Genomic DNA, 42,272 nt, shown 5'->3' on the forward strand with positions numbered 1-42,272 from the left:
GCCGAGTTGGCGCCGAACGGCGAACTGCTGGTCGGTTTCGTCGGCAGGCTCGCGCCGGAGAAGGAGGTCGAGCGGCTGACCGCGCTCGCCGGGGTCGACGGCATCCGCGTGGTCGTCGTCGGTGACGGGCCGGAGTTGCCGATGCTGCGCGAGCGGATCCCGGGTGCGGCGTTCCTCGGCGCCCGGTACGGCGAAGAGCTTTCCGCCGCGTACGCGAGCCTCGACGTGTTCGTCCACACAGGACCGCACGAGACGTTCTGCCAGGCCATCCAGGAAGCGATGGCGTCCGGGCTGCCGGTGCTGGCGCCGAACGCGGGCGGGCCGAAGGATCTGGTCCTGCCCGGCCGCACGGGGTACCTGCTGCCCGCCGACCGGGCCGGGTTCGCGACGGCGCTGGTGGACAAGGTGAACGACCTGCGCGACGAAGCGTTGCGAGCCAGGCTGGGGGAGAAGGCGCGCAAGGTCGTGCTGGGCCGGACCTGGCCCGCCGTCTGCCATGAACTGGTCGGCCATTACGAGGCAGTCCAGGGCAAGATCGCGCGCGCGGCCTGACGATGTACCGGCTGGGAAGGAACCGGGCACGAGGCGGACTGGAATGCATCGGCCGGAAAGGAACCGGGCACAAGGCGGACTCGAAATGCACATAGTCCAGCTGGCCAACTTCTACGGGCCACGCTCGGGCGGGCTGCGGACGGCGCTGCATCACCTCGGTGCCGGTTACGTGGCGAGCGGTCATCAAGTGACTCTCGTGGTGCCGGGGCGGCGCTACGCGGACGAGACACTGCCCTCGGGAGTCCGCCGGTTTTCCCTTCCCGCACCGCAGATCCCGGGCACCGGCGGCTATCGCGCGGTCGATCCGCACCGGGTGCGCGCGGTGCTGAAACACCTGGAACCGGACAGGCTGGAAGTGTCCGACAGGCTCACCCTGCGCGGCATGGGCGTGTGGGCGCGGCGCAACGGCGTGCCCAGCATGGTGATCTCGCACGAGCGGCTGGACAGGCTGCTGGAGCAGTTCCTGATGCCGGAACCCGTCGCGCGGCGCGTCGCGGACGTCGCGAACCGGCGGATGGCGCGGCGCTACGACACGGTCGTCTGCACGACGGCGTTCGCCCGCGCGGAGTTCGACCGGATCGCCGCGCCGAACGTGCGCCGGGTTCCGCTCGGCGTCGACCTCACGACGTTCACCCCGGCCCGGCGCGACGACGACTGGCGGCACACGCTGACCGGGAACGCCGACGCCCTGCTCGTCCACTGTGGACGCCTGTCGCCGGAGAAGCACGTCGAGCGCAGCGTGGACACCGTCGCCGAGCTGACCGAGGCGGGGCACCGCGTTCGGCTGGTGATCGCCGGTGACGGCCCTCGGCGGCGTGCGCTGGAGCGGCGGGCGCGCGGGCTGCCGGTGACCTTCCTCGGTTTCCTGACCGGGCGCGGCGACGTCGCGCGGCTGCTCGCCAGCGCCGACGTTTCCCTCGCGCCCGGTCCACACGAGACGTTCGGGCTGGCCGCGCTGGAGGCGCTCGCTTCGGGGACGCCGGTGGTGGTCTCGGCGTCGTCGGCGCTGCGGGAGATCGTGCGGCCCGGCTGCGGCGAGGCGGTCGACGATCGCGCCCCCGCTTTCGCCGGTGCGGTCACCGGTCTGCTGGAGCGTCCCGAGGACGCGAGGCGCGCGGCGGCCCGGGCTCGCGCGGAGGAATTCGCCTGGCCGAGATCGGTGCGGGGAATGCTCTCCGCACTCAAGTGATCTCCATCCGTGCCCCCGCCACCACCCTCAACTGAGGAGCTTCGCTCCCAGACTTGGTCTTTGTATCTCTTTTGTACAACCGGCATTCATCGTCCCCTCACGCCATCGAGCGAGAGGACGGCACGTGAGGTTCGAAGTACTGGGCACGTTCAGCATCTCTTCCGGATCGCGGTCGGTCCCGCTGCACGGCCGGATGAGGAGAACGCTCCTCGGCGTGCTGCTGGTCCGCGCGAACACCTTCGTGCCGGTGAACGTGCTCACCGAGGCCCTGTGGGAGAGCAAGTGGGAGCCGCGGGCGGTGCCGAAGCTGCACTGGCACGTCCACAAGCTGCGGCAGGCCCTGCCCGAAGGCGACCGGCTCGGCTTCGACAACGGCGGCTACCGGCTGGAGGTCCACCCCGGCGAACTCGACGTCGAGACCTTCGAGACGCTGGCGGGTCAAGCGCTCAAGTCCGCCGACCCCGCGCAGCGCGCCTCGCTGATCCGGCAGGCCCTCACGCACTGGCATGGCGCGCCTTACGAAGGCCTCGACGTCCCGCTGCTTTCGGACGAGACGATGCGGCTTTCGGAGCACCGCTTGGTCCTGCTCGAAGAGCTCTACCAGGCCGAACTGGACCTCGGGCGGCACGCGAGCGCGGCCGTCGAGCTGGCGGATCTGGTGCGGCGGAACCCGTTGCGGCAGCGTGCCCAGTACCTCCTGATGGACGCTCTTTGGCGAGCCGGGCGCACGTCCGACGCGCTGGCGGCGTACCGGCGTGCGCGCCGGGTCTCGGTCGATCAGCTCGGCCTCGAACCCGGGCCGGAACTGCGGTTGCTGGAGCGGAGGATCCTCGCCGGCGAGGTCGCGGGGGCCGGTGCGCACCGTGCCCCGGCGTTGCTTCACCGGGCCAGGTGAACCTACGGGGCGCCGCTTTGCTCCCGCTTGGGTGACCTGTCTCAAGGGCTCGGGGTTACTGTTCGGGTATGTCCCGAGCGAGTCTTGACAAGGATCCGCACGAAGTCGCCGCCATGTTCGACGACGTCGCGGACGGCTACGACCGCGCGAATTCGTTCATGACCTTCGGCTTCGACCGCCGCTGGCGCACCATCACCGGCCGGGTGCTGGACGCCAAACGCGGCGAGAAGGTGCTGGACCTCGCGGCGGGCACCGGCGTGTCCACCGTCGAGTACGCGCGCAACGGCGCCTGGTGTCTCGCGGCGGACTTCTCGGTCGGCATGCTCAGGGCCGGCAAGCACCGCGGCGTCCCCATGGTGGCCGCCGACGCGATGAAGCTGCCGTTCGCCGACGACAGCTTCGACGCGGTGACCATCTCGCTCGCGCTGCGGAACTTCGTCGACACCAAGGCCGCGCTCACCGAGATCGCGCGGGTGGTCAAACCGGGCGGCCGTCTGGTGATCTGCGAGGTGTCGACGCCCACATTCCCGCCGATCCGGTTCCTGCACCGGAAGTTCATCGCGAAGCTGCTGACGTGGGTCGGCGCCAGGACCTCGTCGAACCCCGAGGCCTACTCCTACCTGGCCGAATCCATGCTGGCGTGGCCGGATCAGCGGACGCTCGGGGAGATCATCGCGAGCGCCGGGTGGACCGAGGTGGAGTGGCTGAACCTCACGTTCGGCGTCGTCGCCATCCACCGCGCCAAAAAGCCCTCCGTAAACTCGCGGCCATGACACGTCGCAACCCTGACCACGACGCCGAGGTCATCGTCGTCGGTGCCGGACCGGCCGGCTCCACCGCCGCCACGTACCTCGCCCGCGCGGGCGTCGACGTGCTGCTGCTGGAGAAGACCGAGTTCCCGCGCGAGAAGGTGTGCGGCGACGGCCTGACCCCGCGCGGCGTCAAGCAGCTCATCGACCTGGGGATCGACACGAGCGAGGACGCCGGCTGGGTGCACAGCCGCGGCCTGCGGATCCTCACCGGCGAGCTCACGCTGGAGCTCGACTGGCCGGACCTGACCAGCTACCCGCCGTACGGCGTTTCGCGGACCCGTCAGGACTTCGACGACCTGCTCGCGAAGACCGCGGTCAAGGCGGGCGCGCGGCTCTACGAGCGCACCACCGTCACCGGTGCCATCACCAGCCCGACCGGCCGCGTGATCGGCGTCGAGGCGAAGGTCGGCCCGGAGAAGACGCCGGTGAGCTACCGCGCTCCGCTGGTACTGGCCTGCGACGGTGTCTCGGCGCGGCTCGCGCTGAGCGTCGGCATCCAGAAGAACGAGAAGCGCCCGATGGGCGTGGCGGTGCGGCAGTACTACAAGAGCCCGCGCCACGACGACCCGTTCATCGAAGGCCACCTGGAGCTGTGGGACCGCTCGGACCCGCGCGACCCCAAGCTGCTGCCCGGCTACGGCTGGGCGTTCCCGCTGGGCGACGGCACGGTCAACGTCGGCCTCGGCATGCTGTCGACGTCGGCCGCGTTCCGCAGTACCGACTACCGCGCGCTGCTGCGCCAGTGGCTCGACGGGACGCCCGAGGAATGGGGCTACCGCGAGGAGAACGCCATCGGCAAGGTCGGCGGCGCCGGTCTCCCGATGGGCTTCAACCGCACCCCGCACTACCGCGACGGCCTGCTGCTGCTCGGCGACGCCGGCGGCATGGTCAGCCCGTTCAACGGCGAGGGCATCTCGGCGGCGATGGAGTCCGCGCAGCTGGCGTCGGAGTTCGTCGTGCAGGCGCTGGCGCGCCGCGAGGGTCCGTCCCGCGAGCGGGCGCTGGAGGGCTACCCGCGCGCCGTCGCGGAGCTGATGGGCGGCTACTACCGGCTCGGCAACGTGTTCGCGAAGCTGATCGGGAAGCCGAAGATCATGCACGCCGCGACGAAGTACGGGCTGCGGATCAACTCGATCCTTCCGTTGGTGTACAAGGGACTTTCGGGCTGCTACGACGCCAAGGGCGGGGACGGCGTCGACCGTCTCATCGCTGCTCTGGCGAGGGCGACGCCCTCTCCGCGCTGACGGATCCGGAGTACCTGAAGGCGGGCGTCGGCTGGGTTGCTGCGGGTGCTGGGTCGGGTTGGTCGTGAGTGGCGATTCGGGTTAGAACCCGAATCGCCACTCACGACCAACCGGACCCATGCGCTTCGGGAGAGGCCGCAAGTAGGTGACCAATTGCGTTGGTCCCACACGTCTGGACCAGTCACGGGTACTCCGGGCAGTGGTATCGGTCACAGGACAAATGTGGTCAAACGGACCCCTGAAGCCGATCTTGGGAACGACGTCGCAGGTCATCGGTACCGCACGCCGGAAGTAACCGTACTGGCCGTGCGGTCAAGTTAGGGCAGCCTTATAGCACGGGGCCTAGGGACAAGAATGTGAGTCACGTCCTACACTCGCCTCATGCTTTGTGAATCGCTTCACATCCTCGACGGGAGGCTTGTGAACTATTTCACAAGCAAGGGGGCCGTCATGCACGGCCCGTAAGGGTTGCCTAACCCTCGGCGGTGTGACCCAAGTGACTTAGGGTGCCGACCGAGGGAAGCGGTGAACCCCGACTCGAAAACCGCAGCGGCGCGGAAAGGATGGCGAAAACCCCGTGCTGATGTTGCCCGTGCTGACCCAGGCGACCACCCCCTCGGTGCCGAACCTGGACATGTACCTCCCCCTGGTCCTCTTGTTCGTCCTCGCTCTCGCGTTCGCGGTGCTTTCGGTGCTGCTCGGCCCGCTCGTCGGCCCGAGCCGGGCCAACAAGGCGAAGCTCGCGGCCTACGAATGCGGTATCGAACCGTCGCCGCAGCCGGTCGTCGGCGGCGGCCGGATGCCGGTCGCGTACTACATCACCGCGATGCTGTTCATCCTGTTCGACATCGAGATGGTCTTCCTCTACCCGTTCGCGGTCTCCGCGGACGCGCTGGGCATGTTCGGCCTGGTGGAGATCGTGCTGTTCATCGCGACGGTCGGTTTCGCGTACGCCTACGTGTGGCGTCGCGGCGGCCTGGATTGGAACTAGAGAAGCATGGGCCTCGAAGAAAAACTCCCCAACGGCATCCTGCTCGCCAGCCTCGAAGGCCTGGTCAACTGGGCGCGCAAGAACTCGATGTGGCCCGCCACCTTCGGTCTCGCCTGCTGCGCGATCGAGATGATGACCGTCGGCGGTTCCCGCTACGACATCGCCCGCTTCGGCATGGAGCGCTTCAGCGCGACGCCGCGCCAGGCGGATCTGATGATCGTCGCCGGCCGCGTCACGCAGAAGATGGCGCCGGTGCTCCGCCAGATCTACGACCAGATGGCCGAGCCCAAGTGGGTGCTGGCGATGGGCGTCTGCGCCTCGTCCGGCGGGATGTTCAACAACTACGCCGTGGTGCAGGGCGTCGATCACATCGTCCCGGTCGACATGTACCTCCCCGGCTGCCCGCCGCGCCCCGAGATGCTGCTCGACGCGATTTTGAAGCTGCACGCCAAGATCCAGGACGAGCCGATCAACGCCCGCCGGGCCGCGATCCGCGCCGCCAGCGGTGAGCGCACCGAGCTGATCGCCTCCTCGATCAAGTACGCGAAGAAGTGAGCGACGTGCCCGAAGACAACACCCCCGAAGTCCCCGAGACGGGCGGCGAGCAGTCCAGCGCCGAACGGCCCGAAGGCGGCCTCGAGCCGCAGGGCGTCCGCCCGGCCGAGCCGGTCGTCACCGGTAAAGAGCGCCAGGGCATGTTCGGCGTGCGCGGCACCGGCGACACCTCCGGTTACGGCGGCGTCCGCCTCCCCGCGTACAGCCCTCCCCCGGCGGAGCGTCCGTACGGCGGCTGGTTCGACGAATTCGCCGACGAGTTCTACGCGGCCTTGGCGGACAACAAGATCCCGGCGAACGCGATCCAGCAGACCACGGTCGACCGCGGCGAGATCACCTTCTACGTCTCCCGCGAGCACCTCGTCGAGATCGCCAAGGTCCTGCGCGACGACGCCGGTCTCCGCTTCGAACTGCTCAGCTCGGTGTCCGGCGTCGACTACGGCGTCGACGTCCCGCAGCGGCTGCACTCGGTCTACCACTTCACGTCGATGACCTACCGCCGCCGCATCCGGCTCGAAGTCACCCTCGACATCGAAGACCCGCACGTCCCGTCGCTGGTCGGGGTCTACCCGACGGCCGACTGGCAGGAGCGGGAGGCCTGGGACATGTTCGGCATCGTCTACGACGGCCACCCGGCGCTGACCCGCATCCTCATGCCGGACGACTGGGACGGCCACCCCCAGCGCAAGGACTACCCGCTCGGCGGGATCCCGGTCGAATACAAGGGCGCGGAGATCCCGCCGCCGGACCAGCGGAGGTCGTACTCGTGAGCATTCACGACGAAGCAACCGAAGTTCCCGAAGCCGACTCCCGCGACACGACCGAAGGCCGCGTCTACACCGTTTCCGGCGGTGACTGGGAAGACCTCATCGAGGACTCCCGCCACGACGAGCGCATGGTCATCAACATGGGCCCGCAGCACCCGTCGACGCACGGCGTGCTCCGGCTCGTGCTGGAGATGGAGGGCGAGACCGTCACGCAGCTCCGCTCGGTCATCGGCTACCTGCACACCGGGATCGAGAAGAACTGCGAATACCGCACGTGGACCCAGGGCGTCACCTTCGTGACGCGCATGGACTACCTCGCCCCGCTCTCGACCGAGATGGCGTACTGCCTCGGTGTCGAGAAGCTGCTCGGCATCCAGGCCCCGCGCCGCGCCGAGCTGCTGCGCGTGATGCTGCTGGAGATCAACCGCATCGGTTCGCACCTGGTCTACATCGCCACCGGCGGGATGGAACTCGGTGCCACCACGGCGATGACGCTCGGCTTCCGTGAGCGCGAAGAGGTCTTGCACCTGCTGGAGCACCTCACCGGTCTCCGGATGAACCACGCGTTCATCCGCCCCGGCGGTCTCGCGCAGGACATGCCGGACGACTACCAAGAGGTCGTCAGCGCGTTCGTCAAGACGATGGACGAGCGGCTTCCCTTGTACGACAAGCTCTTCACCGGTCAGCCGATCTGGCGCAACCGGCTCAAGGGTGTCGGGTACCTGCCGGTCGACGCGTGCCTCGCGCTCGGTGTCACCGGCCCGGTGCTGCGCAGCGCCGGTCTCCCATGGGACATGCGCAAGACCGAGCCGTACTCCCGCTACGACGAGTTCGAGTTCGACATCCCGACCTCGACCGAGGCGGACTGCTGGGCGCGCTACCTGCTGCGCGTCGAGGAGATGCACCAGAGCCTGCGGATCATCAAGCAGTGCCTGAAGAAGCTCGAACCGGGCCCGGTCATGGTCGAGGACAAGAAGGTCGCCTGGCCGGCGCAGCTCTCGATCGGCAGCGACGGCATGGGCAACTCGCTCGAGCACGTCCGCAAGATCATGGGCCAGTCGATGGAATCGCTGATCCATCACTTCAAGCTGGTCACCGAGGGCTTCAAGGTCCCGCCGGGCCAGACCTACACGTCGGTGGAATCGCCGCGCGGCGAACTCGGCGTGCATCTGGTCTCCGACGGCGGCACCAGGCCCCTGCGGGTCCACGTGCGCGAACCGAGCTTCGTGAACCTGCAGTCGATGCCCGCGATGGCCGAAGGCGGCCTGGTGGCGGACGTGATCGCCGCCATCGCCTCGATCGACCCCGTCATGGGGGGAGTGGACCGTTGAGCACCCAGCCCGGAACGACACCGACGCCCGAGCCCGGCACCAGCCTGGCCGAGCAGACCCATATCGCCGCCGGTGGTGACGTCGACGTGATCGCGATCGCGCCGGATCCCGCCGAGGCGGAGGGGATCCTGGAGAACGCGAAGCTCGAAGACATCTTCGACGCCGACACCTACGCCAAGGCCCAGAACCTGATCTCGCGGTATCCGCAGTCGAGGTCGGCGCTGCTGCCGATGCTGCACCTGGTGCAGTCGGTGCAGGGTTACGTGAGCCAGGAGGGCATCGCCTTCTGCGCGCGGAACCTGGACCTGTCCGACGCCGAGGTCAGCGCGGTCGCGACGTTCTACACCATGTACAAGCGCCGCCCGTGCGGCGAGCACCTGGTGAGCGTCTGCACCAACACCCTCTGCGCGGCCATGGGCGGCGACGCGATCTACAAGAAGCTCCAGACGCATCTCGGTTCCGAAGAGAAGCCGTTGGGGCACAACGAGACCGCGGGTACGCCGAACGAGCCCGGCTCGATCACGCTGGAGCACGCCGAATGTCTCGCGGCCTGTGACCTCGCCCCGGTCATCCAGGTCAACTACGAGTACTTCGACAACCAGACCGAGGAAAAGGCCGTCGCGCTGGTCGACGCGTTGCAGGCGGGCAAGAAGCCGGCCCCGACGCGCGGCGCGCCGCTGACGAACTTCAAGGGCGCCGAACTGCAGCTCGCCGGGTTCTTCCCGGAGGACGCGCAGCAGTACCGCACGGACGTCGACGGTCCTTCGCAGGCCGTCGAAACCCTGCGGGGAGCGCAGGTCGCGCAGGACCGCGGCTGGACCGCTCCCGCCATGAAGGACGTTCCGCTCCCCGAAGTGGAGAAGAAGTAATGGCCGATCCCATCACCCCGGTCCTCACGAAGCGCTGGCTTTCGCCCAACTCCTGGACGATCCAGTCCTACGAAGCCCTCGAGGGCTACACCGCGATCCGCAAGGCGCTCAAGGCCACTCCCGAGCAGATCGTCCAGCTGGTCAAGGACTCCGGCCTCCGCGGCCGTGGCGGCGCGGGCTTCCCGGCCGGCATCAAGTGGTCCTTCATGCCGCCGAACGAGGACAAGCCGCACTACCTCGTCATCAACGCCGACGAGGGCGAGCCGGGCACCTGCAAGGACATCCCGCTGATGATGGCGGACCCGCACTCGCTGATCGAGGGCTGCATCATCGCCTCGTACGCCATGCGTTCGCACCACTGCTTCATCTACGTCCGCGGTGAGGCACTGCACTGCATCCGCCGTCTCAACGCGGCCGTGCGCGAGGCGTACGAAGCGGGCTACCTCGGCAAGAACATCCTCGACTCCGGATTCGACCTCGACATCACCGTGCACGCGGGCGCCGGGGCGTACATCTGCGGCGAGGAGACGGCGCTGCTGGACTCGCTGGAAGGCCGTCGCGGCCAGCCGCGGCTCAAGCCGCCGTTCCCGGCCGCCGCGGGTCTCTACGCCGCGCCGACGACGGTCAACAACGTCGAGACCATCGCCAGCGCGCCGTACATCGTCAACGGTGGCTCGAGCTGGTTCCGCGAGATGGGCCGCGAGAAGTCGCCCGGCCCGAAGATCTACTCGATCTCCGGCCACGTCGAGAAGCCCGGCCAGTACGAATGCCCGCTCGGCACCACGCTGCGCGAGCTGCTCGACATGGCGGGCGGCATGAAGGACGGCATCCCGCTGAAGTTCTGGACGCCGGGTGGTTCGTCCACGCCGATGTTCACCGCCGAGCACCTCGATGTTCCCCTGGACTTCGAAGGCGCGGCGGAAGCCGGGTCGATGCTGGGCACGACGGCCGTGCAGGTCTTCAACGAGACCGTTTCCGTGCCGTGGGCCGTGATGAAGTGGACGCAGTTCTACGAGCACGAGTCCTGCGGCAAGTGCACGCCGTGCCGCGAGGGCACGTACTGGCTGGCGCAGATCCTGGAGCGCATGGTCGAGGGCAAGGGCACCGAGGAGGACATCGACACCCTGCTCGACGTCTGCGACAACATCCTCGGCCGCTCGTTCTGCGCCCTCGGCGACGGCGCGGTCTCGCCGATCCAGAGCGGCATCAAGTACTTCCGCGAGGAGTTCCTCGCGTTGTGTCAGGCAAACAAGCGCGAATTGGTGGGGGCGCAGGCATGACGATCGCACCCGACAAGCCCGGGACGTCCACAGAGGACACCCCGGTCCCCGAAGGCCACGTCAAGCTGGTCATCGACGGTGAAGAGGTCATCGCGCCCAAGGGCGAGCTGCTGATCCGCACCGCCGAACGGCTCGGCACGGTCATCCCGCGCTTCTGCGACCACCCGCTGCTCGACCCGGCGGGTGCCTGCCGCCAGTGCCTGGTCGAGGTCGAAATGGGCGGCCGTCCGATGCCGAAGCCGCAGGCCTCGTGCACCATGACGGTCGCCGACGGCATGGTCGTGAAGACCCAGCTGACCTCGGCCGTCGCGGACAAGGCCCAGCAGGGTGTGATGGAGCTGCTGCTCATCAACCACCCGCTGGACTGCCCGATCTGCGACAAGGGCGGCGAGTGCCCGCTGCAGAACCAGGCGCTCGCGCACGGCCGCGCGGACTCCCGTTTCGTCGACACGAAGCGGACGTTCCCGAAGCCGCTGCCGATCTCCTCGCAGGTCCTGCTGGACCGCGAGCGGTGCGTGCTCTGCCAGCGCTGCACCCGGTTCTCCCGCGAGATCGCCGGCGACCCGTTCATCGAGCTGCTCGAACGCGGTGCCCACCAGCAGATCGGCACCGCCGAGACCGCGGACGTGCTGGACCTGGCTTCCCGGACCACGTCGGGGCAGCCGTTCCAGTCGTACTTCTCCGGCAACGTCATCCAGATCTGCCCGGTCGGCGCGCTGACCTCGGCCGCGTACCGGTTCCGTTCGCGGCCGTTCGACCTGGTGTCCTCGCCGAGCGTGTGCGAGCACTGCTCGTCCGGCTGCGCCGAGCGGACCGACTTCCGCCGCGGCAAGGTCATGCGGAAGCTCGCGGGCGACGACCCCGAGGTCAATGAAGAGTGGCTCTGCGACAAGGGCCGGTTCGCGTTCCGTTACTCGACCGCGGACGACCGCATCCGCCGCCCGCTCATCCGCAACGCCGACGGCGTGCTGGAAGAGGCTTCCTGGACCGACGCGCTGCGCGCGGCCGCCGAAGGGCTGGCCAAGGCACGCGACGGCAAGGGCGCCGCGGTGCTGACCGGTGGCCGCCTGACCGTCGAGGACGCGTACGCGTACTCGAAGTTCGCGCGGATCGCCTTGGGCACCAACGACATCGACTTCCGCGCCCGCCCGCACTCGGCCGAGGAGCTGGGCTTCCTCGCGTCGCACGTGGTCGGGACGACACCGGAAAGCGGCGTCACGTTCGGCGAGATCGAGCGGGCGCGCACGGTGCTGTGCGTCGCGTTCGAGCCGGAGGACGAGGCGCCGATCGTGTTCCTGCGGCTGCGCAAGGCGGCCCGCAAGAACCGCACCCGCGTCGTCCACTTGGGACAGTGGACCACCTCGTCGGTCCGCAAGACCTTCGGCGAACTGCTGGCCTGCGCGCCGGGTTCCGAAGCCGCCGCGATCGACGGCATCGCGCAGCACGCGCAGGACGTCGACCAGGCACTGGCCTCGGAAGGGGCCGTGATCCTCGTCGGCGAGCGTGCCGCCGAGGTCCCTGGCCTGTTCTCGGCCCTGCACCGGCTGGTGGAGCGCACCGGCGCCCGGCTCGCGTGGATCCCGCGTCGCGCGGGTGAACGCGGTGCCCTGGCGGCGGGCGCGGCGCCGACGTTGCTGCCCGGTGGTCGCTCGGTCACCGACGCCGAGGCTCGCGCCGAGGTCGAAAAGGCTTGGGGCGTCACACTTCCCGCCACGGAGGGCCGCGACACCACCGCCATCCTCAAGGCCGCTTCGGGTCAGGACATCGACGGCCTGCTGGTCGGCGGCGTCGACCCGGACGACCTGCCGGACCCGGATCTGGCCCGCCGCGCGCTCGAGAACGCGAAGTTCGTGGTGAGCCTGGAACTGCGGCACAGCGGGGTCACCGAGCACGCGGACGTCGTCCTCCCGATCGCCCCGGCGGTCGAGAAGGCGGGCAGCTACCTGAACTGGGAAGGCCGCCGCCGCGAGTTCGCCGTCACCCTCGAAGGCACCGGCGCCCTGCCGGACTGCCGGGTGCTCGACACCCTCGCCGTCGAGATGGACGCGGACATCTTCACACAGACCCCGGCCGCTTCGGCCGCCGATCTGGCGAAGCTGCCCGCCCGTGAGATGAAGGACGCTTTCATTGCAGATTTCGCAATGAAGGACGCTTTCATCGCACGTCCGGAGACAGGGAACGGTCAGGCTCTCCTCGCCACCTGGAGGCAGCTGATCGACAACGGTTCGCTGCAGGACGGCGAGCCGCATCTCAAGGGCACGCAGCGCGAGGTCGTCGCCAAGCTCTCGGCGAAGACCGCCGAAGGCTTGGGCAAGACCGTGAAGGTCTCCACCGAACGCGGTTCCATCACGTTGCCGATCGAGGTCGCGGACCTGCCGGACGGCGTCGTGTGGCTCCCGGGCAACTCCGACGGCTCGGCCGTCCGCGCCTCTCTCGGCGCGGGGCACGGTTCGGCCGTCAACCTCACCGGAGGTGAGAAGTGACTCCGTTGCTCAGCCAGATGCCGGACGCCGCCGAGCGGGCGGCGCTGCTGGCCGACGACCCGTTGTGGCTGATCCTGATCAAGACGGTCGTCATCCTGCTGATCGGCCCGATCCTGACGATCTTCCTGATCGTCTGGGAGCGGAAAGCGGTCGGCCGGATGCAGAACCGTCCCGGCCCCAACCGGGTCGGCCCCGGCGGCTACCTGCAGTCCCTCGCGGACGCGATCAAGCTGCCGTTCAAGGAACAGATCATCCCGGACACCGCCGACCGCAAGGTGTACTTCCTCGCGCCGGTGATCTCCGCGGTGCCGGCGTTGATCGCGCTGGCCGCGATCCCGTTCGGCCCGGTGGTCTCGATCTTCGGTGAGCGGACCACGCTCCAGCTGGTCGATCTGCCGGTCGGCGTGCTGGTGATCCTCGCCTGCTCCTCGATCGGCGTGTACGGCCTGGTGCTGGCCGGTTGGTCGTCCGGCTCGCCGTATCCGCTGCTCGGTGGACTGCGAAGCGCGGCTCAGGTGATCTCCTACGAGATCGCGATGGGTCTGTCCATCGTGGGCGTCATCCTCTACGCGGGTTCGATGTCGACGTCGGCGATCGTCGAGTCGCAGCAGACCGGCTGGTACTTCTACCTGCTGCTGCCGAGCTTCGTGATCTACCTGATCTCCATGGTCGGCGAGACCAACCGCGCGCCGTTCGACCTCCCCGAGGCCGAATCCGAGCTGGTCGGCGGTTTCCACACCGAGTACAGCTCGATGAAGTTCGCGATGTTCTTCCTCGCCGAGTACGTCAACATGGTGATCGTTTCGGCGTTCGCGACCACGTTGTTCCTCGGTGGCTGGAAGTTCCCGTTCGTCGGCGCGGACCACGCGCTGAACCAGGGCTGGCTCCCGCTGATCTGGTTCACCGCCAAGCTGTTCATCCTGCTGTTCGGCTTCATCTGGCTGCGCGGCACGCTGCCGCGGCTGCGGTACGACCAGTTCATGCGCCTGGGCTGGAAGGTCCTGGTGCCGGTCAACCTGGTCTGGATCGTCGTGATCGTCACGGTCCGCGCGATCAAGAACTCGGGTGGCCTGTCCACCCCGCAGATCCTCTTCGGTGGCGGCGCGCTCATCCTCTTCGTCGTCATCCTGAGCTTCCTGATCCCGGACAAGAAGGTCCCGGACGACGACTACGTCCCGGTGACCGGCGGCGGATTCCCCGTGCCGCCGCTGGACCTGCAGGTCCCGGAGAAGACCCCGCGTCAGAAGGCCCTCGCGAAGGCCGAAGCCCGGGCTGCCAAGCGCAAGCCCGCGGCGGTTTCCAGTGGAAGGGAGGCCGGCGATGGGGATGTTTGATCCCATCAAGGGTTTCGGTGTCACCTTCGGCATGATGTTCAAGAAGGTCGCCACCGAGGAGTACCCGGAGGCGGGCGCCCCCGCGGCTCCGCGTTACCACGGCAGGCACCAGCTCAACCGGCATCCGGACGGGCTGGAGAAATGCGTCGGCTGCGAGCTGTGCGCGTGGGCCTGCCCGGCGGACGCGATCTTCGTCGAAGGCGGCGACAACACCGAAGAGGCGCGGTACTCGCCCGGTGAGCGGTACGGCGCCGACTACCAGATCAACTACCTGCGCTGCATCGGCTGCGGGTTGTGCGTCGAGGCCTGCCCGACCCGGTCCCTGACGATGATCAACTTCTATGAGCTGGCCGACGACGACCGGCAGCGGTTGATCTACACCAAGGAAGACCTCCTCGCGCCGCTCCTGCCCGGCATGGAGCAGCCGCCGCACCCGATGCGGCTGGGCGACAACGAGCAGGACTACTACGTCAACGGCCCGGAACTCGCACGGAAGCCCGCTGAGCCGAAGGAGCCGGTCCAGTGATCACGGCTTTCCTCGCGCAGACGGACGTTTCGGCCGGGATCACCACCGGCGAGACCATCGCGTTCTGGGTGCTCGGCCCGCTCGCGCTGCTCGGCGGGCTCGGCATGATCTTCTCCCGCAACGCCGTGCACTCGGCGCTGTGGCTGGTGCTCACGATGCTGTGCCTCGGCGCGCTGTACATGATCCAGCAGGCGCCGTTCCTCGGCTTCACGCAGATCATCGTCTACACCGGCGCGATCATGATGCTGTTCCTGTTCGTGCTGATGCTGGTCGGCCGGGAGAGTTCCGACTCGGTCGTCGAAGTACTGCGCGGACAGCGGGTCATGGCGACCCTGCTCGGCATCGGTGTCGGCGGGCTGCTCGCCGCGGGTCTCGCCCGCGCGATGGCCAACGTGACCCCGGCCCTGCCGGTCGACCCGGCGAACGTCGACGGCGGCGGGCCCGGCGGGCTGGGACGGCTGATCTTCACCAAGTACCTGTTCCCGTTCGAGCTCACCTCGGCGCTGCTGATCACCGCCGCGCTCGGCGCGATGGTGCTCGCGTTCACCGACCGGCACGCCAAGGGCGGCAAGAAGAACCAGAAGGAACTCGTCGTCGACCGGTTCACCGGCAAGCACGACCGGCCTTCGCCGCTGCCCGGACCGGGTGTCTTCGCCACGGCCAACTCGGTCGCCACCCCGGCGCTGCTGCCCGACGGCTCGATCGCCAGGGAGTCGCTCTCGGAGATCATCGAGTCGACTTCGGCCGCACAGCTGGAAAACGAGCGTAAGCAGGTCGCCGGGACGGAAGACGGCCCCGACGCCCACGCTCTGGTCGGCAAGCCTGAAGGGGAGAAGGAATGACCCCGACGTACTACCTGCTCCTGTCCGCGCTGCTGTTCGCCATCGGCGCGGTCGGGGTGCTGGTGCGCCGCAACGCGATCGTCGTGTTCATGTGCATCGAGCTGATGCTGAACGCGGCGAACCTGTCCCTGGTCACGTTCGCCCGGATCAACGGGTCGCTGGACGGCCAGGTGATGGCGTTCTTCGTGATGGTCGTGGCCGCCGCGGAGGTCGTGGTGGGGCTCGCGATCATCATGGCGATCTTCCGCACCCGGCGTTCGGCCTCGGTCGACGACACCAACCTGCTGAAGTACTAGGGAGCACCGAGAGTGACCGCATCATCGTGGCTGCTGGTGGCCTTCCCGGCTCTCGGCGCCCTTATTCTTTTGCTGGCGGGCAAGCGGGCCAGGGGCTGGGGACACCTCCTCGGCAGCGCGACCGTCTCACTGTCCTTTGTGTACGGCCTGATCCTGTTCTTCACGGCCGACACGGAGGCCACCGCGGACGTCAAACTGTTCTCGTGGATCCCGGTTTCGGCGCTGCAGGTCGACTTCGGGCTCCGGATCGACGCGCTTTCGCTGACGTTCGTGCTGCTGATCACCGGCGTCGGCATGCTGATCCACTTCTACTCGATCGGCTACATGGCCGAGGACCGTGACCGGTCGAGGTTCTTCGCGTACCTCAACCTGTTCGTCGCCTCGATGCTGATCCTGGTGCTGGGCAACAGCTTCGTGACGCTGTACCTCGGCTGGGAAGGCGTGGGTCTCGCTTCGTACCTCCTCATCGGCTGGTACCAGGACCGTCCGTCCGCTGCCACCGCGGCGAAGAAGGCGTTCCTGATGAACCGCGTCGGTGACGTCGGGCTCGCGCTGGCGATCTTCCTGATGTTCAAGTACGTCGGGAGCACCGGTTACGCCGAGGTCTTCGGCGCCGTCGGCCAGATCCCGACCGGCGCGGTCACCGCGATCGCGATCCTGCTGCTGCTGGGCGCCTGCGGTAAATCCGGTCAGTTCCCGCTGCAGGCCTGGCTTCCGGACGCGATGGAGGGCCCGACCCCGGTCTCGGCCCTCATCCACGCGGCGACGATGGTCACCGCCGGCGTCTACCTGGTCGCCCGCGCGCACGAGATCTTCAACGCCACCCCGGACGGCCGCCTGATCGTCACGCTCGTCGGTACGGTCACGCTCCTGATCGGGTGCATCATCGGTTGCGCCTACGACGACATCAAGAAGGTCCTGGCGTACTCCACGGTCAGCCAGATCGGGTACATGATGCTCGCCGTCGGCCTCGGGCCGATCGCCTACGCGCTCGGCATCATGCACCTGGTCGCGCACGGTTTCTTCAAGGCCGGGCTGTTCCTCGGGGCCGGTTCGGTCATGCACGCCATGAACGACGAGGTCGACATGCGGAAGTTCGGCGGGCTGCGCAAGCACCTGCCGGTCACCTTCTGGACCTTCGCCCTCGGCTACCTGGCGCTGATCGGCATCCCGCCGCTCTCGGGCTTCTTCACCAAGGACGCGATCATCGAAGCGGCGCTGAGCCAGGGCGGCTGGCGCGGCTGGGTGATGGGTGGCGCGGCACTGCTCGGCGCCGGGCTCACCGCGTTCTACATGACGCGCCTGATGGTGATGACCTTCTTCGGCAAGGAACGCTGGAAGGAGATCAAGTCCAGCGACGGGCGCGACTTCCACCCGCACGAGTCTCCCGCGATCATGAAGTGGCCGATGATCATCCTGGCGATCGGCTCGATCGGCGCCGGTGCGTTCTTCGCGCTCGGCGACCGGTTCGCGGAATGGCTGGCGCCGGTGGTCGGTCCACTCGAAGAGGGTGGCCACAGCGTCATCCCGCACGCGCTGGTCCCGTTCCTCACCGTGGCGCTGTCCGTGCTCGGCGCGGCGGCGGCGTGGCTCTTCGTCGGCCGTAAGGACGTTCCGGTGGAACGCCCCGAACGGGTCTCGGCCGTGGTCAAGGCCGCGCGCAACGACCTGTACGGCAACACCCTGAACGAGACGCTGGTCGCCCGCCCGGGCACCTGGCTCGCCCGCGCGCTGGTCTACGTGGACAACCGCGGGGTCGACGGCGCGGTCAACGGCCTCGCCGCCGCGCTCGGCGGCGGATCCGGGCGCCTGCGCCGCCTGCAGACCGGCTTCGTCCGCTCGTACGCACTGTCCATGCTGGGCGGCACATTCCTGCTTCTGGCGGCACTCCTGCTGGTGAGGTTCTCCTGATGACCTGGGTTCTCGCATCCATCCTGCTGCCGCTGCTCGGTGCGGCGGTCGTCGCCGGGATGAAGAAAAACGACAGGCTGGCGACGCTCACCGCGCTCGTGGTGTCGCTCCTGACGTTCCTGCTGGTGATCCCGATGTGGGCGAGCTATTCGCCGGCCGGGGACCGGATCCAGCAGAAGTCCTCGATGGACTGGATCCCGAACTTCGGCATCCACATCTCGTTCGGCATCGACGGCATCGCGCTGGTGATGATCGCGGTCATCGGCCTGCTGGTGCCGATCGTGGTCGGCGCGCTGGGCCTCACCGACAAGCTCCCGGCCGGGCGCTCGGCGGGCGGGTTCCTGTCACTGATCCTGGTGCAGGAGGCGCTGACCATCGCGGTGTTCGCCGCGACCGACGTCTTCCTGTTCTACGTGCTGTTCGAGATCATGCTGATCCCGATGTACTTCCTGATCGGCGGCTACGGCGGCGCGAACCGGCAGTACGCGGCGGTCAAGTTCTTCCTGTACTCGTTCCTCGGCGGCCTGATCATGCTGGCCTCGGCGATCGGGGCGTACTCGCTGGCGTCGGACGAGCTCGGCAAGGGCACCTTCGACTGGGAAACGCTCGTCACGGTCGTCCGCGACGCTCCGCTGGGTACCCAGATCTGGCTGTTCATCGGGTTCTTCCTCGCGTTCGCGATCAAGGCCCCTTTGGTGCCGTTCCACACCTGGCTGCCGGACGCCGCGGGCCAGGCGCCCATCGGCGTCGCGGTCCTGCTGGTCGGTGTGCTGGACAAGGTTGGCACATTCGGGTTCCTGCGCTACTGCCTCCCGATGTTCCCGGAGGCCAGCAAGGAACTCGCGCCATGGGTGCTGGTGCTCGCCGTCGCCGGTGTCCTTTATGGCTCGATCCTCGCGGCCGGGCAACGCGACATGAAGCGCTTCATCGCCTACGTGTCGATCGCCCACTTCGGGTTCATCGCGCTGGGCATCTTCACCTTCAACGAGCAGGCGATGGTCGGCTCGGTGTCGTACATGCTGAACCACAGCCTCGCCACCGGCATGCTGATCGTGGTCGTCGGCCTGATCGTGATGCGCGGCGGGTCCACGCGGATCTCCGACTACGGCGGCATGGCGAAGGTGACCCCGCTACTCGGCGGGATGCTGCTCATCGCCGGTCTGTCCACCTTGTCCCTGCCCGGCACGAACTCCTTCATCAGTGAGTTCCTGGTGCTGCTGGGGTCCTTTGTGGACTACCCGGTGTACACGATCATCGCGACGGTCGGCATGGTGCTGGCCGCGGCGTACGTGCTCTGGCTCTACCAGCGCGTCATGCAGGGCCCCGTCCGCGGTGACGCCCTGATGGCGGCGGGCGGTGGACCGGGTACGGCGATCGCCCCCGAACTCGGGGCGACCAAAGCCATCAAGGACCTCGGCGGCAAGGAGATCGCGATCCTGGCGCCGATGGTCGTGCTGATCATCGCGCTCGGGTTCTACCCCAAGCCGGTGCTCGACACGATCACCCCGTCGGTGCAGCAGACCATGTCGTCGCTGGATGCGCAGAGCGTGAATGTTGGAGGCGCGAAATGACCAAGTCCGAGGGCGCTTTCGCCCGAAGGGCCCGCGTTCATGGAGGCAGGCCGAAGGTCTGTCTACGTGAACGCGGATGCGCCCTCCTGGAAGACACCGTGCAGGGAGGCAGGTAAACCGTGCACTTCTTGACCCAGGCGCCACCGCTGACGGTGCCGTCGATCGACTACTTCGCCGTCACGCCGATCCTGATCATCCTCGGGGCCGCGTGTGTCAGCGTGCTGTTCGAAGCCTTCCTGCCCAAGCACATGCGGTGGCCGTCGCAGGTCTTCCTGTCCCTGGTCGGGATCGGGGCGGCGGGCGTCTTCCTCGCCTGGTACGCCAGCACTTCCGCGCCGAAGGGCGGCATCACGACCTTCAGCGGCGCCATCGCCGTCGATCGGCCGTCGCTGTTCCTGTGGGGCACGCTGCTGGCGCTCGCGCTGGGCGCGCTGCTGCTGATCGCGGATCGCTCGGTCGAGCCGGGCGGCGCCTTCGTCGCGCAGGCCGGTATTCGCCCCGGCACGGTCCAGGACCGCGCGCAGGTCGGCACCACCGGGATGCAGACCGAGGTCTTCCCGCTGACGCTGTTCGCGCTCGGCGGCATGATGGCGTTCGTCGCGGCCAACGACCTGCTCACCATGTTCATCGCGCTCGAGGTGCTGAGCCTGCCGCTGTACCTGATGTGCGGTCTCGCCCGCCGTCGTCGCCTGCTCTCGCAGGAGTCCGCGGTCAAGTACTTCCTGCTCGGCGCCTTCTCGTCGGCGTTCTTCCTCTACGGTCTCGCGCTGCTCTACGGCTACGCGAACTCCGTGAAGCTGTCGGACATCGCCAACGCCGCCGCCGGTTCGGACCGCTCGGACACGCTGCTGTTCGCCGGGCTCGGGCTGCTCGCGGTCGGCCTGCTGTTCAAGGGTTCGGTCGGTCCGTTCCACACCTGGACCCCGGACGTCTACCAGGGCGCGCCGACCCCGGTCACCGCGTTCATGGGCGCCTGCACCAAGGTCGCCGCGTTCGGCGGGATCCTGCGGGTGTTCCAGGTGGCGTTCGAGTCGACGAGCTGGGAATGGCGCGGCGTGCTCTGGGGCGTCGCGATCATCTCGATGCTGATCGGCGCGGTGCTGGGCCTGACGCAGACCGACGTGAAGCGCATGATCGCCTACTCGTCCATCGCGCACGCCGGGTTCCTGCTCGTGGGTGCGATCGCGATGACCGAGGAAGGCCTGTCGAGCACGCTGTTCTACCTGCTGGCCTACGGCTTCACCACGCTCGCCGCGTTCGGTGTCGTCTCGCTGGTGCGGGACTCGAACGGCGAGGCGACGCACCTGTCCGCCTGGGCGGGGCTGGCGAAGCGGTCTCCGGTACTGGCCGGTGTGTTCACCTTCCTGCTGCTCGCGCTGGCCGGTATCCCGCTGACCAGTGGTTTCGTCGGGAAGTTCGTGGTGTTCTCGGCGGCACTGTCCGACGGGATGGCGCCGCTGGTCGTCGTCGCTCTGATCTTCAGCGCCGTCGCCGCGTTCTTCTACCTGCGCGTGATCGTGCTGATGTACTTCTCCGAGCCCGCCCCCGACGGTCCGACCGTCACCGTGCCCGGAGCGTTCACCACCACGGCGATCACGCTCGGCGTCATCGTCACGCTGGTGCTCGGCCTGCTCCCGGCGTTCGCCCTCGACTGGGCGGGCTCCGGCGGTTTCGCCCTCAAGTAGTCCGGTTTCGCGGAAGGCCCCCTCGCTGACGTGAGGGGGCTTTTTCGTGTCAGGGCGACGTCAGAGCGGTGTCAGGCCGCACCTCGATAGTTCCCTCATGACTTCCTCTACCTGGACCGGGATGCTCCCCGTCGAAGACACCGCGCTGGCCGTCACCGACTCCGGTGGCCCCGGCATCCCGATCGTCTACCTCAACGGCCAGTTCGCGACCCAGGGCTACTGGCGGCGGATCCTCGCCGACCTGGGCTCGGACCTCCGCCACATCACCTACGACGAACGTGCCCGCGGCAAGTCGAAGCGATCGTCCGACTACTCCTTCGAGGCGGCCGTTCGCGATGTCGACGCGGTCCTCGAAGCCCGGGAAGTGAAGCGGGCCGTCGTGGTGGGCTGGTCCTACGGCGCGGTCGTCGCGGCGCACTGGGCGGCCAGGAACCCGGAACGGACCATCGGCGCGGTCCTGGTCGACGGCGCGTTCCCGTACGACTGGATGGACGACGCCATGGAACAGCGGATCCGGAAGCTGTTCAAGCGCCTCAATTTGGTCATGCCGCTGCTGCGCCCGACCGGGCTGACCCCGCGGATGTCCGCCGCCGAGCAGGCGGAGAGCAACATCGAACTAGGCAAGCTCTCGCGGGAGGCCGAGCTGGGCCCGGTGCTCGACGGCATCACCGTCCCGACGCGATACGTGGTCGCGTCGGGAACCTCGTTCGGCAGCAAGGAAGACGAGCAGGAAAAGATCCGGACGAGTCTCGACGGTGTGACCGCGCGCAATCCGAACATCAAGGTGAGCGCGAAGGTCGAGAGCAACCATGGAGCCTTGCTGCGCAAGGACTTCCGTGCCATTTCCGCGGCCGTGCACGAGGTCGCCCGGCTCGGGGAATGACTTGCCCGAGCGCATCGGGCAGGGTGGTCGCGATGCCGAAGCCGAGACCCACACCCCAGGCGAGGGCCCTCGCCGACGGACTGCGAGCCGCGCGGAAGGCCGCCAGACTGGCCGCGACCGAAGTGGCCGACAAACTGGCGTGGTCCCAGTCGACGATCAGCCGGATCGAAACCGGCCTCCGCGCGGCGTCCGCCGAGGAGGTGTCGGCGCTGCTCGCGGTCTATCAGGTCACCGGGGAGCGGCGAGAGGCCCTGCTCTCGTTGTCTCGCGACAGCGGGCAGTGGTGGTTCGCCGACGCGTCCTTCCAGAGTGAAACGCTCGCGCAGTACGAAAAGGAGGCCACCAAGATCGTCGCTTTCGGGGCAACGCTCCTGCCCGATCTGCTGTGGACTCCCTCCTACGCGAGGGCGGCGGCCCCGGGAGTGCGGCAGAAACTGTCAGGGCAGAAGAGGTTTGTCGCGTATATCGACGAAGCGGCGCTGCACCGTCAGGTCGGTGGGCCGCGGGTGATGGCGAATCAGCTTCGGCATCTCATCACGATGGCGGAGCGGCCCACCGTCGAACTCCGGGTCATCCCGTTCGCCGCCGGGGCACATGCGGGTGATGCTTATGTTTTGCTGGAATTCGGCGACGCCCCACCGGTGGTGTACCTGGAACATCGGCGATGCGGGCTGTTCCTGCACCGGCCCTGCGATGTCGAGCCCTACCTCCGGTCCACTGTGGACGCCGTCGCGCTGGATCCGGCGCGGTCGGTGCGCCTGATCGAGTCAGTGGTCGAGACTTGCCCGCAGCGCGGCGACTTTCTGGGCCAGTAACGTGGGTTCGCCGGGCAGGACGGTGATGTACCGGTTCCGGGGAGAACCGCTCACGTGCATGGCCACCCGTCCGGAGTCGAGGTCCAGATAGGACAGGCCATCCGTGGCCTCTGTGCGTTTTCCCCCGTCAGGGCGCATGGCCGCGGCGAAGAAACCGACACCGAAATAGGGCTGCTCGAAGACCTCGTCCAGCTGCCGTGCTTCGCGGCTTCGGGACTCGGGCTCGTCGTAGAGACCGTCCCCACTGTCGCCGTTGAAGTCGTCCTGGGGCAAGGAGAACGGGGCGAACCGCGCCGGCGGGTACTCGGGCAGGTTCATCACGAGCGCCGCCGCGCGGTCGGCGGTCCGCACGCCTTTCAGCCACACGCGATTCCCCTCGCAGATCGCGGTCACCGCGGCCCGTCCGCGTACGGCGACGAGCACGTTGTACTGCTCCGTCTCGGTTCGCAACGTCGCGTAGTACTCGGTGTTCGGCCGGTCGAGTATGTGCAGGACGTCCTCGAAGTCGCTGGTGAGCCGCTTGCCCTCGGTGAACCCGAGCCCGCCGAGCTCCTCGAACGCCGCCCTTTCCTCGCCGTTCCGCGACGACGGCGGGATATAGCGCAGCCCGCCCGCGAAGATCAGATGCGGATCTCCGCAGCCGGCGTGACGGAACGCGGTCAACAAGGTGTCGAGCGTGATCTCGACCGGGCGCGCGAGCACCACGTGCCTCCCTCCCCTGGGACTGTGGTGCTACTTCTTCTTCTCGCCGATCACCGGCGGCATCGGCTTCTCGGTGTAACCGCCGAAGGTCTCGTCGGGATCCGGGTTCTGGAGGTACGCCGGAGCCTTCTTCTCCTTGTCCTCCTCGCCCTTCCCGCGAGCGGCGCCGGGCGCCATCGGCATCCCGTTCGCCCCGCCCCGACCGGTCGAGCCCGCTGCTCCCGCCGCACCGCGACCGGCCACGCCCTCACCGGGCATCCCGGCGCCGCTTCGGCCACCCATGCCGGGCTGCTGTCCGGGCCCGCCTGGCCCGCCTGGTCCGCGGAAACCGCCGCCGCTCGGTACTCCGGGTGACCTGCCACCCGTGCCCGGACCGTACGGCGTGGGCCCGGTCGTTCCCGGGCCGTACCCGGGCGGGAAAGCGCCGGGCGTGTTGTACGTGGGGTTCGGCTTGCCGGTCGGCCCGAAGTCGAGGTTCGCCGCCGGCGGCACGACCGGAGTGGTCTGGGGCGGCGTGTACGAATTCGCGCGGGTCCCGTCGTCCGGCCGCTGTTGCCCGCCGGTCTGTTGGTGACCCGGCTGGGGCCCTTGCCCAGGCTGCGGGCCGCTGTCAGCTACGCCGGGCGCACTCGGCCCGTTGGGGCCACTCGGCCCGCCGGGACCGCTCGGACCTCGGTAGGGCTCACCGACACCGTGTTCGCGTCCGTCGGAGCCGTCGCCGAACCCCCTCACCGCCGGCTTCCCGGCGCCGCCTTCGTCCAGGGTCACGCTGCCGCCGGGGTCGGTGAGCTGCGCGTACTGGGCGGGCAGCTCGTCACCGTTGGCGGTGCTGGCGGAGTGATAGCTCGCGAAGGTGTCGATGTTGTGCTGGCTGTCGGCCTGATACCCCTGGACCTTGCTCCAGTAGCCGACCAGACCGCCACTCATGACAGCCTTGACGTCCTCGGCCGTCGGCGCGGGCTGCTCGGGCGGAACCGGCTTGACCGAGTTCCTGGCCGTGCCGAACGCGTCCATCTGCGCGCTGATCGCCGACTGGGCCACGGCCAGATGCATCGCGTCGTCGTACGCGGCTTCCACAACAGGCTTCGTCGCGTCGGCGGCCGCGTCGCTGGCGCCACCCTGCCAGCCGGCCATGGTCTTCTGGGTGAGCGCGGAGAGCTTCTGCGCGCGCTCGTGGTGCTTGGCGGTCAGGTCGAAGGCGGCACGCTGAGCCTCGGAGAGCGAACCGGTGCCTTCACCCTTGGTGATCTGCTCGTAGATCTGGGCAGCGGTGATCGGGCCTGCCGGCATCAGTTGCCCCCTCGGATGGTGGCCAGCACCCTGACTGCGGCCTCACGAGCGGCGGCACAGGGATCCTTTGTGCCGACATTGGCTTCGGATTGAACCAGGGAGATGCCGATGGTTTGCGTGTCGCTGGTTCCCAGCGCCACCGAACAGTCACCTTTGGCGCGATTGTCGTTGACGTCGTATGCGGTCACCGGGTAGCCGTCGATCGGTTCCAGTGGCTCGAGAAGTTTGTAGGTCGTTCCCTTGCCTTCGTAAAACTTCGCGGTGCCACTGTCCGGCAGGTCAGCGAAGATTGCGTCGATCAGAGGCCGACTGGTTGAAGGGATGGACCACCTGCAGGCAGGCCCAGCACCACCGTCTCGCGGCACGGTTTCGGTATCGGGGCCGAGGAGTTCCTCGATCTGCACTTTGGTCAGAGCGTCGCATGGGGCCTTTTTGAACCGTGCCACGTCGATCGGGTGCTCGACCTTGGGTACGCCAGGAGTCGAGTTCGACGGGTTCGGGCTTGTTCCACCACTGGTGGGCGTGGGTGTGCCGTTGGTGGTGGGAGTCGAGCAGGCCGCGAGGGCGAGCGTGGCCGCGCTGAGGACAAGGATGGTGCGTCGCATCAGACGATGCCCTTCGACTGCTGGTTGATGACTGTCTTTGCGTGGTCGTCCGCGGTTGCGTACTTGCCGAGAGCGGTGACGTACTTCTTGGTCATGTTCTCGCAGTAGGCGACACGCTGCTCAAGGGCCGCCACGAGTGCTTCGCCGGACTGCCGAGTGATGGCGGCATTGTCTCTACTGGCGAATTCCATTCCCGGCGGTCGGGCTACGGCGATCATCCGCGCATCAGCGAGGTCGTCCCTGTACTCCTTGGCCAGGTCAGTCCACTCTTTCACCAGCTCGTGGAGGGTCGCCTCGTCGTACTTGAACCCCGCCCCTTGGGCAACAGGCGTCCCGTAGGAACCCCCGCTGGGCCGGAAGCGATCGACCTCGCTCCAACGCAGGCCCGGTTCATAGGTCGGCGAACCCTCAGGCATGGCCATGCACCCCTGGCGCCGTGAAACGTTCCTCGCTGAATGGCCGAAGCCGCCCCGAAGTCACCGTCGTCATCTGCCCCTCCCGTGGCTACAAGGCGCGTCTCCCCGATGCACCCTGCGTAATCCGACGCCGGGAAGATTACCAGGGTTCCCGGGGCGGTGAACCCGGCTGCATAAAGTCCCGCTCCCCGCTGAATAGCGTCGGCGAACCTGGTGACTATCCGTGAAAATCAATCGTGTGAACCTGCCTCAGGAAACCGGGTTCCTCCTGGTGGAGCAGGTGTCGAATTTGCACACTCTGCGTAATGAAGTTTCAAAGAGTGATTCTCGGCGCAGTACTCGTCGGGTTACTGGCGGCTTGTACGGATTCCGTGGAGACGCCCCCGCCGCCACCGCAGTTTCCGAAATGGCAGCCCAAGCAACCGCGTCCCGCGGATCGTGACGAACAAGCCGTCGACGCCGCTCTCGCCGCGACCGACTTCTGCGAGCTGATCGATCGTGTCACCTACGCGCTTCGGCAGCCGCTGGATGCCGCACTGGCGACCACGCGTCCGGAGGTGAAGTACGGCAGGAAACGGTGCGCGCTCGTCCGAGGAGACATGGCCCTGCTCTACGTCCAGGACGTGGACCCTGCCCACGCGGCTCTCCGGAACGACGGAGCCGTCGTCGATCTCGGTGGCGTGAAGGCCTACCAGGTCGAGTCCCGCCGCGAGGGCTCGGTCGACGGCTGTGCGATCACCGTGCCGGTCAGCTTCCAACGCGCGGTCCAGTTCGAGCTGGGGATCCAGAGCCGGAGCAAGGACTGCGGGCTCCTCCGAGACTTCGCCACCGCCGGAGCCGCGAAGCTGCCCCGCGACCTCGTCTACCCGCCGGACGCTCAGGACAGCGCCCGCGTCGGTGCCTGCGCCAACTGGGTCTCCACCAGCAAGGGTGAGACCTGCGATCCGGCGGTCGAGGCCCAGGTGCCCGCGGGAGCCGAGGTGATCCTGGCCGCCGGCGCCGCCGACCCGAACGTCGAGTGCGCGGTGTTCCGGGATGCGGTCAAGAAGACCTTCGGGCCGGAGTTCGAGCCGATCGCCACGCCGGGTTCCTGCTACTTCGTCGAACCGCGCCATCGGGTGCAGATCGAAGCCGGGGTCACCGCGAACGGCGGCGCGCCCGGCGAGTGGCACGCGGATCCGAAGGGCACCTTCAAAGACCATCGTCAGCACTCGTTCAGCGGGAATCCGGGAGTCACCCTTCGCACCAAGGACGAGAGCGAATTCCTCATGTACGTCTCGCCGTTCGGGAATCTCGCCTCGCGCGGGCACGTCCGGCTGCTGATTTCGTCGCAGCAGGAGAGGGGCGTCGACGAATGGCCGCGGTCCAGGGCGCTCCCGGCCGTGGACGTCGCCAAGGCGCACGCCGTGATGGAGCTCGTGATGGCGACCCACTTCCGGGTGGCCAGGTGACGTCCGCGCCGTCGTAAGTGTCTGTGAACCCGCGACCGCGATCGACAGAGGCGGACAGGGCGCCCCCGGGGCCTTCGGCCGGGCGGGTTCACGCGTATGGTCCCGTTCCGGCCACATCTCAGCTCCGCCGACAGGCACTAAGCTTTCTCCATGTACATCGAGCGGGTCCGGCTGGAGAACATCCGCGGCTTCAGCGGCGCCCGCGCCGTCGACCTCCGGCTGCCCGGCCCTGGCTGGGTGGTGCTCGCGGGGCGCAACGGTTCCGGCAAGACCTCGCTGCTGCGCGCGATCGCGGTCGCGGCGGCGCCGGACGTCGCCTGGGGGCTGCTGTCGGACGCCGGCAGCTGGATCTCGAACGATCAGACGTCCGGGTCGATCGAGCTGTCGGTGATGCGCGAGGAGGGCCCGGCGCCGGTCGAGGTCCGCTGGCTCGACTCCGGCCTGCTGCCGATCTCCGGGCTTCCGCCGGGCCAGCCGTTCTGCGCGGCGTACGGGCCGTTCCGGCGGCTCGCGGGCGGGAGCGGCGAGGCCGAGTCGTGGATGCGCGGCGCGGGATCGCTGGCGCGGATGGCCAGCCTGTTCCACGAAGACGCTTCGCTCGCCGAGGGCGTCACCTGGCTGATCAATCAGCATCTCCGTGCCCTGGAAGGAAAAGCGGGTGCCCGTGAACTGAAGGACGCGGCGCTGGAGATCCTCGGTGACGGTCTCCTGCCCGGCGGCTACCGGATCCGGGACGTCGATTCGGACGGGCTCTGGGTCGAGTACCGGGGCGATCGGTTCCCGCTGCGCGAGATGAGCGACGGCTATCGCACGGTGACCGCGCTCGTGGTCGACCTGCTCAAACAGCTCGACGGCGCCGGCCTCGACCACGAGAGTCCCGGTGTCGTGATCATCGACGAGGTGGACGCGCATCTCCACGTGTCGTGGCAGAAACGCATGGGGTCGTGGTTCAAGGCGCATTTCCCGCGGATCCAGTTCATCGTCACCACGCACAGCCCCTACGTCTGCCAGGCCGCCGATCCGGGCGGCCTCATCCGGCTTTCGGGTCCCGATGAGGACGTCCCGCCGCGGGTGGTCTCCGAGGAGCTGTACGAGCGGGTCGTGTTCGGCTCCGGCGACGACGCCGTGCTGTCCGATCTTTTCGGCTTGGACACGCCGTATTCGCCGCAGGCGGTCGAATTGCGGGAGCATCTGGCCGAGCTGGAGTTCCAGGTGGCGTCCGGCCGCGCGGACGCGAACGGCGTCCGGGAATGGGAACGCCTCCGGGGCATGCTGAGCAGTTCGCCGCCGAGCCGGGTCGACGAGGTGGCCAGGCGGTTCGAGGCCGACGATCGGTGATCGGGATCCGCCGGATCGCGCTGCCGGGCCGGGTGGTGGCCGATCTCGAAGAGCTGACGGCGCGGATCCCTCCCGGTGACACGAAAGAAGCCCGGCGGCTCTGGCGGGTTTCGCGTGCCGTGCGGCGTTCTCTGCGGGCGGGCCTGGACGTGATGGCCGCCGGCCGCGGCTACTGCATGTACTGCGGCGACGGCCTCGGGTCCACTGTGGACCATTTCGAGCCGATCGCGCGGAATCCGGGGCGCGCGTTCGACTGGCTCAACCACGTGCTCGCCTGCGAGTACTGCAACAGCCACCACAAACGCGACCTTTTCCCGGTGGACGAAGACGGCGACAGCCTGCTCATCGATCCGACCGCCGAAGACCCGCTGGAGCATCTGTTCCTGGTGCTGTCGATCGGGACCTACCGCGCGCTGACCGAAAAGGGCGAGCAGACCATCAAGGTGTGCGGGCTGAATCGCGCGCAACTGGCGCGGGGGCGGGAAACGGCGGTCAACCAGGTGAGCGCGCTCGTCATGGGCTGGTGGGCCGCGCGCGAACTGGGGGACGACGGGAAACGGCGCGCGATGGTCTGGACCCTGCTCGACCAGCCGCACGCCGATGTCCTCCACGCGATGCTCCGGCAGGCGGGGATGCCGGGAGCCCGCGCCGTGTTCCGGGCGGACGACGAGCTCATCGACCTGCTTCGCGCCCCGGAGCTCGCCGAGGACCTTCAGCTCTCCGGCGGCGCGGTGTAGGCGGCCAAGGTGGCGTCGGCGCGGGTGCGGGCGGTGGCCGCGTCCGTCCCGTTGGCGACGTCGGCCTCGTACCAGGCATCGTTGCTCAGTGTCATGAACCGCACGCCCTCTTCGCTGGTCATCCAGGCCATGGCGGCCTCGGGGTCGGCGGCCTCGCCGGATTCGAGGTGGAGCGCGAGCCCGTTCAGCATCATGTCCCAGCCGATGCCCACGGCGCCGGGCCCGAACCGGTTCCAGTGCTCGTTGGGGACGGCGGTGTGGTCGAGTTCGAACCGGGTGCGCCCGTCGGCTTCGGGGCTCAGCCGGAGTTCGATCCAGCTGACGTCGCCGCCGTACTCCCAGGTCGCCGCGAAGCTCTTGGGCGGGTCGCAGCGCTCGACCGTTCCGCCCGCGTTGCCTTCGAGCTGGTACTTGCCGCCGACGCGCAGATCGCCACTGATCGGCAGGAACCAGCGCGGGATGCGCTCGGGATTGGTGCAGGCGTCCCAGAGGTCGTCGAGGCCGGTGTCGTAGACCTGGCTGACGGTGGCCGTCACCGCCTCGCCCGCTTCGACCACGCGCTTGCCCAGCCTGCGCTGGACGGAGTTGATCTGGCTGGTCACGTCGACCATCGGTGCCCTCCTCGGCTCGGTTGCCGACAAGGTATCAGCCGAGACTTATATAAGCCAGAATGGAAAAGGGGCGCCCGGTGAGTCCCGGACGCCCCTTTCCCGGCGGGTTGGCTTACGGAGTGGGAGAGCAGGCCGTGCGCCCGACGACCACTTCGCCGGTGATGTTCGATCCGGGGGCGAACTTGATCCGCAGCATGGTCAGCCCGATGCTGCCGTCGCCCGGCAACGTCTGCTCGTTGAAGATCGCCTCGGCGAGCAGGGTGCCGTTGGACTTGGTGATCGGCTTGACGTAGCCGACCGGCACCGGCGACGGCAGGGTGCCGAGCCCGGTCGCGCCGCCATAGGTCCAGCTGGCGTTGGTGCTGGTCTGGGTCGCCGTGCAGCTGACCGAGTAGGACCTGATCTTGATCCGCGGCCCGCTCGACGAGACCAGTGCCGACAGCTCGAAGTTCTGCCCCTTGGCCTCCGACTTCGTCGTGGTGACGTCGTTTTCGGGGTCGACGACGGTGGTCGTGCACGTCGACGTGCCGCCACCGAAAGTGATCCCGGTCCTGGTCACGACTCCGGACGAGTTGCTCGTCGGTCCCTCGACCGCGCAGTCGGCGAGCGAGGCGATCGAGATCGGCGCCGAGGTGCCCTTGGTGAAGGCGGCGGAGCCGAGCGAGGCCACGCCCGCGGGGTTCGACGCGGCGGCCGGGGTCACCCCGGCACCGAGACCCGCCAGCAGCAGCGCGCCGACCAGGCCCGCCCGGCTTGCGATGGTGATGCGCATTCCACGTCCTCCTCACGTGACGGAGAGCGAGCCGGTTGGCCGTTCTTCCTTTGTCATCACTATCTGCGTGTCGGATTCGCCCGTTGCGCGCGTGACGGTCGTTTCACTCGACCGTGGATCATGGAGACCCGTTGGATATTCTGATTCGTATCCGGATACAGGTCTGTATATTCGAGCGCATGCCGACCTACCGCGTCCTCGTCAACGGCAAGTTCGACCACCCCGACGCCGACACCCGCGCCGGGCTGCTCGCCGAGCTTGATCAGCATCAGGTGATGGGGTTCACCGAGGACGGCCTGCTCGGCTACAGCGCGCACCTCGGCGCGTTCACCTTCCGCATCACGCTGCGGGGCGAAGAGGAGCGGGACGTGCTCGACGAAGCCGAACTGAAGGTCATGGAACTGCTGGACGCCAAGGGCTATCCGTACCGCGACGTCGCGGGCAAGGCGACCTGCATGGACGACATCAAGATCCGCCGCCGCTGACTCAGGCCGCCTTCACGCCGCCCACCACGAGCACGGCCACGACCAGCATCACCGCCATGAACACGGCGAAGAGGACGACGGTGATCCACACCGTCGAACGCTGCTCGCGGTGGTCTTCGGCGGGAGGCTTCCACGCCGGTCTGTCGCCGGAATCATCCGGACTTCCCATGTTGTTCCCCCAGTTCGCGCCGAAGCGGGCGGGATACTCGGCGGGGGTGTCATCTTCGTCACCGTTTCCCCTGGACAGCACGTCAACGGGCCTCAGCGGGTAGCCACTACGCTGGGAGCAACCCCGAACGGTGTCAAAGAGAGCGGAGCCGACGTGTCTGTGTCTTCACCTGCCCCAGGTGGTGCCATCGAGGACCTGCGCGCGTCCGTGGGGCTCCAGATCGCCGACGAGCAGCTCCTGCGCACGCTCGCGACCGGTCTCGCCGACGTCGAGACGCTGCTCCGCGAGGTCGTCCGCAGTGACGTCAAGGCCGTCGAGGACGCCGCTTCGCACCTGGTCGAGGCGGGCGGCAAACGTTTCCGTCCACTGTTCACGCTGCTGGCCTCGCAGTTCGGGCCGAAGCAGGGCGACCAGGTGGTCACCGCCGCGGCGGCGGTCGAGCTGGTGCACCTCGCGACGCTGTACCACGACGACGTGATGGACGAGGCGACGATGCGCCGCGGCGCGGAGAGCGTCAACGCCCGCTGGGACAACACCATCGCCATCCTGACCGGCGACTTCCTGTTCGCGCACGCCTCGCGGCTGGTCGCGGACCTCGGCACCGACGCGGCCCGGATCATCGCCGAGACCTTCGGCGAGCTGGTCACCGGGCAGATGCGCGAGACGGTCGGCCCGGCAGACGGCGACGACGCGGTCGAGCACTACCTCACGGTCATCGCGCAGAAGACCGGCTCGCTGATCGCCACCTCCGGCCGGTTCGGCGGGATGATGTCCGGCGCGCCCGACCACTACATCGACGCGCTCCGCCGCTTCGGCGACATCGTCGGGACGGCGTTCCAGATCTCCGACGACGTCATCGACATCGCGTCCGCCTCGGACGAGCTCGGCAAGGCGCAGGGAACAGACCTGCGCGAAGGCGTCCGCACCCTTCCGATGCTGTACGCGCTGGCCGACCCGGCCACCGATCCGCGCCTGGTCGAGCTGCTGTCGGGCCCGATCTCGGACGACAAGCTGGTCGCCGAGGCCCTGGACCTGCTGCGTGCCTCGTCCGGACTCGAACGCGCACGCGAAACTCTTTCCGACTACGCTCGTCGGGCGCGTGCCGAACTCGCGGCGCTGCCCGCGTCGCCCGCCCGGGACGCCTGCGAATCGGTCGCCGACTACCTGGTCGCACGAACGCATTGACAAAGGGCAGGTTAGATGTCCATTTTCGGACAGGTTTGGCTGTGGAGTCTGCTGGCGTTCGTCGTCGGCGCGCTGCTCACCTGGTTGGTGCTGGTGCTCCCGGCGCGCAAACGCATCCGTGAGCTGGAAAGCTCGCTGGCCACCGCGCACGCCGAGACGTCGAGGCTGCCGGCCGGGGTGAGCCTCGGCGCGGGTGCCGCGGCCGTCGCCGGCGGGACCGCGTACCTCGCGAAGCCGTCGCACGACGAGCTGGACGAGGAGTTCGCGGCCGTCGAGGAGCCGAAACCCGCGTACCCCGAGACGCTCACCGAGCAGGAGCCCGCCCAGCAGTGGACCGAGCCTGCCGAGGAGCCCGCCAAGGACGTGTACGAGGACACCGCCGAGGAGCCGGAGCACTCCGCGACGCAGATCTTCGAGCCTGAAGAAGAGTACGAGGCCGAGTACCGCACCGCGCCCCAGCCGGACCCGGAGCCTGAGCCGGACCCGGAGCCCTCGGCCGAGCGGACGCAGTACATCCGGGCGGCCTTGCCGGAGCCGGAACCCGAGCCGGAGCCCGAGAACCCGTACGTCGCCGCGGCGACCGATTACCTCCAGCCCGCGTCGAAGCTGGACGTCGAGCCGGAGCCGGAGCCGGAACCCGAGCCGCAGCCGTCGTCGCCGGGCGAGGGGCCGTACCGGTCCCGCCTGGAGATGCAGCTGGACCCCGAAGGCGCCGAGACGCAGCCGGAGCCGGTTTCGCTGTTCAGCCCCGCGTCGCGCGTGGAGACCGAGCAGCCCCCCGTCGAGACCAACTGGTTCGAGCGGGAAGAGGAGCTGCACGACCCGCCCGCGTACGCCTTCGGTTCCGACGAAGAAGCGAAGGCCGGTCCCCTCGACTCGGAGCAGCCCGAGTCGCCCGCCGAAGCCACCCAGGTGCTGCCCAAGCGCACGCCGCGGGGTGCGGTGCTCGGCGGTTTCGAGCCGCCACAGCCGATCCAGCCGTCGATGCGGGCGATCGAACGTCGTGAGCCGGAACTGTCCGGTGGGCAGAGCGGTTCGCTGTTCGAGCCCGCCGTCCAGCCCGGCGACGCGATGCCGGCCCCGGAGCCCCCGCCCGCGCGGCAGGTCGCTCCGGTGACGGAGTCCGTCCCGCCAGGTCCGTTCGGTCCCGGTTCGGCGATGCCGCGGCCGGGCGGTGGCCGTCCCGCCGACGACTTCGCGGTCAAGGCCAGCGTGACCGCGCTGCGGTACTGCACGGAGGACTCGCCGCAGTTCCCGAAGATGGTCGCGGAGGTCTGGTTCCGCTCGGCCGCCGACGCGGAGCGCGTGGGCTTCCGTCCCCTCACCTGACTGCAATGAAGGGGCCTTTCATCGCAAAATTTGCGATGAAAGGCCCCTTCATTGCAGTTCTGGGCTAGCTGACGACGGTCCAGGTGTCCTTGCCGCGCAGCAGCCCCTGCAGGTCGGGCTCGCGGGCGGCCCGGGCCTCCGCGACCTGGGCACGCGCCTGGTCGTCGTAGGTGGGCCGCTCGACCTGCCGCAGGATGCCGGTCGGCACGTGGTTCAGGTTCTGGTCGCCGATCCGCGAAAGCGCGAACGCGTACGAGGTGTCCTCGATCGCCGGATCGTGCACGACGAGGTTCTCCTCGCCGATGTTCGCGACCTTCCCGACCTCCAGGCCTGCCCAGCCGCTCCGCGTGACCCCGTATTCACCCTGCGGCCCGAACTTGATCGGCTCGCCCGCCTTCAGCGGGATGAGCCGGGTCGCGGCCTCGTCCTTGTCCTTGAGGACGTCGAAGGCGCCGTCGTTGAAGATCGGGCAGTTCTGGTAGATCTCCACCAGCGCCGACCCGCGGTGTTTCGCGGCGGCCTCCAGCACCTCGGTCAGTCCCTTGCGGTCCGAGTCGAGCGCGCGGCCCACGAACGACGCCTCGGCGCCGATCGCCAGCGAAAGCGGGTTGAACGGGGTGTCGACCGAGCCCATCGGGGTGGACTTCGTGACCATGCCCGGCCCGGACGTCGGCGAGTACTGGCCCTTCGTGAGGCCGTAGATCCGGTTGTTGAACAGCAGGATCTTGATGTTCACGTTGCGGCGCAACGCGTGGATCAGGTGGTTGCCGCCGATGGACAGCGCGTCGCCGTCACCGGTGACGACCCACACCGACAGGTCCGGCCGCGCGGTCGCGAGCCCGGTGGCGATCGACGGCGCCCGGCCGTGGATCGAGTGCATACCGTAGGTGTTCAGGTAGTACGGGAACCGGGACGAGCACCCGATACCCGAGATGAACACGATGTTCTCGCGCTTGAGGCCGAGTGTCGGCAGGAACGACTGCACGGCGTTGAGCACGACGTAGTCCCCGCAGCCGGGACACCAGCGGACCTCCTGATCCGACTTGTAGTCCTTCGCCTTCTGCGGTTCGGTCTCGGTCGGCACAAGGTCCAAGCCGCCGAGAGTGGGGATCCCCAGGTCGATCGCGGTCACTTCGCCCCCTCCGTACTGGTGATGATCTCCGTGAAGACGCCTTGCAGCTCTTCGGCCTTGAAGGGCAGCCCGGCGACCTTCGTGTACGACTTCACGTCGACGAGGTACTTGGCCCTCAGGAGCATCGAAAGCTGGCCGAGGTTCATTTCCGGGACGACGACGGTGTCGTACGAACGGAGTACGTCGCCGAGGTTGCCCGGGAACGGGTTGAGATGGCGCAGATGCGCCTGCGCGATCGGCATGCCGTCCTTGCGGACGCGGCGGCACGCGGCGCCGATGGGCCCGTAGGAGGAGCCCCAGCCGAGCGCCAGCACCCGTGCCTTGCCGCCACTCGGATCGTCGACGAGGAGGTCCGGGACGTCGACGCCGTCGATCTTGGCCTGGCGCAGGCGGACCATCTTGTCGTGGTTGTCGGGGTCGTAGGAGATGTGGCCGGTCTTGTCGGCCTTCTCCAGCCCGCCGATGCGGTGCTGGAGGCCGGCGGCGCCCGGCACCGCCCACGCTCGGGCGAGGGTCTCGGGGTCACGCACATACGGCCAGAATTCCCCGGAACCGTCCTCGGCATTCGGCTCGGTGGCGAATTCCACGCGCAGATCCGGCAGATCCTCGACATCCGGGATCAGCCACGGCTCGGAGCCGTTCGCGATCGCGCCGTCCGACAGCAGGAACACCGGTGTGCGGTACTTCAGCGCGATCCGGGTGGCCTCCATCGCCGCGTCGAAGCAGTCGGCGGGGGACAGCGGCGCGATGATCGGCACCGGGGATTCGCCGTTGCGGCCGAACATCGCCTGCAGCAGGTCGGCCTGTTCGGTCTTGGTCGGCAGGCCGGTCGACGGGCCGCCGCGCTGGACGTCGACGACGACCAGCGGCAGTTCGGTCATCACCGCGAGACCGATGGCCTCGGACTTCAGTGCGACACCGGGCCCGGACGTCGAGGTGACGCCCAGCGCGCCGCCATAGGAGGCGCCGAGCGCGGCGCCGATGCCGGCGATCTCGTCCTCGGCCTGGAAGGTGAGGATGCCGTAGTTCTTGTGCTTGGACAGCTCGTGGAGGATGTCCGACGCGGGGGTGATCGGGTACGTGCCCAGCAGGATCTGCAGGCCGGACTGCTGCCCGGCGGCGACCAGGCCGTACGCCAGCGCGGTGTTCCCGGTGATCTGGCGGTACGTGCCCTGGTTCAGCTTCGCGGGCGCGACCTCGTACGTCGTCGCGAACGACTCCGTCGTCTCGCCGTAGTTCCAGCCCGCGCGGAAGGCCAGGATGTTGGCCTCGGCGATGTCGGCCTTCTTCGCGAACTTCTCGCGCAGGAAGCGTTCCGTGCCCTCGGTCGGCCGGTGGTACATCCACGAGAGCAGCCCGAGCGCGAACATGTTCTTCGCGCGTTCGGCGTCCTTTTTGGACAGGCCGGTCTCTTCGAGCGCGCCCCTGGTCAACGTCGACATGGCCACCCGGTGGACTTGATAGGCCGAAAGGGTGTCGTCGTCGAGGGGATCGTTCTCGAAGCCGACCTTGACCAGGTTCCGCTTCGTGAACTCGTCGGTGTTGAGGATGATCGTCCCGCCGGCCGGGACGTCGGCGAGGTTCGCCTTCAGCGCGGCGGGGTTCATGGCGACCAGGACGTCCGGCCGGTCGCCCGGCGTCAGGATGTCGTAGTCGGCGAAGTGCACCTGGAAGCTCGAGACGCCGGGGATGGTGCCCTGCGGCGCGCGGATCTCCGCGGGGAAGTTCGGCATGGTCGACAGGTCGTTGCCGAAGGCGGCCGCTTCGGAGGTGAACCGGTCGCCCGTCAGCTGCATGCCGTCACCGGAGTCACCGGCGAACCGGATGACCACCCGGTCCAGCTTGGCGACCTCGGTGGGCCTGACGGCCGACAAGGAGCCGTTGCCGTTCGCACTCGTGCTCATAGGTCAGGGATTCCCTCTCTCCCGACGTGCGTCGTCCCCGGCCGTGCCGGGGATCGGCGTGCCTCGCCCGGCTGTCGGCCAGGTCACAGGTGCCATGTCCCGAGGTTAGTCCTCGGCACACTCTCCAGGTTGCCGTAAAACGGTCTGGTCCTACTCCTGGAGTGTCCTGAGCTCGCCGCTGAGCGGGGATTATCCGGTTTATCTGTTACCGATGGTAACGGTCGGCGATGCGGCTCGATTGTGAGCCGTATCTCCTTCCAGCGTAGTGAAGTCCGGTCGAGGAACGGTCATCGGCCGGTCATCGAGGCCCTGAGCCTGGCCAGCCGTTCGGTGAACGCGGGTGCGGTGAGTGACGCCAGCTGCGGCGCGATCTCGGCGTCGACGGCGGCCGAATGGTCGGTCAGCGACGAGGTGTGCCGGAGCGTGCGCTTCGTCGCGAGAAGGACGTCGCGCGGGGCGCAGACGGCGGGTTTCGCCAGTTCACGGGCGGTCTTGATCAGGTCGCCGTCGACGAGCCGGAGCGCGAGCCCGCATTCGACGGCGGCTTCGGCGCCGACGACTTCACCGAAGAGTGTCATCGCCGCGGCCTTCTGCGGTCCGACGAGCCGCTGGATCATCCACGTCATCCCGCCGCCGGGATGGATGCCCAGATCGAGAAATCTGGCCACGAATTTGGCCTTCGGTCCCACGATGCGGACGTCCGCGGCGAGCGCGAGGTTCAGCCCGGCGCCCACGGCGGCACCGTTGACCGCGGCGATCGTGGGCAGGGGACACCGCGCAACCGAGAGGAATCCGTCGTAGATGGCGCGGAGTCCGTCCTCGCTGGCGCCGGCGAGCGTGTCCAGGTCCGCGCCCGCGCAGAAGGCCGGCGGTGCGCCGGTGATGACCAAAGCGTGGACACTTTCGTCGGCTTCGGCGCGCGAAACGGCCTCGGCGAGCTGCGCGGAGAGGTCGAGGGTCAGTGCGTTGCGGGTCGCGGGCGCGTCGATGGTGAGCACGGCGACGCCGCCGTCGTGGCTGGAGTGGATCTGATCGGTCACGGGGACGAGGGTGTCACGCTTCGGGCGTCGGCGGGCGTTCCAGTAGCCGGGAAAGGTTCATGCCTCGGGGGTCGGCGGGCGTTCCAGTAGCCGGGAAAGGACGACGGTGGACACCGTGCGGTCGACGATCTCCAGCCCGCGTAGCCGTTCCAGCGCGGTCTCCAGATGGTGGATGTCCGAGGCGCGCAGATGGACGATCGCGTCGGCCGCGCCCGAGACCGTGTACGCCGCGACGACCTCCGGCAACGGCTCCAGCCGGGCGCGGATCCTGGCCGGGGTGATGTTGCCGTTGCAGGTCATCTCGACGAACGCCTCGGTGCCCCAGCCCAGCGCTTCGGGGTCGACGACCGCGGTGAACCCGCGCAGGACCCCGGTTTCGAGCAGTCTGTCGACCCGTCGCTTCACCGCGGGCGCGGACAGGCCGACCACCTTGCCGATGTCGGCGTAGCTGGACCTCGCGTTGGCCATCAGGCATGAAACGATTCGCTGGTCGATGGTGTTCACACGCAATGTTTAGCAGGTATGTGCGCAGCGAACAGCGATTGATTGCGGAATTAGTGAGCCATACCCTTCGGGTATGCCGGAACTGGAGCAGCAGCCCCGTGTACCCACGACGCGCCGCTACCTCATGTGCCCGCCGCGGTACTTCGCGGTGGATTACGTCATCAACCCGTGGATGGACCCGTCCGTCCCGGTCAGCATCGACACCGCGATGGCGCAATGGACCGAACTCCGCGACACCTATCGGCGCCTCGGCCACACCGTCGAGGAGATCGAGGCCCAGCCCGGCCTGCCCGACATGGTGTTCGCCGCGAACTCGGGCACCGTCGTCGACGGACGCGTGCTCGGCTCGCGGTTCCGCGCCCCGCAGCGCACCGCCGAGGCCGAGCACTTCCGCCGCTGGTTCGTCGAGCACGGCTACCGCGACATCACCATGCCCGAGAAGATCAACGAGGCCGAAGGCGACTTCGCCTGGACCGGCAAGGTCCTGCTCGCCGGCACCGGCTTCCGCACCGACCCGGCCGCGCACGCCGAAGCGCAGGAGGTCCTTGGCGTCCCGGTCGTGTCGCTGCGGCTGATCGACCCGAGCTACTACCACCTCGACACCGCGCTGTTCGTGCTCGCCGAGGCCACCGACACCACGTCCGCCCAGATCGCCTACTACCCGGAAGCCTTCTCGGCCGGGTCGCGGAAGGTGCTGGAGCGGATGTTCCCGGACGCGGTAATCGCGGACCGGGCCGACGCGGAGTGCTTCGGCCTGAACGGGGTGTCCGACGGCCGCAACGTCGTCCTGCCGGTCGAGGCGACCGGATTGGCGGCGCGGCTGACCGAACGCGGTTACGAGGTCGTCTTCCTGGATATTTCCGAGCTCAGGAAGGCGGGCGGCGGCCCGAAGTGCTGCACCCTGGAGATCCGCAAGTAATCCGTTCGGGGACATCTTGCGGGATCGTGTAACTACTCCATTCGCCAATTCGATTAATCGGGAAATTCACTCGGTCCCGAATGAGGCGCGGATGGTGATCCTGGCGATCGGCGGCGTGGGCAAACCCGTGCGCGCGCTGGATCCTGGCGAGAACGAAACCTGGGTGACGGTCGAACAGTTCGAGCGGGTGCTCGACGCGGTGGCCGGACGCGAAGACGTCAGCCTCACCTTCGACGACGGCAACTCCTCGGACGTCGAGATCGCGCTCCCCAGACTGGTGGAGCGCGATCTCACGGCTGAGTTCTTCCCGCTGGCGGGCCGGATCGGGCAGCGGGGTTTCCTCGACGCCGACGGCCTTCGCGAGCTGGTCGAGGCGGGGATGTCGATCGGTTCGCACGGCTGGGAGCATCGGGACTGGCGGCGGCTGGACGACCGGAACGCCCGGCGTGAACTGGAAACCGCGCCGAAACTGCTCGCGGACTTGAGCGGGAAACCCGTGCGCGCGTACGCGCCGCCGTTCGGCGCCTACGACCGGCGGGTGCTCAGCAGGCTTCGGCGTTTCGGCGCGACGAGGGTCTACACGACCGAAGGCGGCGCGGCTTCGGTCGACGGCTGGCTACGGCCTCGGATCGAGGTCCTGCACGACGTCGACCAGGAGTGGATCGACAGTGTGCTCGGTGAGCGGGAGGGCCTGTACCGTCGAGCGGGACGGCTTATGGCGCGGGTCGCCAGGCTTGCCCGCTTTTGACCCTTTTCTTTGCGTGGTGGGAAAATAACCCTTGAGCTGAAACGGCGGCGAAGGCATTCCGAGCACCCTCGGTAAAGAAGTTTTATTAACAAAGGGGTGCTCGGTATGCGGAAACTGCTCCTGTTCTCGGCGATGGTCGTGTCCGCCGGGTTGGCTCCCGCGGCGACGGCCGCCGCATCCCCGGAGGCGGCCCCGACCGCGCAGCAGTTGCTGGCGAAGACCACCAGCTGCAAGCAGGTGTCGAACGGCAAGTACAAGACCGATGAGGAAACCGGCCGGACCATCGCGGTCTGCGACGCGGGCGGCGCCGTGTTCTGGAAGGCCGACATGGACGTCGACTGCGACGGGCAGCCGACCGCGCGGTGCAACAAGAACACGGACCCGTGGTTCCAGGACGGCACCGCGTATCCGCGCTCCGACGGCAAGGCGCTGATCGCCGACCAGACGCCCTACGTCGTCGTGCCGAGCATCAGCGGCACGTGGAACTTCGAGAAGGCCGGCCTCAAGGGCGCCGGTTCGTGCGCGGTGATCTACAACGACAAGGTGCTCTACACCGTCATCGGTGACACCGGTCCGAAGGACATCATCGGCGAAGCGTCCTATGCGGCCGCGAAGGCGCTGGGGATCAACCCGGACCCGAAGAACGGCGGCGTCGGCTCGGGCGTGACCTACATCTGCTTCAAGAACTCGAAGGTTTCGCCGATCGAGGACCACGGGAAGTCGACCTCGGTCGGACAGGCCCTGGCGGCGAAGTTCGTCGGGTGAACGAGTGAGGGGTAGGTAGGCGATGGGTCGGGTCGGTCGTGAGTGGCGATTCGTGTTCTAACCCGAATCGCCACTCACGACCACCGGTACCCATCGGTCACCGTGGCCTTGTCGCTCACTTGCCGCACCGCAGGCACGTCGGGGCGCGGCCGCCGGTCGGATCCCAGCCCTCTCGGACAAGGACGATGCGGACCTCCGCGGCGACTTCGCACGATGACTTCCGCACGTCATGCCAGCCGTAGACGAGACGCGCTCGATCGGCCAGTTCCGCCGCGTTGTCCCGTTCCCGGTCACGGAAGGCGATGTCCGCCATCGCGTGAGTGGCCCGGCCGTCGAGCCTGACCGTCACCGGGGCACCGTGCGAGTCATAAGTGACGTCTTCCCAGAGGATCTTTCCCTTCACTTCGAAGGGCGTTTGGCGACTGCCCGGCGGAAGGCCGTGGGCGTCCTCGACCGTTTCCTTGTATTCCACCTCCAATGCTGACATCAATCCCCCGCCGAGAAGTGCGAGGCCGTGCCGGATGGCGGGCCGGTAGCGGAACGGAGGTCTGAGAAATACGCATTCCTCCATTGCGCGCAAGGAGACTTTGCTGCGACTGGTCAGATCGACCACCGTGGTGGTGGCGAGTTTCGGGGTTCTCTGCGCGGTGGCCAGATCGACGATCGTGTCCGTCAGGCGAGTCCGGGGTGGCACTGTGCCGGTCGCGATATGCGGCAAGGCGCGCGAGCGGTGCACGATGACCAGCGGTGGGCACGAGACAGCTGAAAACGTGTACGGAACCGTGATCTCGACCGGGCCTTCGACGATCGGTACGAGTCCCCATTCTTCGGCGGCGGTGCGATGACTCAAGATGGCGTGGCCGCCCCCGTACTTCAGGGCAGCGTGAATCTTGGCGGACCTGGAGAGGGCGCCGGTGAACATCGCATAGACGCGCGGTAGCACTCGTTGCCAGCGTCCGGCCTCGAGGTTGGCTTCGATATCGGCCACCGTGTGGCCATAGGCACGAAGTTGCCGGGTGCTGACGATTCCATGCTGTTCCGCCAGGAGGACCGGCCAGCTCGGGCGTTGTTCGGCCGGGATCGAAGCCTCGGACCAGCGGCTGTGGGTGGGCACCTTCCCACGATCGCCGTCCGGCGACGGTCACGGCGGGCATGAAGCGAATCTGTGGATAAACAGGTGAAGAGAAGCGCTGGCTGTGGATAACTGGGTCGGGTTGGTCGTGGGTGGGGGTTTTGGGTGGGAACCCAAAAACCCCCCCCCACCAACCCCACCCCCCCCCCCCCCCCCCCCGCACACTCCCACGACCTTTTCCCGCTTTCCTTTGCTTTTTTTTTCCTT

42 protein-coding genes (1 of these 42 cut by a window edge) are annotated in these 42,272 nt (G+C 68.2%); 30 read left to right on the forward strand and 12 right to left on the reverse strand.

What is annotated here, in order from left to right:
• From AC0685_RS35735 to AC0685_RS35835, 21 genes are all read left to right on the forward strand, one after another.
• Positions 1-552: the end of a glycosyltransferase family 4 protein gene (locus AC0685_RS35735; protein ID WP_478229516.1), read on the forward strand. It extends 567 nt beyond the left edge of the window; 552 of the gene's 1,119 nt are visible here — the last part of the coding sequence; the start codon falls outside the window, past its left edge; it ends in the stop codon at positions 550-552.
• An 85-nt stretch (positions 553-637) separates the two neighbouring features.
• A complete protein-coding gene (locus AC0685_RS35740; RefSeq protein ID WP_478229517.1) occupies positions 638-1,741 on the forward strand; it encodes a glycosyltransferase family 4 protein in 1,104 nt (367 codons plus the stop codon).
• Between the two features lie 124 nt (positions 1,742-1,865).
• Positions 1,866-2,636: an AfsR/SARP family transcriptional regulator gene (locus tag AC0685_RS35745; RefSeq protein ID WP_340684870.1), complete on the forward strand. Its 771-nt coding sequence runs from the start codon at positions 1,866-1,868 to the stop codon at positions 2,634-2,636.
• Positions 2,637-2,704: 68 nt separating this feature from the next.
• Positions 2,705-3,409: a demethylmenaquinone methyltransferase gene (locus AC0685_RS35750; RefSeq protein WP_478229518.1), complete on the forward strand. Its 705-nt coding sequence runs from the start codon at positions 2,705-2,707 to the stop codon at positions 3,407-3,409.
• A complete protein-coding gene (locus AC0685_RS35755; RefSeq protein WP_340684868.1) occupies positions 3,406-4,692 on the forward strand; it encodes a geranylgeranyl reductase family protein in 1,287 nt (428 codons plus the stop codon). Before AC0685_RS35750 ends, AC0685_RS35755 begins: the two co-directional genes overlap by 4 nt.
• Positions 4,693-5,275: 583 nt before the next feature.
• On the forward strand, positions 5,276-5,683 hold the full coding sequence (locus tag AC0685_RS35760; RefSeq protein WP_340688815.1) for an NADH-quinone oxidoreductase subunit A: 408 nt from the start codon (positions 5,276-5,278) through the stop codon (positions 5,681-5,683).
• 6 nt (positions 5,684-5,689) lie between these two features.
• Positions 5,690-6,238: a NuoB/complex I 20 kDa subunit family protein gene (locus tag AC0685_RS35765; RefSeq protein ID WP_005151847.1), complete on the forward strand. Its 549-nt coding sequence runs from the start codon at positions 5,690-5,692 to the stop codon at positions 6,236-6,238.
• Positions 6,239-6,243: 5 nt separating this feature from the next.
• The gene (locus AC0685_RS35770; protein WP_478229519.1) at positions 6,244-7,008 is read left to right on the forward strand and encodes an NADH-quinone oxidoreductase subunit C; all 765 of its coding nucleotides are present in this window, start codon (positions 6,244-6,246) and stop codon (positions 7,006-7,008) included.
• Positions 7,005-8,336 carry an NADH-quinone oxidoreductase subunit D gene (locus tag AC0685_RS35775; protein ID WP_378434359.1) on the forward strand — a complete coding sequence of 444 codons (1,332 nt, stop codon included), beginning with the start codon at positions 7,005-7,007 and terminating at the stop codon, positions 8,334-8,336. Before AC0685_RS35770 ends, AC0685_RS35775 begins: the two co-directional genes overlap by 4 nt.
• Entirely contained in the window at positions 8,333-9,205 is an 873-nt protein-coding gene (gene nuoE, locus AC0685_RS35780) for an NADH-quinone oxidoreductase subunit NuoE (RefSeq protein ID WP_478229520.1), read from the forward strand. The genes AC0685_RS35775 and nuoE overlap by 4 nt, the downstream gene beginning before the upstream one ends.
• Positions 9,205-10,485 carry an NADH-quinone oxidoreductase subunit NuoF gene (gene nuoF / locus AC0685_RS35785; protein WP_360957668.1) on the forward strand — a complete coding sequence of 427 codons (1,281 nt, stop codon included), beginning with the start codon at positions 9,205-9,207 and terminating at the stop codon, positions 10,483-10,485. Before nuoE ends, nuoF begins: the two co-directional genes overlap by 1 nt.
• On the forward strand, positions 10,482-12,968 hold the full coding sequence (locus tag AC0685_RS35790) for an NADH-quinone oxidoreductase subunit G (protein WP_478229521.1): 2,487 nt from the start codon (positions 10,482-10,484) through the stop codon (positions 12,966-12,968). Before nuoF ends, AC0685_RS35790 begins: the two co-directional genes overlap by 4 nt.
• Entirely contained in the window at positions 12,965-14,302 is a 1,338-nt protein-coding gene (gene nuoH, locus AC0685_RS35795) for an NADH-quinone oxidoreductase subunit NuoH (RefSeq protein WP_478229522.1), read from the forward strand. The genes AC0685_RS35790 and nuoH overlap by 4 nt, the downstream gene beginning before the upstream one ends.
• A complete protein-coding gene (nuoI, locus tag AC0685_RS35800) occupies positions 14,289-14,828 on the forward strand; it encodes an NADH-quinone oxidoreductase subunit NuoI (protein WP_125678873.1) in 540 nt (179 codons plus the stop codon). Before nuoH ends, nuoI begins: the two co-directional genes overlap by 14 nt.
• Complete coding sequence (locus tag AC0685_RS35805) at positions 14,825-15,670, forward strand: NADH-quinone oxidoreductase subunit J (RefSeq protein WP_478229523.1); 846 nt, start codon at positions 14,825-14,827, stop codon at positions 15,668-15,670. Before nuoI ends, AC0685_RS35805 begins: the two co-directional genes overlap by 4 nt.
• Complete coding sequence (nuoK, locus tag AC0685_RS35810) at positions 15,667-15,966, forward strand: NADH-quinone oxidoreductase subunit NuoK (RefSeq protein ID WP_005151882.1); 300 nt, start codon at positions 15,667-15,669, stop codon at positions 15,964-15,966. Before AC0685_RS35805 ends, nuoK begins: the two co-directional genes overlap by 4 nt.
• Before the next feature lie 12 nt (positions 15,967-15,978).
• Positions 15,979-17,877, forward strand: coding sequence for an NADH-quinone oxidoreductase subunit L (gene nuoL / locus AC0685_RS35815; RefSeq protein WP_478229524.1), 1,899 nt, complete (start codon positions 15,979-15,981; stop codon positions 17,875-17,877).
• Positions 17,877-19,448 carry an NADH-quinone oxidoreductase subunit M gene (locus tag AC0685_RS35820; protein ID WP_478229525.1) on the forward strand — a complete coding sequence of 524 codons (1,572 nt, stop codon included), beginning with the start codon at positions 17,877-17,879 and terminating at the stop codon, positions 19,446-19,448. The genes nuoL and AC0685_RS35820 overlap by 1 nt, the downstream gene beginning before the upstream one ends.
• Positions 19,449-19,567: 119 nt before the next feature.
• Positions 19,568-21,133, forward strand: coding sequence for an NADH-quinone oxidoreductase subunit NuoN (gene nuoN / locus AC0685_RS35825; RefSeq protein ID WP_478229526.1), 1,566 nt, complete (start codon positions 19,568-19,570; stop codon positions 21,131-21,133).
• Between the two features lie 97 nt (positions 21,134-21,230).
• Positions 21,231-22,016, forward strand: a complete 786-nt coding sequence (locus tag AC0685_RS35830; RefSeq protein ID WP_478229527.1) for an alpha/beta fold hydrolase — start codon at positions 21,231-21,233, stop codon at positions 22,014-22,016.
• A gap of 32 nt (positions 22,017-22,048) precedes the next feature.
• The gene (locus AC0685_RS35835; protein ID WP_478229528.1) at positions 22,049-22,831 is read left to right on the forward strand and encodes a helix-turn-helix domain-containing protein; all 783 of its coding nucleotides are present in this window, start codon (positions 22,049-22,051) and stop codon (positions 22,829-22,831) included.
• Here AC0685_RS35835 and AC0685_RS35840 read toward each other — a convergent pair.
• The 4 genes from AC0685_RS35840 to AC0685_RS35855 are packed head-to-tail and all read right to left on the reverse strand — an operon-like array spanning position 22,784 to position 25,844.
• A complete protein-coding gene (locus tag AC0685_RS35840; protein WP_478229529.1) occupies positions 22,784-23,536 on the reverse strand; it encodes an ESX secretion-associated protein EspG in 753 nt (250 codons plus the stop codon). The two genes, AC0685_RS35835 and AC0685_RS35840, sit on opposite strands and share 48 nt — an antisense overlap.
• Before the next feature lie 27 nt (positions 23,537-23,563).
• Positions 23,564-24,823 carry a PPE domain-containing protein gene (locus AC0685_RS35845; RefSeq protein WP_478229530.1) on the reverse strand — a complete coding sequence of 420 codons (1,260 nt, stop codon included), beginning with the start codon at positions 24,821-24,823 and terminating at the stop codon, positions 23,564-23,566.
• Positions 24,823-25,428, reverse strand: coding sequence for a DUF3558 domain-containing protein (locus tag AC0685_RS35850; protein ID WP_478229531.1), 606 nt, complete (start codon positions 25,426-25,428; stop codon positions 24,823-24,825). The genes AC0685_RS35845 and AC0685_RS35850 overlap by 1 nt, the downstream gene beginning before the upstream one ends.
• Positions 25,428-25,844, reverse strand: a complete 417-nt coding sequence (locus AC0685_RS35855; protein WP_478229532.1) for a hypothetical protein — start codon at positions 25,842-25,844, stop codon at positions 25,428-25,430. The genes AC0685_RS35850 and AC0685_RS35855 overlap by 1 nt, the downstream gene beginning before the upstream one ends.
• Positions 25,845-26,149: 305 nt before the next feature.
• Between AC0685_RS35855 and AC0685_RS35860 the strand changes: the two genes are divergently transcribed.
• The 3 genes from AC0685_RS35860 (at position 26,150) to AC0685_RS35870 (ending at position 29,370) form a co-directional block, all read left to right on the forward strand.
• Positions 26,150-27,295, forward strand: coding sequence for a hypothetical protein (locus AC0685_RS35860; RefSeq protein ID WP_478229533.1), 1,146 nt, complete (start codon positions 26,150-26,152; stop codon positions 27,293-27,295).
• Between the two features lie 150 nt (positions 27,296-27,445).
• Complete coding sequence (locus AC0685_RS35865) at positions 27,446-28,633, forward strand: AAA family ATPase (RefSeq protein WP_034310707.1); 1,188 nt, start codon at positions 27,446-27,448, stop codon at positions 28,631-28,633.
• On the forward strand, positions 28,630-29,370 hold the full coding sequence (locus AC0685_RS35870) for an HNH endonuclease (protein WP_478229534.1): 741 nt from the start codon (positions 28,630-28,632) through the stop codon (positions 29,368-29,370). Before AC0685_RS35865 ends, AC0685_RS35870 begins: the two co-directional genes overlap by 4 nt.
• Here the strand turns inward: AC0685_RS35870 and AC0685_RS35875 are convergent.
• Together AC0685_RS35875 and AC0685_RS35880 are read right to left on the reverse strand one after the other, a co-directional pair.
• Positions 29,346-29,981, reverse strand: coding sequence for an SRPBCC family protein (locus AC0685_RS35875; protein WP_478229535.1), 636 nt, complete (start codon positions 29,979-29,981; stop codon positions 29,346-29,348). The genes AC0685_RS35870 and AC0685_RS35875 overlap by 25 nt on opposite strands.
• 112 nt (positions 29,982-30,093) lie before the next feature.
• Positions 30,094-30,753, reverse strand: a complete 660-nt coding sequence (locus tag AC0685_RS35880; protein WP_340684847.1) for a hypothetical protein — start codon at positions 30,751-30,753, stop codon at positions 30,094-30,096.
• Positions 30,754-30,932: 179 nt separating this feature from the next.
• Here AC0685_RS35880 and AC0685_RS35885 point away from each other — a divergent pair, with 179 nt between their 5' ends.
• Positions 30,933-31,238 carry a DUF6204 family protein gene (locus AC0685_RS35885; RefSeq protein ID WP_478229536.1) on the forward strand — a complete coding sequence of 102 codons (306 nt, stop codon included), beginning with the start codon at positions 30,933-30,935 and terminating at the stop codon, positions 31,236-31,238.
• A 1-nt stretch (position 31,239) separates the two neighbouring features.
• On the opposite strand, the gene AC0685_RS35890 is transcribed toward AC0685_RS35885, so the two are convergent.
• Positions 31,240-31,488, reverse strand: a complete 249-nt coding sequence (locus AC0685_RS35890; protein WP_478229537.1) for a hypothetical protein — start codon at positions 31,486-31,488, stop codon at positions 31,240-31,242.
• A 78-nt stretch (positions 31,489-31,566) separates the two neighbouring features.
• Here AC0685_RS35890 and AC0685_RS35895 point away from each other — a divergent pair, with 78 nt between their 5' ends.
• Both AC0685_RS35895 and AC0685_RS35900 read left to right on the forward strand, forming a co-directional pair.
• Complete coding sequence (locus tag AC0685_RS35895; RefSeq protein WP_478229546.1) at positions 31,567-32,592, forward strand: polyprenyl synthetase family protein; 1,026 nt, start codon at positions 31,567-31,569, stop codon at positions 32,590-32,592.
• A 15-nt stretch (positions 32,593-32,607) separates the two neighbouring features.
• A complete protein-coding gene (locus tag AC0685_RS35900) occupies positions 32,608-33,921 on the forward strand; it encodes a sunset domain-containing protein (RefSeq protein ID WP_478229538.1) in 1,314 nt (437 codons plus the stop codon).
• Positions 33,922-33,985: 64 nt separating this feature from the next.
• Here AC0685_RS35900 and AC0685_RS35905 read toward each other — a convergent pair whose 3' ends face one another.
• The 4 genes from AC0685_RS35905 to AC0685_RS35920 form a co-directional block, all read right to left on the reverse strand.
• Complete coding sequence (locus AC0685_RS35905) at positions 33,986-35,053, reverse strand: 2-oxoacid:ferredoxin oxidoreductase subunit beta (protein ID WP_340684843.1); 1,068 nt, start codon at positions 35,051-35,053, stop codon at positions 33,986-33,988.
• On the reverse strand, positions 35,050-36,957 hold the full coding sequence (locus AC0685_RS35910) for a 2-oxoacid:acceptor oxidoreductase subunit alpha (RefSeq protein WP_478229539.1): 1,908 nt from the start codon (positions 36,955-36,957) through the stop codon (positions 35,050-35,052). The genes AC0685_RS35905 and AC0685_RS35910 overlap by 4 nt, the downstream gene beginning before the upstream one ends.
• 287 nt (positions 36,958-37,244) lie before the next feature.
• Entirely contained in the window at positions 37,245-37,997 is a 753-nt protein-coding gene (locus AC0685_RS35915) for an enoyl-CoA hydratase (RefSeq protein ID WP_478229540.1), read from the reverse strand.
• 57 nt (positions 37,998-38,054) lie between these two features.
• The gene (locus AC0685_RS35920; RefSeq protein WP_005151923.1) at positions 38,055-38,501 is read right to left on the reverse strand and encodes an Lrp/AsnC family transcriptional regulator; all 447 of its coding nucleotides are present in this window, start codon (positions 38,499-38,501) and stop codon (positions 38,055-38,057) included.
• 73 nt (positions 38,502-38,574) lie between these two features.
• Between AC0685_RS35920 and ddaH the strand changes: the two genes are divergently transcribed.
• The 3 genes from ddaH (at position 38,575) to AC0685_RS35935 (ending at position 40,933) form a co-directional block, all read left to right on the forward strand.
• Positions 38,575-39,420, forward strand: a complete 846-nt coding sequence (ddaH, locus tag AC0685_RS35925) for a dimethylargininase (protein WP_478229541.1) — start codon at positions 38,575-38,577, stop codon at positions 39,418-39,420.
• 91 nt (positions 39,421-39,511) lie between these two features.
• Positions 39,512-40,168, forward strand: coding sequence for a polysaccharide deacetylase family protein (locus AC0685_RS35930; RefSeq protein WP_478229542.1), 657 nt, complete (start codon positions 39,512-39,514; stop codon positions 40,166-40,168).
• Between the two features lie 105 nt (positions 40,169-40,273).
• Complete coding sequence (locus tag AC0685_RS35935) at positions 40,274-40,933, forward strand: glycoside hydrolase family 75 protein (RefSeq protein ID WP_478229543.1); 660 nt, start codon at positions 40,274-40,276, stop codon at positions 40,931-40,933.
• A gap of 115 nt (positions 40,934-41,048) precedes the next feature.
• Here the strand turns inward: AC0685_RS35935 and AC0685_RS35940 are convergent, their stop codons facing one another.
• Complete coding sequence (locus AC0685_RS35940; protein WP_478229544.1) at positions 41,049-42,047, reverse strand: hypothetical protein; 999 nt, start codon at positions 42,045-42,047, stop codon at positions 41,049-41,051.
• Positions 42,048-42,272 lie beyond the last annotated feature (225 nt).

The organism is Amycolatopsis sp. NPDC043889 (genome assembly GCF_056435645.1).

Excerpts from the sequence above, each read along its gene's own strand:
- AC0685_RS35740 (WP_478229517.1), top strand. The coding sequence starts at position 638 with ATGCACATAGTCCAGCTGGCCAACTTCTACGGGCCACGCTCGGGCGGG.
- AC0685_RS35750 (WP_478229518.1), top strand. The coding sequence starts at position 2,705 with ATGTCCCGAGCGAGTCTTGACAAGGATCCGCACGAAGTCGCCGCCATG.
- AC0685_RS35755 (WP_340684868.1), top strand. The coding sequence starts at position 3,406 with ATGACACGTCGCAACCCTGACCACGACGCCGAGGTCATCGTCGTCGGT.
- AC0685_RS35760 (WP_340688815.1), top strand. The coding sequence starts at position 5,276 with ATGTTGCCCGTGCTGACCCAGGCGACCACCCCCTCGGTGCCGAACCTG.
- AC0685_RS35765 (WP_005151847.1), top strand. The coding sequence starts at position 5,690 with ATGGGCCTCGAAGAAAAACTCCCCAACGGCATCCTGCTCGCCAGCCTC.
- nuoF (WP_360957668.1), top strand. The coding sequence starts at position 9,205 with ATGGCCGATCCCATCACCCCGGTCCTCACGAAGCGCTGGCTTTCGCCC.
- AC0685_RS35790 (WP_478229521.1), top strand. The coding sequence starts at position 10,482 with ATGACGATCGCACCCGACAAGCCCGGGACGTCCACAGAGGACACCCCG.
- nuoI (WP_125678873.1), top strand. The coding sequence starts at position 14,289 with ATGGGGATGTTTGATCCCATCAAGGGTTTCGGTGTCACCTTCGGCATG.
- nuoK (WP_005151882.1), top strand. The coding sequence starts at position 15,667 with ATGACCCCGACGTACTACCTGCTCCTGTCCGCGCTGCTGTTCGCCATC.
- AC0685_RS35820 (WP_478229525.1), top strand. The coding sequence starts at position 17,877 with ATGACCTGGGTTCTCGCATCCATCCTGCTGCCGCTGCTCGGTGCGGCG.
- AC0685_RS35830 (WP_478229527.1), top strand. The coding sequence starts at position 21,231 with ATGACTTCCTCTACCTGGACCGGGATGCTCCCCGTCGAAGACACCGCG.
- AC0685_RS35835 (WP_478229528.1), top strand. The coding sequence starts at position 22,049 with ATGCCGAAGCCGAGACCCACACCCCAGGCGAGGGCCCTCGCCGACGGA.
- AC0685_RS35845 (WP_478229530.1), bottom strand. The coding sequence starts at position 24,823 with ATGCCGGCAGGCCCGATCACCGCTGCCCAGATCTACGAGCAGATCACC.
- AC0685_RS35850 (WP_478229531.1), bottom strand. The coding sequence starts at position 25,428 with ATGCGACGCACCATCCTTGTCCTCAGCGCGGCCACGCTCGCCCTCGCG.
- AC0685_RS35855 (WP_478229532.1), bottom strand. The coding sequence starts at position 25,844 with ATGCCTGAGGGTTCGCCGACCTATGAACCGGGCCTGCGTTGGAGCGAG.
- AC0685_RS35860 (WP_478229533.1), top strand. The coding sequence starts at position 26,150 with ATGAAGTTTCAAAGAGTGATTCTCGGCGCAGTACTCGTCGGGTTACTG.
- AC0685_RS35865 (WP_034310707.1), top strand. The coding sequence starts at position 27,446 with ATGTACATCGAGCGGGTCCGGCTGGAGAACATCCGCGGCTTCAGCGGC.
- AC0685_RS35875 (WP_478229535.1), bottom strand. The coding sequence starts at position 29,981 with ATGGTCGACGTGACCAGCCAGATCAACTCCGTCCAGCGCAGGCTGGGC.
- AC0685_RS35880 (WP_340684847.1), bottom strand. The coding sequence starts at position 30,753 with ATGCGCATCACCATCGCAAGCCGGGCGGGCCTGGTCGGCGCGCTGCTG.
- AC0685_RS35885 (WP_478229536.1), top strand. The coding sequence starts at position 30,933 with ATGCCGACCTACCGCGTCCTCGTCAACGGCAAGTTCGACCACCCCGAC.
- AC0685_RS35900 (WP_478229538.1), top strand. The coding sequence starts at position 32,608 with ATGTCCATTTTCGGACAGGTTTGGCTGTGGAGTCTGCTGGCGTTCGTC.
- AC0685_RS35910 (WP_478229539.1), bottom strand. The coding sequence starts at position 36,957 with ATGAGCACGAGTGCGAACGGCAACGGCTCCTTGTCGGCCGTCAGGCCC.
- ddaH (WP_478229541.1), top strand. The coding sequence starts at position 38,575 with ATGCCGGAACTGGAGCAGCAGCCCCGTGTACCCACGACGCGCCGCTAC.
- AC0685_RS35930 (WP_478229542.1), top strand. The coding sequence starts at position 39,512 with ATGGTGATCCTGGCGATCGGCGGCGTGGGCAAACCCGTGCGCGCGCTG.
- AC0685_RS35935 (WP_478229543.1), top strand. The coding sequence starts at position 40,274 with ATGCGGAAACTGCTCCTGTTCTCGGCGATGGTCGTGTCCGCCGGGTTG.